General features: G+C 62.8%; 60 protein-coding genes and 1 tRNA gene (1 of these 61 cut by a window edge). 32 read left to right on the forward strand and 29 right to left on the reverse strand.

Going from position 1 to position 55,117, the window contains the following annotated elements; genetic code table 11:
* The first annotated feature begins 505 nt into the window (after positions 1-505).
* The 5 genes from AC0L2M_RS16385 (at position 506) to AC0L2M_RS16405 (ending at position 7,213) form a co-directional block, all read left to right on the forward strand.
* Positions 506-934, forward strand: coding sequence for a CBS domain-containing protein (locus AC0L2M_RS16385; protein WP_473535372.1), 429 nt, complete (start codon positions 506-508; stop codon positions 932-934).
* Between the two features lie 301 nt (positions 935-1,235).
* Positions 1,236-2,396 (forward strand): efflux RND transporter periplasmic adaptor subunit, encoded by a 1,161-nt coding sequence (locus tag AC0L2M_RS16390; protein ID WP_473535373.1) that lies wholly within the window; start codon positions 1,236-1,238, stop codon positions 2,394-2,396.
* Complete coding sequence (locus tag AC0L2M_RS16395; protein ID WP_473535374.1) at positions 2,396-5,527, forward strand: efflux RND transporter permease subunit; 3,132 nt, start codon at positions 2,396-2,398, stop codon at positions 5,525-5,527. Before AC0L2M_RS16390 ends, AC0L2M_RS16395 begins: the two co-directional genes overlap by 1 nt.
* Before the next feature lie 349 nt (positions 5,528-5,876).
* Positions 5,877-6,692, forward strand: a complete 816-nt coding sequence (locus tag AC0L2M_RS16400; protein ID WP_473535375.1) for an SDR family oxidoreductase — start codon at positions 5,877-5,879, stop codon at positions 6,690-6,692.
* Positions 6,693-6,718: 26 nt separating this feature from the next.
* The gene (locus AC0L2M_RS16405) at positions 6,719-7,213 is read left to right on the forward strand and encodes a MaoC family dehydratase (protein WP_268929563.1); all 495 of its coding nucleotides are present in this window, start codon (positions 6,719-6,721) and stop codon (positions 7,211-7,213) included.
* A 5-nt stretch (positions 7,214-7,218) separates the two neighbouring features.
* Here the strand turns inward: AC0L2M_RS16405 and AC0L2M_RS16410 are convergent, their stop codons facing one another.
* Positions 7,219-7,914, reverse strand: coding sequence for a hypothetical protein (locus tag AC0L2M_RS16410; protein WP_128169936.1), 696 nt, complete (start codon positions 7,912-7,914; stop codon positions 7,219-7,221).
* Positions 7,915-8,126: 212 nt separating this feature from the next.
* Here AC0L2M_RS16410 and AC0L2M_RS16415 point away from each other — a divergent pair, with 212 nt between their 5' ends.
* Both AC0L2M_RS16415 and AC0L2M_RS16420 read left to right on the forward strand, forming a co-directional pair.
* On the forward strand, positions 8,127-8,771 hold the full coding sequence (locus AC0L2M_RS16415; protein WP_473535376.1) for a TetR/AcrR family transcriptional regulator: 645 nt from the start codon (positions 8,127-8,129) through the stop codon (positions 8,769-8,771).
* A 239-nt stretch (positions 8,772-9,010) separates the two neighbouring features.
* A complete protein-coding gene (locus tag AC0L2M_RS16420) occupies positions 9,011-9,256 on the forward strand; it encodes a DUF680 domain-containing protein (protein ID WP_473535377.1) in 246 nt (81 codons plus the stop codon).
* Between the two features lie 83 nt (positions 9,257-9,339).
* On the opposite strand, the gene AC0L2M_RS16425 is transcribed toward AC0L2M_RS16420, so the two are convergent.
* The 5 genes from AC0L2M_RS16425 to AC0L2M_RS16445 all read right to left on the reverse strand — a co-directional run bounded on the left by AC0L2M_RS16425 (position 9,340) and on the right by AC0L2M_RS16445 (position 14,821).
* Complete coding sequence (locus AC0L2M_RS16425; RefSeq protein WP_473535378.1) at positions 9,340-9,570, reverse strand: hypothetical protein; 231 nt, start codon at positions 9,568-9,570, stop codon at positions 9,340-9,342.
* A gap of 51 nt (positions 9,571-9,621) precedes the next feature.
* On the reverse strand, positions 9,622-10,203 hold the full coding sequence (locus tag AC0L2M_RS16430) for a sarcosine oxidase subunit gamma (RefSeq protein ID WP_473535379.1): 582 nt from the start codon (positions 10,201-10,203) through the stop codon (positions 9,622-9,624).
* Positions 10,196-13,186, reverse strand: coding sequence for a sarcosine oxidase subunit alpha (locus AC0L2M_RS16435; protein WP_473535380.1), 2,991 nt, complete (start codon positions 13,184-13,186; stop codon positions 10,196-10,198). Before AC0L2M_RS16435 ends, AC0L2M_RS16430 begins: the two co-directional genes overlap by 8 nt.
* Entirely contained in the window at positions 13,183-13,479 is a 297-nt protein-coding gene (locus tag AC0L2M_RS16440; RefSeq protein WP_023797525.1) for a sarcosine oxidase subunit delta, read from the reverse strand. The genes AC0L2M_RS16435 and AC0L2M_RS16440 overlap by 4 nt, the downstream gene beginning before the upstream one ends.
* An 88-nt stretch (positions 13,480-13,567) precedes the next feature.
* Entirely contained in the window at positions 13,568-14,821 is a 1,254-nt protein-coding gene (locus AC0L2M_RS16445; RefSeq protein ID WP_091600443.1) for a sarcosine oxidase subunit beta, read from the reverse strand.
* Positions 14,822-15,080: 259 nt separating this feature from the next.
* On the opposite strand from AC0L2M_RS16445, the gene AC0L2M_RS16450 reads away from it, so the two are divergent.
* A complete protein-coding gene (locus tag AC0L2M_RS16450; protein ID WP_473535381.1) occupies positions 15,081-15,839 on the forward strand; it encodes an SDR family oxidoreductase in 759 nt (252 codons plus the stop codon).
* Between the two features lie 83 nt (positions 15,840-15,922).
* On the forward strand, positions 15,923-16,309 hold the full coding sequence (locus tag AC0L2M_RS16455; protein WP_128169930.1) for an SET domain-containing protein: 387 nt from the start codon (positions 15,923-15,925) through the stop codon (positions 16,307-16,309).
* An 88-nt stretch (positions 16,310-16,397) separates the two neighbouring features.
* Here AC0L2M_RS16455 and AC0L2M_RS16460 read toward each other — a convergent pair whose 3' ends face one another.
* Both AC0L2M_RS16460 and AC0L2M_RS16465 read right to left on the reverse strand, forming a co-directional pair.
* Positions 16,398-16,841: a DUF6766 family protein gene (locus AC0L2M_RS16460; protein ID WP_023797521.1), complete on the reverse strand. Its 444-nt coding sequence runs from the start codon at positions 16,839-16,841 to the stop codon at positions 16,398-16,400.
* Entirely contained in the window at positions 16,828-17,337 is a 510-nt protein-coding gene (locus AC0L2M_RS16465; protein ID WP_023797520.1) for a ferritin-like domain-containing protein, read from the reverse strand. The genes AC0L2M_RS16460 and AC0L2M_RS16465 overlap by 14 nt, the downstream gene beginning before the upstream one ends.
* Positions 17,338-17,743: 406 nt before the next feature.
* Here AC0L2M_RS16465 and rpsU point away from each other — a divergent pair, with 406 nt between their 5' ends.
* From rpsU to AC0L2M_RS16485, 4 genes are all read left to right on the forward strand, one after another.
* Positions 17,744-18,010, forward strand: a complete 267-nt coding sequence (gene rpsU / locus AC0L2M_RS16470) for a 30S ribosomal protein S21 (RefSeq protein WP_023797519.1) — start codon at positions 17,744-17,746, stop codon at positions 18,008-18,010.
* Between the two features lie 153 nt (positions 18,011-18,163).
* Positions 18,164-19,009 (forward strand): tetratricopeptide repeat protein, encoded by an 846-nt coding sequence (locus tag AC0L2M_RS16475; protein ID WP_287230343.1) that lies wholly within the window; start codon positions 18,164-18,166, stop codon positions 19,007-19,009.
* A gap of 164 nt (positions 19,010-19,173) precedes the next feature.
* On the forward strand, positions 19,174-19,647 hold the full coding sequence (locus AC0L2M_RS16480) for a DUF992 domain-containing protein (RefSeq protein WP_287077006.1): 474 nt from the start codon (positions 19,174-19,176) through the stop codon (positions 19,645-19,647).
* A gap of 284 nt (positions 19,648-19,931) precedes the next feature.
* Positions 19,932-21,437, forward strand: coding sequence for an MFS transporter (locus AC0L2M_RS16485; protein ID WP_473535382.1), 1,506 nt, complete (start codon positions 19,932-19,934; stop codon positions 21,435-21,437).
* Positions 21,438-21,576: 139 nt separating this feature from the next.
* On the opposite strand, the gene coaBC is transcribed toward AC0L2M_RS16485, so the two are convergent.
* The 6 genes from coaBC to ubiE all read right to left on the reverse strand — a co-directional run bounded on the left by coaBC (position 21,577) and on the right by ubiE (position 26,182).
* On the reverse strand, positions 21,577-22,794 hold the full coding sequence (gene coaBC / locus AC0L2M_RS16490) for a bifunctional phosphopantothenoylcysteine decarboxylase/phosphopantothenate--cysteine ligase CoaBC (RefSeq protein WP_473535383.1): 1,218 nt from the start codon (positions 22,792-22,794) through the stop codon (positions 21,577-21,579).
* A 19-nt stretch (positions 22,795-22,813) separates the two neighbouring features.
* Positions 22,814-23,221 (reverse strand): type II toxin-antitoxin system VapC family toxin, encoded by a 408-nt coding sequence (locus AC0L2M_RS16495; protein WP_031254220.1) that lies wholly within the window; start codon positions 23,219-23,221, stop codon positions 22,814-22,816.
* Positions 23,218-23,472 carry a FitA-like ribbon-helix-helix domain-containing protein gene (locus AC0L2M_RS16500; RefSeq protein WP_023797510.1) on the reverse strand — a complete coding sequence of 85 codons (255 nt, stop codon included), beginning with the start codon at positions 23,470-23,472 and terminating at the stop codon, positions 23,218-23,220. Before AC0L2M_RS16500 ends, AC0L2M_RS16495 begins: the two co-directional genes overlap by 4 nt.
* Positions 23,473-23,474: 2 nt before the next feature.
* Positions 23,475-23,684, reverse strand: coding sequence for a FitA-like ribbon-helix-helix domain-containing protein (locus AC0L2M_RS16505; protein ID WP_473535384.1), 210 nt, complete (start codon positions 23,682-23,684; stop codon positions 23,475-23,477).
* Between the two features lie 76 nt (positions 23,685-23,760).
* Positions 23,761-25,335 carry a 2-polyprenylphenol 6-hydroxylase gene (ubiB, locus tag AC0L2M_RS16510; RefSeq protein WP_473535385.1) on the reverse strand — a complete coding sequence of 525 codons (1,575 nt, stop codon included), beginning with the start codon at positions 25,333-25,335 and terminating at the stop codon, positions 23,761-23,763.
* A 70-nt stretch (positions 25,336-25,405) separates the two neighbouring features.
* Positions 25,406-26,182: a bifunctional demethylmenaquinone methyltransferase/2-methoxy-6-polyprenyl-1,4-benzoquinol methylase UbiE gene (ubiE, locus tag AC0L2M_RS16515; RefSeq protein WP_128247409.1), complete on the reverse strand. Its 777-nt coding sequence runs from the start codon at positions 26,180-26,182 to the stop codon at positions 25,406-25,408.
* 148 nt (positions 26,183-26,330) lie between these two features.
* Here ubiE and AC0L2M_RS16520 point away from each other — a divergent pair, with 148 nt between their 5' ends.
* The 3 genes from AC0L2M_RS16520 to AC0L2M_RS16530 all read left to right on the forward strand — a co-directional run bounded on the left by AC0L2M_RS16520 (position 26,331) and on the right by AC0L2M_RS16530 (position 28,746).
* Positions 26,331-27,305 (forward strand): adenosine deaminase, encoded by a 975-nt coding sequence (locus tag AC0L2M_RS16520; RefSeq protein ID WP_473535386.1) that lies wholly within the window; start codon positions 26,331-26,333, stop codon positions 27,303-27,305.
* A 149-nt stretch (positions 27,306-27,454) separates the two neighbouring features.
* Positions 27,455-28,084: a uracil phosphoribosyltransferase gene (gene upp / locus AC0L2M_RS16525; protein WP_023797505.1), complete on the forward strand. Its 630-nt coding sequence runs from the start codon at positions 27,455-27,457 to the stop codon at positions 28,082-28,084.
* Between the two features lie 110 nt (positions 28,085-28,194).
* Positions 28,195-28,746, forward strand: a complete 552-nt coding sequence (locus AC0L2M_RS16530; RefSeq protein ID WP_473535387.1) for a TIGR02281 family clan AA aspartic protease — start codon at positions 28,195-28,197, stop codon at positions 28,744-28,746.
* A 59-nt stretch (positions 28,747-28,805) separates the two neighbouring features.
* On the opposite strand, the gene deoA is transcribed toward AC0L2M_RS16530, so the two are convergent.
* From deoA to AC0L2M_RS16560, 6 genes are all read right to left on the reverse strand, one after another.
* A complete protein-coding gene (gene deoA, locus AC0L2M_RS16535; protein WP_287230354.1) occupies positions 28,806-30,125 on the reverse strand; it encodes a thymidine phosphorylase in 1,320 nt (439 codons plus the stop codon).
* Positions 30,125-30,943, reverse strand: a complete 819-nt coding sequence (locus AC0L2M_RS16540) for a purine-nucleoside phosphorylase (RefSeq protein WP_473535388.1) — start codon at positions 30,941-30,943, stop codon at positions 30,125-30,127. The genes deoA and AC0L2M_RS16540 overlap by 1 nt, the downstream gene beginning before the upstream one ends.
* 31 nt (positions 30,944-30,974) lie before the next feature.
* Positions 30,975-31,367, reverse strand: coding sequence for a cytidine deaminase (gene cdd / locus AC0L2M_RS16545; protein ID WP_287064696.1), 393 nt, complete (start codon positions 31,365-31,367; stop codon positions 30,975-30,977).
* Between the two features lie 153 nt (positions 31,368-31,520).
* A complete protein-coding gene (locus AC0L2M_RS16550; protein WP_023797500.1) occupies positions 31,521-32,492 on the reverse strand; it encodes an ABC transporter permease in 972 nt (323 codons plus the stop codon).
* Position 32,493: 1 nt separating this feature from the next.
* Positions 32,494-33,633, reverse strand: a complete 1,140-nt coding sequence (locus AC0L2M_RS16555) for an ABC transporter permease (protein ID WP_287064698.1) — start codon at positions 33,631-33,633, stop codon at positions 32,494-32,496.
* Positions 33,630-35,162, reverse strand: a complete 1,533-nt coding sequence (locus AC0L2M_RS16560) for an ABC transporter ATP-binding protein (RefSeq protein ID WP_287222401.1) — start codon at positions 35,160-35,162, stop codon at positions 33,630-33,632. The genes AC0L2M_RS16555 and AC0L2M_RS16560 overlap by 4 nt, the downstream gene beginning before the upstream one ends.
* A gap of 163 nt (positions 35,163-35,325) precedes the next feature.
* On the opposite strand from AC0L2M_RS16560, the gene AC0L2M_RS16565 reads away from it, so the two are divergent.
* On the forward strand, positions 35,326-35,535 hold the full coding sequence (locus AC0L2M_RS16565) for a SlyX family protein (RefSeq protein WP_473535389.1): 210 nt from the start codon (positions 35,326-35,328) through the stop codon (positions 35,533-35,535).
* Between the two features lie 67 nt (positions 35,536-35,602).
* Here AC0L2M_RS16565 and AC0L2M_RS16570 read toward each other — a convergent pair whose 3' ends face one another.
* The 3 genes from AC0L2M_RS16570 to AC0L2M_RS16580 form a co-directional block, all read right to left on the reverse strand.
* Positions 35,603-36,592, reverse strand: a complete 990-nt coding sequence (locus tag AC0L2M_RS16570; protein WP_128169914.1) for a BMP family lipoprotein — start codon at positions 36,590-36,592, stop codon at positions 35,603-35,605.
* Positions 36,593-36,778: 186 nt separating this feature from the next.
* Entirely contained in the window at positions 36,779-37,441 is a 663-nt protein-coding gene (msrA, locus tag AC0L2M_RS16575; protein WP_287230359.1) for a peptide-methionine (S)-S-oxide reductase MsrA, read from the reverse strand.
* 47 nt (positions 37,442-37,488) lie between these two features.
* The gene (locus AC0L2M_RS16580) at positions 37,489-37,806 is read right to left on the reverse strand and encodes a hypothetical protein (protein WP_473535390.1); all 318 of its coding nucleotides are present in this window, start codon (positions 37,804-37,806) and stop codon (positions 37,489-37,491) included.
* A gap of 427 nt (positions 37,807-38,233) precedes the next feature.
* Between AC0L2M_RS16580 and AC0L2M_RS16585 the strand changes: the two genes are divergently transcribed.
* Positions 38,234-38,323, forward strand: a tRNA-Ser gene (locus tag AC0L2M_RS16585).
* A gap of 1,075 nt (positions 38,324-39,398) precedes the next feature.
* Here AC0L2M_RS16585 and AC0L2M_RS16590 read toward each other — a convergent pair.
* The 3 genes from AC0L2M_RS16590 to AC0L2M_RS16600 form a co-directional block, all read right to left on the reverse strand.
* Positions 39,399-39,755, reverse strand: coding sequence for a hypothetical protein (locus tag AC0L2M_RS16590; protein WP_473535391.1), 357 nt, complete (start codon positions 39,753-39,755; stop codon positions 39,399-39,401).
* Between the two features lie 678 nt (positions 39,756-40,433).
* Entirely contained in the window at positions 40,434-41,150 is a 717-nt protein-coding gene (locus AC0L2M_RS16595; RefSeq protein ID WP_473535392.1) for a hypothetical protein, read from the reverse strand.
* Between the two features lie 357 nt (positions 41,151-41,507).
* Entirely contained in the window at positions 41,508-42,404 is an 897-nt protein-coding gene (locus AC0L2M_RS16600) for an ATP-dependent DNA ligase (RefSeq protein WP_473481005.1), read from the reverse strand.
* A 71-nt stretch (positions 42,405-42,475) separates the two neighbouring features.
* Between AC0L2M_RS16600 and AC0L2M_RS16605 the strand changes: the two genes are divergently transcribed.
* Complete coding sequence (locus AC0L2M_RS16605) at positions 42,476-42,664, forward strand: DUF3606 domain-containing protein (protein WP_287230387.1); 189 nt, start codon at positions 42,476-42,478, stop codon at positions 42,662-42,664.
* Positions 42,665-42,919: 255 nt separating this feature from the next.
* Here AC0L2M_RS16605 and AC0L2M_RS16610 read toward each other — a convergent pair whose 3' ends face one another.
* The 3 genes from AC0L2M_RS16610 to AC0L2M_RS16620 form a co-directional block, all read right to left on the reverse strand.
* Complete coding sequence (locus AC0L2M_RS16610; protein ID WP_236392813.1) at positions 42,920-43,375, reverse strand: YybH family protein; 456 nt, start codon at positions 43,373-43,375, stop codon at positions 42,920-42,922.
* Between the two features lie 208 nt (positions 43,376-43,583).
* Complete coding sequence (locus AC0L2M_RS16615; protein WP_128173515.1) at positions 43,584-43,991, reverse strand: hypothetical protein; 408 nt, start codon at positions 43,989-43,991, stop codon at positions 43,584-43,586.
* A 227-nt stretch (positions 43,992-44,218) separates the two neighbouring features.
* Positions 44,219-45,109, reverse strand: a complete 891-nt coding sequence (locus AC0L2M_RS16620; protein WP_287295534.1) for a LysR family transcriptional regulator — start codon at positions 45,107-45,109, stop codon at positions 44,219-44,221.
* 120 nt (positions 45,110-45,229) lie between these two features.
* Between AC0L2M_RS16620 and AC0L2M_RS16625 the strand changes: the two genes are divergently transcribed.
* From AC0L2M_RS16625 to AC0L2M_RS16685, 13 genes are all read left to right on the forward strand, one after another.
* On the forward strand, positions 45,230-45,973 hold the full coding sequence (locus AC0L2M_RS16625) for an SDR family oxidoreductase (protein WP_473535393.1): 744 nt from the start codon (positions 45,230-45,232) through the stop codon (positions 45,971-45,973).
* 85 nt (positions 45,974-46,058) lie between these two features.
* Positions 46,059-46,331, forward strand: coding sequence for an Atu4866 domain-containing protein (locus AC0L2M_RS16630; RefSeq protein ID WP_473535476.1), 273 nt, complete (start codon positions 46,059-46,061; stop codon positions 46,329-46,331).
* Positions 46,332-46,417: 86 nt separating this feature from the next.
* A complete protein-coding gene (locus AC0L2M_RS16635; protein WP_091595693.1) occupies positions 46,418-47,179 on the forward strand; it encodes an NYN domain-containing protein in 762 nt (253 codons plus the stop codon).
* A gap of 132 nt (positions 47,180-47,311) precedes the next feature.
* Positions 47,312-47,542, forward strand: a complete 231-nt coding sequence (locus tag AC0L2M_RS16640) for a hypothetical protein (protein WP_027153036.1) — start codon at positions 47,312-47,314, stop codon at positions 47,540-47,542.
* A gap of 166 nt (positions 47,543-47,708) precedes the next feature.
* Complete coding sequence (locus AC0L2M_RS16645; protein ID WP_287230391.1) at positions 47,709-47,969, forward strand: DUF982 domain-containing protein; 261 nt, start codon at positions 47,709-47,711, stop codon at positions 47,967-47,969.
* 195 nt (positions 47,970-48,164) lie between these two features.
* A complete protein-coding gene (locus AC0L2M_RS16650; protein ID WP_023797481.1) occupies positions 48,165-48,353 on the forward strand; it encodes a DUF3606 domain-containing protein in 189 nt (62 codons plus the stop codon).
* Entirely contained in the window at positions 48,353-48,535 is a 183-nt protein-coding gene (locus AC0L2M_RS16655) for a hypothetical protein (protein ID WP_473535394.1), read from the forward strand. The genes AC0L2M_RS16650 and AC0L2M_RS16655 overlap by 1 nt, the downstream gene beginning before the upstream one ends.
* 514 nt (positions 48,536-49,049) lie before the next feature.
* The gene (gene kdpF, locus AC0L2M_RS16660; protein WP_287230395.1) at positions 49,050-49,139 is read left to right on the forward strand and encodes a K(+)-transporting ATPase subunit F; all 90 of its coding nucleotides are present in this window, start codon (positions 49,050-49,052) and stop codon (positions 49,137-49,139) included.
* Between the two features lie 33 nt (positions 49,140-49,172).
* Positions 49,173-50,876 (forward strand): potassium-transporting ATPase subunit KdpA, encoded by a 1,704-nt coding sequence (kdpA, locus tag AC0L2M_RS16665; protein ID WP_473535395.1) that lies wholly within the window; start codon positions 49,173-49,175, stop codon positions 50,874-50,876.
* A 24-nt stretch (positions 50,877-50,900) separates the two neighbouring features.
* A complete protein-coding gene (locus tag AC0L2M_RS16670; protein WP_473535396.1) occupies positions 50,901-51,113 on the forward strand; it encodes a hypothetical protein in 213 nt (70 codons plus the stop codon).
* Entirely contained in the window at positions 51,110-53,203 is a 2,094-nt protein-coding gene (kdpB, locus tag AC0L2M_RS16675) for a potassium-transporting ATPase subunit KdpB (protein WP_473535397.1), read from the forward strand. The genes AC0L2M_RS16670 and kdpB overlap by 4 nt, the downstream gene beginning before the upstream one ends.
* Positions 53,204-53,215: 12 nt before the next feature.
* Positions 53,216-53,785, forward strand: a complete 570-nt coding sequence (gene kdpC, locus AC0L2M_RS16680) for a potassium-transporting ATPase subunit KdpC (protein WP_023797475.1) — start codon at positions 53,216-53,218, stop codon at positions 53,783-53,785.
* Positions 53,786-53,854: 69 nt separating this feature from the next.
* Positions 53,855-55,117: the 5' end (the start) of a DUF4118 domain-containing protein gene (locus tag AC0L2M_RS16685; RefSeq protein ID WP_473535398.1), read on the forward strand. The gene runs 1,455 nt beyond the window's last position; only the first 1,263 of its 2,718 coding nucleotides appear in the window; it begins with the start codon at positions 53,855-53,857; its stop codon lies beyond the right edge, outside the window.

Below are 55,117 nucleotides of genomic sequence, written 5' to 3' on the forward strand. Positions count from 1 at the left end.
TCGTCGCCAGCGGCGCGCCGCCCTCGTTGGTGAGGCGTATATAGTCGGCGCCCATCCAAAGTGTCAACAACCATTTCAATCTTTTTTGCGGAGAACTGTTACGCTTTGGCGTCTCAGTTCAGGGGCGCGCTAGGCCATGTCTTAGGTGCGATTTGTTACCTAAGTCTCCGCGCGGGACCCAGCGGAAGAACCGTCTCCAGTCCTTTCATGCTATATGGGAACAAAACGGGAAGCTTCAAGGGTCACGCCGCCCATGTCCGGTCTGCAAGGCGGTATTCACGGCAAACGGGACCGGAGCCCGATGGTTCCGGCAGATATCTATGGCGGCGCGGCCAAACGGCTGGAACCATTCGGCCCGGCTGTTAGTTCCATCAGCGAAGAACGAGGCCGCCGAGCGAGCGTCGCAGCGCGACAGGCCTGAGACTCTCAACACGTCTTCCAGACCAATCTCGCTCGACGACTGCCGGCGCCGGTGCCGTTCTGCGCGCGAACAGGGAGATTCACCATGAAAGTCGCTGAGATAATGACCCCCAACGTTCATCTCGCCAGTCCTGGCGAGTCGCTGCAGAAAATCGCGAAACGCATGGCGGTTGACGATGTCGGATTCCTGCCAGTCGGAGAAAACGACCGACTCGTCGGAACGATCACCGACCGTGACATCGTCGTGCGTGCGGTCGCCGAAGGCAAGGACGGTAATGCCACGGTCCGCGACGTGATGACCAAGGATGTCAAATACTGCTTCGAGGACGAAGATATCAAGCACGTCGCCCAGAATATGGGTGACATCCAGGTCAGGCGGTTGGCTGTCCTCAATCGCGACAAACGCCTGGTGGGCGTGGTCTCGCTCGCGGACGCGGCGCTGAAGGAAGATCCGGCAACCGCCGGAATCGCGATGTCCGGTGTCGTCGTACCCGGCGGCGCACACGCGACGTAAAAAAAATACCGCCGGCACGCAGACGGGATCCGATGGACGACCTGCCGAGCGGCGCCGTCGGCATGGCCCTGAGGAGGCGATCGAAACGGCGAGCGCATCTGGTGATCTCTGCCGCCCACGCCGATCGGCCGGTGAGCCAGCCGGGGCCCTTACCAACGTTACACCGATTTAATGTGCAAGCGAGCGGGAGAATTGCCATAAAGCTTTGATATCGACGGGCCATCCTCTGTGGTCGGAGGGTGTCGTCGCGTCTACTTCAGCTTGGGAAGCGTAGACGGGATCTTTGCCAACCGGAGTGCCGATGGCCGCCTGGAAACAGTTCGTTTTTGCACTTGTGATCCTCGTCGCGGCCGCGGCCGCCTGGGTTCGCTTTTTTCCAGGCGCGCCGGATGTGCTGGCGCGCTGGGGCATCGACTGGGCTGATGCCGCGACGCCTCCGACAGTGACGAGTGCCGTCGACAACACCGGGCAAGCGGGCAGCGGCAACGGCGCCCGCCAGTCGGTGACTATCGTCGCATTGCCGGCGGCCACGGCCGTCATCAACGATCGCCTGCGGGCGATCGGCACCGGCCGCGCCAACGCCTCGGTGACGGTCAATCCCTACAGTTCAGGCCGCCTGGTCGAATTTCTGGTCGAGTCCGGCGCCCATGTCGAAAAAGGACAGATCATTGCCACCCTCGATTCCGACACCGAGGTGATCGCACAGGACCGCGCAAAAGTTGCCTTGCAGGACGCGCAGGCCAAGCTCGACCGGGTCAAATCGCTGCGGGCTTCCAACGCTGCGACGGCGGTCGCCGTTGCCGATGCCGAAGTGGTGCTGGCCAATGCCAAGCTGGCGCTTCGCGATGCGGAACTGGCCTTGCAGCGCCGCTCGATCGTCGCGCCGATCGCCGGCGTCGTTGGCATCCTGCCGATATCAGCCGGCAATTATGTGACCAGCCAGTCGGCGGTCGCCACCCTCGACGACCGCTCCAGCATACTGGTCGAATTCTGGGTGCCGGAACGCTTCGCCGCCGCCGTCGAGGTCGGCGCGCAATTGTCGGCGACGCCAATTGCCAACCCCAACAAAGCCTATTCCGGCACGGTCTCCGCCATCGACAACCACATCGATGAAGCCAGTCGTACCCTTCTGGTCAAGGCAAAGATTGCCAATCCGGCCGATTCGCTGCGTGCCGGCATGTCCTTCCAGATCACCATGAAGTTCCCCGGCGACAGCTTTCCCGCGGTCAGTCCGCTGGCGATCCAATGGGGTTCGGACGGCGCCTATATCTGGGCCATCGTGGACGGCAAGGCCAAGCGGGTTGCGGTGCGCATCATCCAGCGCAACACTGAGACCGTGCTGATCGATGCCCCGATCGTCAGCGGCGACATGGTGGTGACCGAAGGCACCCAGAGCGTCAGCGAAGGCGGCGAGGTCCGCATCGCCGGCGAACAACAGCGCGCCGCGGACGCCGACGGCTGATGACCGCCACCAACAACGCAGCCAGCGACACAGGTTTCACTGCGCTGTTCATCCGCAGGCCGGTGATGGCCTTCGTATTGAACACGCTGATCGCGGTCGCCGGCCTTGCTGCCTTTTACGGTGTCGAAATCCGCGAACTGCCGGATGTCGATCGCGCCGTCGTCACCGTCAACACGACCTTTGAAGGCGCTGCGGCCGAGACTGTCGACCGCGAATTGACCGACGTGATTGAGGGCGCGGTCGCCCGCGTCTCTGGTGTGAAGTCGATCTCGTCCACCTCGTCCTTCGGCACAAGCCGCGTCACCATCGAATTCAACGACGGCGTCGACCTCGACGTCGCCGCCTCCGATGTGCGCGATGGCGTCGGCCGCGTCGCCGACCAGATGCCGGACACGGCGGATGCGCCTCGCATCGTCAAGGCCGATGCCAATTCCGAGCCGGTGATGCGGCTGGCTGTCACCTCCGACACCATGTCGGTGCAGGACATGACGGTGCTGGTCCAGGACCAGATCGAGGACGAGATTGCCGCCGTGCCTGGCGTAGCCGACGTCCAGGTCTATGGCGACCGCGACAAGATATTTCGCATCGATGTCGATCAGAACAAGCTCGCCGGCCTGGGCTTCACCGTCGCCGACCTGAGGACAGCGCTGGCCTCGGTCGCTTTCGATTCGCCTGCCGGCTCGATCACCACGACCAACCAGGATCTGATCGTGCGTCCGACGGCGGACGTGACCACGCCGGAGGAGTTCGAAAACATCATCATCGGCGGCACGACCCGCATCCGCGACGTCGCCACCGTCACGCTCGGCCCCGACATCGGTCAGACCACATTGCGTTCGAACGGCAAGACTGGCATCGGTCTCGGCATCATCCGCCAGGCGGAATCGAACACGCTGGATATTTCGACCGGCGTCAGGGCCGCCGTCGCCGCGCTGCAGGCGGATCTGCCTCAGGGCATGTCGATCAAGGTCACCAGCGACGATGCGGTCTTCGTCAACGGCGCGGTGCATGAGGTCGAGATCGCACTCGGCCTGTCCGTCTCCATTGTGCTGATCGTCATCTATGTGTTTCTCCTCGACTGGCGCGCGACGCTCATTCCCGGGCTTGCGATGCCGGTCGCCATGATCGGGACAATCGCCGCCATCTATCTTGCCGGCTTCTCGGTCAACATATTGACGCTGCTCGCCCTGGTGCTGGCGACGGGCCTGGTCGTCGACGACGCCATCGTTGTTCTGGAAAACATCGTGCGACGACGCAACGAAGGCATGGGGCCACGCGCCGCGGCCGTGCTTGGCGCTCAGGAAGTGTTCTTCGCCGTCATCGCCACGACGCTGACGCTGGTCGCCGTCTTCGTGCCGATCTCCTTCCTGCCCGGCCAGACCGGCGGCCTGTTCCGCGAATTCGGCTTCGTTCTCGCCATATCGGTGCTTCTGTCCGCCGTCGTGGCGTTAACCCTTTGTCCGATGCTTGCCTCGCGCATGCTGTCGGTTGCCCCGCTTCACCACGAAGGCGGCAGCGGCATCGGTGCCCGCATCGGCCGCGCACTGAACACGCTCTACCGGCGCTGTCTGCGCATCTGCCTCGACGCGCCGTGGATCGTGCTTCTGGTCGCGCTGCTGTTTGCAGCCACCGCCTTCACGCTGTTTGGCACGATCCGCCAGGAACTGACGCCGACCGAGGACCGTGCCATCGTGCTCATGCGCGTCGACGCGCCGCAAGGCGTTAGCCTCGACTACACGACGCAGCAGATGCAGAAGATCGAAAACCTGATCCAGCCGCTGCGCGATTCCGGCGAAATCCGCAACACGTTCGAGAGCGCCGGCCGCAACGGCGCCTACAACGCCGGCTTCATGGTGATGACACTGGCGCCATGGGACGAGCGCACCCGCAGCCAGCAGCAGATCATGGCCGACATCAGACGGCTCACCCGGCAGGTGCCGAGCGTGCGCGTCTTTCCGATGCAGCCCAACAGCCTCGGGATTCGCGGCGCCGGCAACGGCCTGCAGTTCGCGCTGGTCGGTAACAACCGTGCGGCGCTAGGCGACGCTGCGGTGAAGATCATCGCCGAGATGCAGAAGGACGCCCGCTTCCAGTCGCCCCGGCTCTCCGTCGACCCGACACAGCCGCAGCTTTCGGTGACCATCGACCGCGAGCGTGCGTCCGACCTCGGTATCGACATCACCGGGCTTGCCGATACTTTTCAGGCCATGCTCGACGGCAATGATGTCGTCGACGTCTATATCGCCGACCGCAGCTACGGGGTGAAACTCGTCTCGACGACCAACCCGATCAACGACCCGACCGATCTGGAGAACATCTTCCTGAAGACGGCCGACGGCCGCTTCGTGCCGATGTCGACCATCGCCGCTTTGACCGAGCGCGCCGTGCCGCCTTCGCTGACCCGCGAGCAGCAGCAGCCGTCGGTGGCGATCACCTCCAACCTCAGCGGTGATTTCGCGCTCGGCCAGGCGCTCGCCCGCGCCGAGGCAATCGCCACGCCGCTTCTGCCGCCAGGCAGCCGCATCGTGCCGTTGGCCGAGGCAGCGACACTGGGCGAAACAAACAGTGCCATGATCACCATCTTCGGTTTCTCGCTGGTCATCATCCTTTTGGTGCTCGCCGCCCAGTTCGAGAGCTTCGTCAGCGCGGTCATCATCATGGCGACGGTGCCACTCGGCCTTGCCTGCGCGATCTTTGCCCTTTTGCTCAGCGGCACCAGCCTCAACGCCTACAGCCAGATCGGCCTGGTGCTCCTGGTCGGCGTCATGGCCAAGAACGGCATCCTGATCGTCGAGTTCGCCAATCAGTTGCGCGACCGCGGGCTCGGGGTGCGCGAGGCGATCGAGCAGGCCTCCACCATAAGGCTGCGGCCGGTGATGATGACGATGATCTGCACCGTGCTCGGCGGCGTGCCGCTGGTGCTGGCGAGCGGCGCCGGCGCCGAGGCGCGCATCGCGCTCGGCTGGGTGATCGTCGGCGGTCTGGGCCTGGCCACCGTCTCGACGCTGTTCCTGACACCGGTCGCCTATCTCCTGCTCGGCCGCTTCGTCACGCCGAAGGTGGAAGAGGCATCACGGTTGAAGCGCGAGCTCGAACAAGCCGCCTACACCAATGTCGACCCGGCGGAGTAGGCAGGACAATCGCTTCAGCTAAGGCCGGTGGCCGCTCAAGCCGAGCGTTTGCGCTGCCCCTCACCTGCCTGCCGGCATCCTCTCCCCGTATAGGGACGGGGAGAGGGGCGCTCTCGTCACCGATTTCGCCAATCACCGGCGTCGCAAGAAGGGCGCCGGCGTTGCGATCAGCTCCTTCTCCCCGTCACTATACGGGGAGGAGTGCCCGGCAGGGCGATGAGGGGCGGCGCCGACTTCAACAAGTTGATCTCCAATACAAATTGGGCACTATCATTTGCCTGAAGAGATTTGCGGCCCTGACCATGGCAGCCTTTTGCTGGGCGAGGCACGGGCGCGCGGAGGAATTGCAATGAGCTATCTGGACGAGCTGTTTTCGGTGGCCGGCAAGACCGCGCTGGTGACCGGGGCTGCGACCGGCATCGGCCGCATGGCGGCGACCGCTTTGGTCAGAGCCGGCGCCACTGTGATGATCGCTTCGCGCAAGGGCGAGGACTGCGTCAGGGTTGCCGGCGAACTGAACGCCCTCGGCGGCTCCGGCCGGGCCGAAGGCTTTGCCGGCGATGTCTCCAGCGAAGCTGGCATCGCGGCGCTGGTCGACGAGGTCAAGGCGCGGACCGAGCGGCTGAACATCCTGGTCAACAATGCCGGCGTCTCCTGGGGCGCGCCGCTGGAAAGTTTTCCCTACCATGCCTGGGCCAGGGTGTTCGGCGTCAACGTCACGGCCGTCTTCCACCTGACGCGCGAACTTCTGCCGCTGCTCGACGCCGCCGCCAGCGGTGCCGATCCGGCCCGGGTGATCAATTTGGGTTCGGTGATGGGCACGCAGCCGCTGGCCGACGACGCTTACTCCTACTCTGCCTCGAAGGCTGCTGTTCATCATCTGACGCGCACCTTGGCGATCGAGTTCGCCGCCCGCCGCATCACCGTCAATGCCTTCGCCCCCGGTCCCTTCCAGAGCCGGATGACTGCCTTCGCCACCGCGAGCGAGGACCAGGCCAAGCATATCGGCGGCCATGTTCCGGTCGGCCGCATCGGCGCGCCGGATGACATTGCCGGCGCAACGCTCTATTTGTGCAGCCGTGCCGGCAGCTATATTACCGGCGCTATCCTGCCGATCGATGGCGGACAGTCGGTGCAGCATGGGCTGACGCTGTTCAAGGAATGAAGCCGCTCGCGCTCCGGACGGTTGAAATGGAGGACATCAGCGTGGAACCGATCAGTCTCGATGTGCTTCTGGCCAGCGTCGGCAAGGAGGTCGGCGTGTCGCCGTGGCGGGTGGTCTCGCAGCGCATGATCGACCAGTTCGCCGACGCCACCGACGACCACCAGTTCATCCATTGCGACCCGGAGCGCGCCAAGCGCGAGACGCCGTTCGGCGGCACCATCGCGCATGGTTTTCTGTCGCTTTCGCTTCTATCGGCGATGACCTTCGAGACCATGCCGCCGCTCGAAAACAGCAAGATGGGCGTCAACCATGGTTTTGACTCGCTGCGCTTCCTGGCCCCGGTGAAGACCGGCGCGCGCATCCGCACCCGTTTCGTGCTGGCCGACGTCAAGGTCAGGCCGTCGGGGTGGGTGCAGACCGCGCATGACGTTACGATCGAGATCGAGGGCTCGAAAAAGCCGGCGCTGACCGCGCGCTGGCTGACGCTGACATTGATCGAGCGCGAGCCAGAAGCGGCCTGAACGGCTCAACGAACCTCGCCAGAGATCATCTTCATGTGCCGGCCGACCTGCAGGGCGATGTAGACGACCAGCGCGCAACCGATCGGGAACACGATCTCGTTGAGGCCGGTTGTGATCGCCCGCGGCAATTCAAGCGCAACGCCGTTCACCGCGGCCGTCTCAATCGTCAGGACCGTGATTCCGCCGCCGAACACCGCGCCGATCGCGGTGCCTGCCAGCGCGAAATGGAGCGGACGGGGCCTTTCCTTCGACGCCAGCGAGGCCAGGATCCAGCCGAGCAGGCCGTATTCGATCGCCCGCAGCACGCCCAGCGTGGTGAGCGAGAGGGTGGCCGGTTTTGTGGCCGCATCAAGAGCAGTTACCATGACCTTTTGCGACCCCTTGGCGATGGCCATCGCCAGTGGTGCCGAGATTGCAGCGATCAGGCCGCCGAGCGAGGCTCGTACCTTGGCGATCGCCGTGCCGAGGCTGAGACCGGCGCAGACGAAGAACGCCCACGTCACGCCTTGCGCCAATTCGATCAGGATCAGGGTGGTAGCCGGGTGAGAACCCGCTGCAAGCCTGCCAGCCAGAGTAAGCGCCTCCATGGCGAATCCGAGCGCGATCGCCAACCATGCAACCATGACCACCCGCCTGAGGGCCAGCATGGCATCGTGAGAAAGTGGATCTGCGTTTGGCGCAACGGAAGAAAGCTCGGTCATGGTCATCTCGCCCTAGCAACAAAATCTCTTGGCCGGGCCGCAGCTAACCTCTGGTTGTAACAGTCCGATGTCGCGTCGTTCTGCCCGGGTAACACTTGCGATCGATGTTTGGGCGGAAATGGCTGAGAAGGACGCCGATTTTTGACCGCGCCTTGTCCGATTCCGTACAGCGGATATAATTTAGCCAGCCACAAACAGAAGGCAGGCGAAAATTGCCGCTTAGCGTCCAGACACGCCGCGAGAAACAAAAGGCCGAACTGCGCTCCGAACTTGTCGACGCCGCGCACAAGCTCGTCCAGGAAGAAGGCTATGAAGGCCTCACCATCCGCAAGCTGGCCAAGCGTGTCGGCTATGCGCCGATGTCGGTCTATTCCTATTTTGCCGACAAGCAGGACATCTTGTTCGCGTTGGCCGAGGACGCGTTCAAGACTCTCGCAAAGCGTATCGAGGATCACCCGGCCGACGATCCGATCGAGGCGCTGCAAGTGGTGATGACCGAATATGCGGCCTTCGGCCTTGGCAACCCCAACGAGTATCGCACGATATTCATGACCGAGAAGGTCAAGCCCCCGGAAGGCAGGACCTTCGCCGAGATGCAGGAGGGCAACCCGTTGATGAAGGTGCTGATCAAGAGGGTCGAAGCCTGCGTGGCCGCCGGCAGGCTGAAGGGCGATCCGCGCGCCATCGCCACCATGCTGTGGGCGGTCGGCCACGGCACGATCTCGCTGCTGATCACCTTTCCCTTCTATCCGTTCGGGGACCAGCAGGCTTTCGTCAAGCGGATGTGCGACTTCACGCTTGCCGCTCTGGCCACGCAGGACGTGCTGCCGCTGACCGAGACGCCGGTCAACTGCTGAAGGTTTTTGTTCGGTTTCGGATAGCTGACAGGCAAGCGAAACAGGGCGAAGGCTCGGGGAATCAATCTATGCGTGTAGGACCCTGGTGGCTGGGATCGCGGCCCGGCGGGCTAGCGCCACGCTCGCCGTCAAAAATTTCGTACATGTACAATTTCCGACTTGAACTTCATATTCGCCGGTCGTATATGTACGCTATGTCGTACATGTACAAATCCAGTCATCCAGCCCGGAGACAGACCATGAAAAGGACAATCCTCACCGTCGCGGCAGTGCTTGCATTCTCGGGCGCTGCCTTCGCCGACCAGAGTCAGCCCGGCAAACAGGCGCCGGCCGCGGCCTGCGCCCAGACCGGCATCAAGCTCGATTGCGGCGCGACCGGATCGGTCGAGACGGCAGGCGCGGCCACCCACAAGGGCTCAACGGAAAGCAAGGGCCCGCGGCTCGGCATCGACATCGACCCGTGGATCGTGCCCAGCACGTTCTGACGTTCGAAACAAAAGCGACGACAGGAAATCCTGACCGCCTGCTCTCGTGGCCGGCGACCCGGCTCGCCGGAGCCTGATGAATGTTATTTCCTGCGGTTCTTCATTCCGGCCACGATCTTGGCCTTGCCAGGTCTTGCAGGAGCGCCGGGAATCGAAGTCCCGGTGATCGACACCGGATCGCTGGCCGGAAACGTGTCCTCGAGCCCTTCCTCGAGTTCCTCTTCAATGTTTGGTTCTTTGTGCTGCTCGTGTTCGAACGAGCGCACGGCCGGCGTCTTCTGAGCCGCTGGATTCGGCACGGATTTCGACGGCATCGACATTCTCCCCGACTTGCTCCGGCAAACGGTCGAGCCCAGCGAACATTCCTAAGCCGCTGCGTCGCCGGCCGCCTCCGACAGGAAAGTAAAGACATAATCGGAAAAAGAGCGCCAGCATTCAACCCGGAACGCGTCGGCTGCGATGCGCAATAGCACGATCTCGGCCTTACCCAGGATGGTGCGCGAGGCCGCGCCCACCGGAAAGACGTCCAGCGACAGATCCTGCGGACAGCCTGAATTGATCGTCGCCGCCGCCGCTGGACCGATAACCGAGATGGCGACGTTGCGATGCGAGATGCCGACCGCCGAATGCAGCACTGTGACCTCGGCGCAATCGGCGAGCGGGTCTTTTCCCACCTCGTCGATGACCAGCCATTCGTCCGGCCCAAGCCACAATGCCGTGCGCCCGGCATTTGCCGCCGAGGTTTTGGGCTTCCGCGGCAGGTTCACTCCAAGCGCCTTCGAAAGCGCCGCGACCGAGGCGTCCGGCGCGCGCAGCGAAATACGCTGCGCCGGCGGCAACACAGCAAGCGTAACTCCGGTTACGGAAAGCTCCTGACCGGCGAGAGCCGGCCGGCGTTCGACCGACGGCGCAGCGGCGGCAGATTCCTTCGCGGCAGCCTTAGCCATTGAGGCGCTCCCCCTTGTCGTCAAAGAACACCATGCCGGTGACCTCCACCTCGATCGTCGCATTGGGCATCGGCACGTAGAGCGTCTCGCCCATCCGGTCGCGGCCGCCGGCAACCAGGGCCAGCGCAATCGAGCGGCCGCAATTTTCCGACCAGTAGCTCGAGGTGACATGGCCGATCATCGTCATCGGGATCGCCTGTTTCGGATCGCCGACGATCTGCGCGCCTTCTTCCAGCACGACTTTTGGGTCTTTGGTCTTCAGGCCGACAAGCTGCTTGCGGCCCTTGGCGACCAGGTCGGGCCGAGCCAGGCCCCTGATACCGACGAAATCGGTCTTCTTCTTGCCGACCGCCCAGTCGAGCCCGGCATCGCCAGGCGTCACCGTGCCGTCGGTGTCCTGGCCGACGATGATGTAGCCTTTTTCGGCACGCAGCACGTGCATCGCCTCGGTACCGTAGGCACAGGCGCCGTGCTTCTGGCCCTCGGCCCACAGCGCTTCCCAGACGGCCTGGCCGTAGTCGGCCGGCACGTTGACCTCGAAGCCGCGCTCGCCGGTGAACGACATGCGGAACAGCCTTGTCGGCACGCCGCAAATCCTGCCCTCGCGCACCGACATATGCGGCAGCGCCCCGTCCGACATGTCGATGCCCTCGACCAGCGGCGCGATGATGTCTCGCGACTTCGGTCCTTGCACGGCAATCACCGCCCACTGCTCGGTGGTCGAGGTCAGCCAGACGTTGAGATGCGGAAACTCGGTCTGGAGGTAATCCTCCATATGGTTCATGACGCGCGGCGCACCGCCCGTCGTCGTCGTCACGTGGAAACGGTCGGTTGCAAGCCTGCCAACGACACCGTCGTCATAGATGAAACCATCCTCGCGCAGCATGATGCCATAGCGGCAGCGGCCGGGCTCCAGTTTCTCCCACGGATTGGTATAGAGCAGCTCCATGAACTTCGCCGCATCCGGCCCGACCACCTCGATCTTGCCCAGCGTCGAGGCGTCGAACAGGCCGGCCGTCTTGCGCACCGTGACACACTCGCGATCGACCGCGGCGTCCATGTCCTCGCCTGCTTTGGGAAAATACCAGGCGCGCTTCCATTGGCCGACATCCTCGAACACCGCACCTTGAGCCTCGGCCCACGGATGGATCGCCGTCTTGCGGGTCGGGTCGAAGAGCGGACCCCGCGCGTGCCCGACGATCGAACCGAAGGTCACCGGCGTGTAAGGCGCCCGGAACGTCGTCAGGCCGACTTGCGGGATCGGCTTGCCCAGCGTCTCGGCGGCGATCGCCAGGCCGTGCATGTTCGAGGTCTTGCCCTGGTCGGTCGCCATGCCGTTGGTGGTGAAGCGCTTGACGTGCTCGATCGAGCGCATGCCTTCATGCACCGCCTGGCGGATGTCCTTGGCGGTGACGTCGTTCTGGAAGTCGACGAAGGCTTTTACCGTCGTGTCCGGCCCGGCGCCGGGCGCCGCGCCCAGCATGCCACGCGACCAACTCTCGCTGGCGTCGACCTTCGGCTTGGCGCCGGCATTCTTGACGCCCGCATCCTTGGCCACCTTGGCGCCCGCCGCATAGGCCTCGTCGATCGTCGCCGACAGTCCGTCCGTGCCGTTGCAGGCGCCGACCGACACGCAATCCTGCGCGTAGGTACCGGGCACGAAACGCTTTGTCTCGTCGTTGAAGGCGACCTTGCCGCGCGATTGCGAGAACAGATGCACCGACGGTGTCCAGCCGGCCGACATCAGGATGGCGTCGACCGGGATGGTGCGCTCGCCGCCGCCATTCTTCGGCTGAACGGTCATCGACGAAACCCGCAATTTGCCGCCGGCGCGGATCACCGCGCGGCCGAAATTGACCTCGATGCCGAGCGACCTCGCCTCGTCGATTACCGACCCGGTCGGGTTGTCGCGCAGGTCGACTATCGCCGCCACGCCGACGCCGGCCTTCTTCAGGTCGATCGCCGCCGCATAGGCGGAATCATTGGCCGTATAGACGCCGACATTCCTGCCGACCGCGACGCCAAAATGGTTGAGATAGGTGCGCGCCGCCGACGCCAGCATGATGCCTGGCCGGTCGTTGTCGGCAAACACCATGTGCCGCTCGATGGCACCGGTCGCCAGCACGACGCGTTTGGCACGAACCTGCCACAGCCGCTCGCGCGGCAGCTCGCGGCCGGGGTTCTGCAAATGGTCGCTGACGCGCTCGACCAGCCCGACGAAATTCTGCGCGTAATAGCCGAAGGCCGTGGTGCGCGACAGCACGCGGACATTGTCCATGGCCCTGAGCGTCGCGACTGCGCCTTGCGCCCAGGCAAAACCATCCTGGCCGTCGATCCTGGCGCCGCTTTCGAAGCGCAGGCTGCCGCCGAAATCCACCTGCTCGTCGGCAAGGATGACGCGTACGCCGGTTTCGGCCGCGGCAAGTGCCGCGGCGATGCCGGCAGCACCGCCGCCCAGCACCAGCACGTCGCAATGTGCGAAACGCGCCGAATAGTGGTCGGGATCCGGCTGGTCGGGAGCGACGCCAAGCCCTGCCGCAGCCCTGATCCTGGGCTCGTAAAAGTTCTTCCAGGCGGACTTCGGCCACATGAAGGTCTTGTAGTAAAAGCCCGCCGAAAGCAACGGCGAGGCGATGTCGCCGAGCGCGCTGACGTCGAAGGCCAATGACGGCCAGCGGTTCTGCGACTGTGCCGTCAGCCCGTCATAGAGCTCCTGCACGGTGGCACGGACATTTGGCGTCCTCCTGGCCGAGTCGCGCTTGATCTCAACCAGCGCGTTGGGCTCTTCCGCCCCGGCGGACAGGAAGCCGCGCGGCCGGTGATATTTGAACGAACGGCCGACCAGATGGACGCCGTTGGCGAGCAGCGCCGAGGCCAGCGTTTCGCCTTCGACGCCGGCATAGGACTGGCCGTCGAAGCTGAACCGCGCGGTCTCTGCCTGCTTGAGGCGCCCGGCGCCGGGAATGCGGAACGTCGCGATCATTCGGAGGCTCCCGGCAGCTTCGCCGGCTTCGGCTCGCCGGCCTTGTAGGTCATCAGGAACCTGTCGCTGACGGTGTCACGCACGGCATTGAAGAACCGCGCGCAGCCATGCATGTGCCGCCAGCGCTCATAGATGATGCCTTTGGGATTCGAGCGGATGAAAAAGAACTTTTCGAAATCGTCGTCGCTTGTCGCGGCCATATCCGCCGAACGCGCGATATGTGCCTCGCCGGCGTTGCGGAATTCGAGTTCCGGACGCTCTTCCTCGCAATAGGGGCAGCGGATGAGAAGCATGGTTGTTCCTACAATTCGCCGTGGCCGACGCAGGCGCCGGCCGGTTGATCGCAAAGCCTCTGGCCCAACATCACAAAGCGGGCCATCATCAGTGCGCCACCGCTGCCGCCGCTGCCTCGTCGATTAGGCGGCCGGTGCGGAAGCGCTCGATGGTGAAGGGCGCGTTGATCGGGTGCGGATCGTCCCTGGCGATGGTGTGGGCAAAGACATGGCCCGAGCCCGGCGTCGCCTTGAAGCCGCCCGTGCCCCAGCCGCAATTGACATAGAGGCCGGGCACTGGCGTCTTGGCCAGGATCGGCGAACGGTCGGGCGTCACGTCGACGATGCCGCCCCACGAGCGCAGCATCTTCATGCGCGTGAACATCGGGAACATCTCGCAGATGGCGTCGAGCGTGTGCTGCAGGATGTGCAGGCCGCCGGTCTGCGAATAGGAGATATACTGGTCGGTACCGGCGCCGATGACCAGTTCGCCCTTGTCGGACTGCGAGATATAGGCGTGCACCGTGTTCGACATCACCACGCAGGGGAAGACCGGCTTGACAGGCTCGGAAACCAGCGCCTGCAGCGGATAGCTTTCCAGCGGCATCCGCACGCCGGCCATGTCCATGATGACGGACGAATGGCCGGCGGCAACGACGCCGACTTTTTTGGCGCCGATGAAGCCGCGCGTCGTCTCGACGCCGGTGACCGAACCGTTCGGCGCCCGCTTGACGCCGGTGACCTCGCAATTCTGGATGATGTGGACGCCGCGCGCCGAAGCGCCGCGCGCATAGCCCCAGGCGACCGCATCGTGGCGGGCGGTGCCGCCGCGACGCTGCAGGGTCGCGCCCATCACCGGATAGCGGGCATCGCGCGAAATGTTGAGCGGCGGGCAGAATTCCTTGGCGGCTTCCGGCGTCAGCCATTCATTGTCGATGCCGTTCAGACGGTTGGCATGGACGTGGCGTTTCAAGACCTGGATGTCGTGCACATTGTGGGCCAGCATCATGACGCCGCGCGGCGAATACATGACGTTGTAGTTGAGCTCCTGGCTGAGCCCGTCCCACAGCTTCAGCGCGTGGTCGTAGATGCCGGCGCTCTCGTCATAGAGATAGTTGGAGCGGATGATGGTGGTGTTGCGGCCGGTATTGCCGCCGCCGAGCCAGCCCTTTTCCAGCACCGCGACATTGGTGATGCCGTGCACCGTGGCGAGATAATAGGCGGTGGCCAGGCCATGGCCGCCGGCGCCGACGATGATGACGTCGTACTCCTTCTTCGGCTCTGGCGAGGACCACTGTTCCTCCCAGCCCTTGTGGCCGCGCATGGCCTCGCGGGCGATGGCGAATACCGAGTATTTCTTCAACGTTCCAGCCTCGCAGATAGCGGCCGGACATCCAATCGAGCCCCGGCGCGCGAGGTGTATCACTAGCGAAACAGCGCTGCCACCCTTGCGCTGTTTGCGACGGCGCTTGCCGTTTTGCGCCACGGCCAAAAAGACCTGTCGAGCAACGAGCCGAACGACGCATCCGGACGCCTTCAGGTATCGGGTGGCTCGTGCCGCCTCGATCTGCGACGAAGCATCCGATTGCCGGCGAAAGCTGGCGCGAAAGAAGGATGCAAAAATGCTCGCACTCGCCAACAAGATCGCCATCGTCACCGGCGCCAGTTCCGGCATCGGCCGCGCCACGGCAAAACTCTTTGCCGAGGAAGGCGCCAAGGTGGTCGTCGCTGCCCGTCGCCAGGCAGAGCTGGACGCGCTCGTCGCGGAAATCGAGGAAGCCGACGGCTCGGCGATCGCCCTTGCCGGCGACGTTCGCGACGAAGCCTATGCCAAAGCCCTTGTCGACCTGGCGGTCGAGAAATTCGGCGGGCTGGATATCGCCTTCAACAACGCCGGCTCGACCGGCAAGATGGGTCCAATCTCGGAGCTGTCGCTGGAAGGCTGGCGAGAGACGCTTGACACCAACCTGACCAGCGCATTCCTCGGCGCGAAATATCAGGTCCCGGCGATGGTCGAACGCGGCGGCGGATCGCTGATCTTTACCTCTACCTTTGTCGGCCATACCGTCGGCATGCCCGGCATGACCAGCTATGCCGCAAGCAAGGCCGGGCTGATCGGATTGACGCAGGTGCTTGCCGCCGAAAATGGCGCCAAAGGCGTGCGGGTCAACGCGCTCCTGCCGGGCGGCACCGACACGCCTTCGGCAACGTTCAAGACACCTGAATCGCGAGCCTTCGTCGAAAACCTGCATGCCTTGAAGCGCGTCGCCGAGCCTGAGGAGATCGCCCATTCGGCGCTCTATCTGGCTTCCGACGCATCGAGCTTCACCACTGGAACTGCGCTGTTTGCCGATGGCGGGGTCTCGATCAATCGGACGTGAGGCAATCTCGCAAAAGCGGTCTTGCTTTCCGGTGCGATTTGGCGATTTCTTCGGACACTTCTGTTCGAAGACAGGCCTAGAACATGCTGCTGATCAGGACCTACATCGCTGCTAGCGCAATCGAGGGCGTCGGCGTGTTCGCCGCCGAGCCGATCAGGAAGGGAGCGTCGATCTGGCGGCTCGATCCCGACTTCGATCGGCTGATCCCGCTGGAAAAATATGGGGCCGCGCCGCCGCACCTCAGGGAATTGCTCGACAGATATGCCTATCCAAGCCCGGACCGGCCCGGATTCATCGTCTATGAGGTCGACAATGGCCGCTTCATGAACCATTCTGAAAGGCCGAACACGGATTTTTCTCGGCATGGTGGGGCAACCGCGATCCGCGCCATAGCGGCGGGCGAGGAAATAACCTGCGATTACGGCGAGTTCTTCGAAGATTTCGAGCGGCTTCATTTGGCCACGGCATAGAGGAGCGCCTGTCGCCGCTTGCGAATGCAAGGACCATCAAACGGGCCCGGAGTGGTGAGCGGCTCCGGGCCACATTTCCATTCCCAGATCAGTTCCGGTGGGCGTGCGGCTCGTCGGTGTGGCGGCCGTCATACTGCAGGTCCAGCTCGCGAATCGCCTCCTTGCCTTTCTTCGGATCGACAAGCCTGAGAAGCGCGTCGATCTTGGCCTCCATCCGGTCGGTACTCTCCTTCGATTGCGGCGAACCGACGAAGAGCAGGAACGCCAGGCCACCGACCTGCCAGAGCAGCTGCAGGAATTCCGATTGCCAGTTCTCGAGCGTGTCGCGGCTCATCTCGATCAGATAGCCGCCGAACTCTGGCGGTTGGCTCAGCGCTCGCTGCTCGTCGAGATAGGCGAACCAGCCGAAAACCCAGTGGCCGACGATCGAAATGATGAAGAAGCCGAGGGTAATCCAGGCATAGCTGTAAGCCCGCCACACCGAAGGTGGTGTCACCTTGGCCGCCGGCCTGTCGTCCTCATCGTTTGGCATTGTCGCTGTCCGACCCCGAGCGAGCCAAGAACTGCTCCGTAGTCGCGGGCAGCTTGTTTTTCAGCCACTCGGCCATCGCCTCCTCCTCACGCAGATTTTCTTCGCAGGCCCGGGCGACTTCTGTTTCGCCTAGGGATTCGGCGGCTGCGATGAGGATCGTGTAGGATGCGATCTCCATGTGCTCGAAGGTGTAGCTCGCCAGTGAGCCTTTCATCACCTCGTCGCCGGCGAAGACGCCGCTTAGGGACTGTGCCATCGCCAGCAGCTTGCCGCCGGCGTCCTTCAGCGTGGACGTATCTTCGCCCACTTGTTCCAGGCAGGTCCTGAGGCGCGCGGCTTGCCCTCTCGTCTCGTTGAGGTGCAGGCTGATGCGCTCACGGAGTTCGGGATAACTCTCCAGCCGGCTCAGCTGGCCGTTCAGCATGGTTTCGGCCTGCTCCTCCATCGCATGCGCGTCCCTGAGCCACTGGACGAGCCATTCACGGGTCTCTGACATCGGTTTTCTCCTGTGCTTGCGTATGCGAAACAACCATGGGGAACGAGGTTTGTTCCTTCGTCGATAAAGCCGGGCGGACCGTTTTGCCGGATTGAGGCAGCAGGTTTTATCGGTGGCTGAGAAAACGTCAACGATGCTCTCATCGGCGCGGAGAGCCCGCCCGATAAGGCAAATCTACTACCAAGGGTCGTAATTCCTTGCTTTCTGACGGCAGTTATGCTAATGATTTGCGCATGGTGCTGATTGCGCCGACGACCCGCCGCCGAGGCGGGTTTTTCGTTTCGGCAGTGGACAGAGCGGCGTGATTCTGCTATCAGCCGCCACAATTCGTGGTGTAGACCGCCGCGGAGGCAAGCGACTATGGCCACTTGCCTGTTGTTAACAAACCCGAAAGACAGGATTGCCCGTGCAGGTACTCGTCCGCGACAACAATGTTGATCAGGCGCTTCGCGCGCTCAAGAAAAAGATGCAGCGCGAAGGCATCTTCCGCGAAATGAAGATGCGCGGACATTATGAGAAGCCTTCCGAGAAGCGCGCCCGCGAAAAGGCGGAAGCCGTTCGACGCGCCCGCAAGCTGGCCCGCAAGCGCGCTCAACGCGAAGGCCTGCTGCCGATGACGCCGCGCCCGGTGGCGGCTGGTGCTGCTGGCGCGCCGCGTCCGCCGCGGTTCTGACGTCAATTTTTCGTCCTTTTCGAAGGATACCAAGGGTGGCGCGATGTATAATCGCCGCCACCTTTTTGTTTTGAATTCGACCAGTTCGCAGAGGACCGGTTCGGAGAGGGAACAGACCTGACGGCGCGGGCGGGCAGTGAGGACAGAGCAGACATGAACGCAATTAGCGTGGAGCGCAGAACCGTTATGCGCCGCTTCGCCCTGACGGCAACCCTGCTTTCCGGCTTGGCGCTCGCCGGCTGCCAGACAGCCCCGACCGGCGAATTCACCAACATCGACAAGGCACAAGGGTCGGCCGAGAACATCTCCTCGCTATCGGCCGTTATCCAGCGCAGTCCTCAGGACCCGGAAGCTTACAATGTGCGCGGCTCGGCCTATGGCCGCGGCGGCCAGTATCAGGCGGCGCTCAAGGACTTCAACACCGCCATCCAGCTCAATCCGAATTTCTACCAGGCCTATTCGAACCGCGCTCTCATCCAGCGCTTCCTCGGCGATCAGGCGGCCGCCCTTGCCGACTACAACCGCTCGATCCAGATCAATCCCGATTATGACGCAGCCTATATCGGCCGCGGCAATCTCTACCGCAAAGCCAACCGCATCCAGGAAGCGTTCAACGATTTCCAGAAGGCCATCCAGCTCGACACGACAGATGCGCGCGCCTATCACAATCGCGGCCTGATCTATCAGAGCCAGGGCCAGCACGCTTTCGCCATCGAGGATTTCTCGACCGCCATTTCGCTGGCGCCGGACGCCGCCGATCCCTACAATGGCCGCGGCCTCTCCTATCTCGCGACGAACGACGAGGACAACGCCTTCGCCGACATCAACATGGCGATCAAGCTCGACGGCAAGAATGCCGAGGCCTGGTCCAACCAGGCGCTGATCTACGAGCGGCGCGGCGACAAGGCCAAGGCGGCAAAATCCTATCGAGAGGCCGTGCGCCTCAGCCCCACCTACCAGCCGGCCAAGGACGGCCTGGCGCGTACCAGCGCCGCCTGACCGACGGCGGCTTTTCGGCCTGATATGGCGGGCCTGCTGTTTGGCATGGCTTCGAAACCTTCAACGACTGTGCATTGACGCCCGCCTTGATCGCGCCAAGTTCTCGGCGGAACGCTCGCGACGCTTAGCCGTTGTTCAAGGCTATTCGCGAAAGGACCCCTCCCATGATCAAGAAACTCGCCTGTGCCGCCGCCCTCGCCGCTACGGTTCTCGCCGCCCCTGCCAGCGCGGGCAGGCTACAGCTCGGCGTGCTCGACTGCACCATCGACGGCGGCACCGGCTATATCGTCACATCCAACAAAGGCGTGGCCTGCACCTTTCGCCCTCATCATGGCGGTCCCCCCGAAGCCTATACCGGGGTCATTTCCAAGCTTGGCGTCGACGTCGGCAGGACGCACCAGGGCGAATTGATATGGGCGGTTCTGGCGGCCACCCGCGACCGTGATGCCGGCGATCTTGCCGGCAGCTATTATGGCGTCAACGCCGAGGCCAGCGTGGTAACCGGCGGCGGCGCCAACCTTCTGGTCGGCGGGCTGAACAGCGCCTTCTCGCTGCAGCCTCTCAACGTACAGGCGCAGACCGGCGTCAACCTGGCAGTCGCCGTCACCTCACTGCAACTGATCCACTCTTTCAAATGAACGCCACAGCGTAGCTCTGCATGCGGCGCGGAACAGGATAGAACTGTTCCGCGCCGCACGACTTTTGGGGAACCGCCATGCGAGGGAAGATCATCGCTGACGCCATGATCGCCAATCTTGCCATCCCGCCTTCATAGCACCCTCAGCGCACCCCGAAAAAACCGCTTGAGCTCAACTGCGGTTGAGGTTCTACAACCCGTCCCCGAAGCGCCGCGTGCCCGTTGGAGACGAAGAGCGCTCAACCATTTTTTGAATTGGCATATAAGAAAGTTCGGGAGGGCGGGGTGACCAAAACCAGCACAAACAGGGTCGACTGGCGGGCGCTGTGGGCGAGCGGCGATCTGGCGCGCTTCTGCTTCATCAGCCTCGGCATCCTGCTGCACGCCACCAACGAAACCATGGTGGCAACGGTGATGCCGGCGATGGTCGGCGAACTCGCCGGGGTTCAGCTGGTCGGCTGGTCGCTGGCGATCTACGAGCTCGGCGCCATCGTCGCCGGCGCTGCCGCCGGACGGCTGGTGAGCTATGTCGCGTTGCGCACCAACATGGTGGTTGCCGCCCTGCTCTACGCGGCCGGCGCCCTGGTCTGCGCCATCGCGCCGTCCATGCCGCTGTTCCTGGCCGGGCGACTGATCGAGGGATTTGGCGGCGGCGCGCTGGTGTCGCTGGCCTTCGTCTCGGTCGAGCGGCTGTTTCCACGCGCCATCTGGCCGCAGCTTTTCGGCGTTATGTCGGCGATCTGGGGCGTCGCCGCCTTCAGCGGGCCGGTGCTCGGTGCGTTGATGACCGAGTTGCTCTCCTGGCGCTGGGCTTTCGGCGTCTTCACGCTTGGCGGCACCGCCATGGCGTTGGCGAGCTTCATCGTGCTCGACACGCCCGAGGCGACCCGGCCGCAGGCGATCACTGGAACCGCGCCGCCCTTCCCCTTTGCCGCGCTCGGCTGCCTTGCCGTCAGCGTCGTGCTGATCGCCACGGCCGGTGTCGACATTGCCCTGCTGCGCTCGTCCCTGCTGCTCATCCTCGGCCTGATCGGGCTCGCGCTGTTCATCCGCATCGATGCGCTGAAGCCGGACTCGCGGCTGTTCCCGTCGCGGCTGTTCTCCTGGCGCTCGCCGGTCGGCGCAGGCATGACCATGGTCGCCGCCTTTTCGGTGGCGATCTGTTCCTTCGCCGTCTACGGGCCGCTGCTTCTGACCAGCCTGCATGACATTCCGATCCTCACCACCGGCTATATCATCGCCGCCGAATCGATCGCCTGGTCGATCCTGTCGATCCTCGTCGCCAATGCGCCGCCGGAGCGGGAAAGACTGATCATCACCGGCGGCGCGCTGATGATCGCGGCCGGCATCGCCGGTTTCGCCTATGCCGTGCCGGCCGGTTCGATTCCGCTGATCCTGTTTTGCGCCTTGCTGCAGGGCGGCGGCTTCGGCATTGCCTGGCCCTTCGTCACACGCGTGATCGTCGCGTCGGCCAGTGACGGCGAGCAGACGATCGCTTCCGCCGCCGTACCGACCATGCAGCGCATCGGCTATGCGGTCGGTGCCGCGTTGACCGGCATCGTCGCCAATGCCAGCGGTTTTTCCGAAGGCCTGAACCGTGAGGCGGCGGCGAATGTCGCCACCTGGCTGTTCCTCGCCTTCGTGCCGCTCGGGAATCTGGGCTGCCTCGCCGCGCTGAGGATCTCGGGGCCGGCAACCCCACGGCCGGCGGAGCTGCCAATCTCCCCCCTTGTGGGGGAGATGCCCGGCAGGGCAGAGGGGGGCGCGAAGGATCGCCAAACGTGGGCTTAACCTACCCATACGAGACAGCGCAGATTCCTGGGATCCTGTTATTTCGAGCGCCGCTGCGGGACACGATCTTTCGAAACGTCGGCGGGACAGCGCCCCCCTCTGGCCTGCCGGCCATCTCCCCCACAAGGGGGGAGATTGACTAGACGACGATCGTCTTCAGCCGCTCCGCTATAAGTGCGGCGAGCCGCGTCGCCACCTCGTCCTTGCTCATCTCGGGCCATTCGTCGGCACCGGCCTTCCAGACGATCCGCACCTTGTTGCGGTCGCCGCCCATCACCCCGCTTTCGTGGGATACATCGTTGGCGACGATGAAATCGGCGCCCTTTTTCCTGAGCTTGGCCTCGGCGTTCCTGACGAGATCCTGCGTCTCGGCGGCGAAGCCGACGACCAAGCTGGGCCGCTTTCTGTGATGGCCGACACCGGCAAGGATGTCAGGGTTTTCGATCATCTGCAGCGCCGGCGGCCCCTCGCCCGCCACCTTCTTTATCTTCTCGCCGGCCGAAGTCTCGCTGCGCCAGTCCGCAACCGCCGCGACGAACACCGCCGCGTCCGCCGGCAAAAGCCGTTCGACCGCGTCCTTCATCTCGTTGGCGGTTTCGACATGCAACGTGGTGACCTCAGCCGGATCGGCAATGCCGACCGGACCGGAGACGAGGCGCACATCGGCGCCCAGCCTTGCCAGCGCCGCCGCGATGGCATGGCCCTGCTTGCCGGACGAACGGTTGGCAATATAGCGCACCGGGTCGATCGGCTCATGCGTCGGCCCTGAGGTGACGATGATCTTTCTGCCTGCCAGCGGCTTCGGACTGATATCGAGCAGCGCCTCGATCGCAGCGACGATTTCCAGCGGCTCGGCCATGCGGCCTTCGCCCGCCTCGTTGCTCTCGGCCATTTCGCCCTTTGCCGGGCCGACGAATGCGACGCCGTCCTTCCGCAACGTCGCCCGGTTTCGCCGGGTCGCGGGATGCGACCACATTTTCGGGTTCATGGCGGGCGCCATCAGCACCGGCTTGTCGGTCGCAATGAGCACGGTCGAGGCAAGGTCGTTGGCATGGCCGTTGGCGAGCTTCGCCATCAGGTCGGCGGTAGCCGGCGCCACGACGACAAGATCGGCCTCGCGCGACAAGCGGATGTGGCCGACATCGTGCTCGTCATTGCGGTCGAACAAATCCGTGAACACGTGGTCGGCCGACAGCGCCCCGACCGACAGCGTGGTGACGAATTCCTGCGCCGCGGCGGTCATCACCACGCGCACCACAACACCCCGCTCGCGCAGCCGGCGGATCAGGTCGAGTGCCTTGTAGGCGGCGATACCGCCGCCGATGATCAGCAGGATGCGCTTGCCGGAGAGGGTCATGCCCAGTTCTTGTCCGATGTCATGCCGGCTTCAGCGCCGGTTCGATGTCGGTATGGATGAAATCGTCGCCCTTGAAAAGCAGCGGCAGGTTTCGCGTCTTGGCCAAGGCGTAGGCGAAGCAGTCGCCCATGTTGAGATTGGCGCGATGGCCAGTACCTCGGCCATACAGTGCATAGGCTTCAATTCCGGCTTGCGCATGTTCGGCGGAGAGCGCGACGATTGTGACTTTGAGTCTAGCAAGAAGGCCCGTCAACTCGGCCGTGCCAGCCGCGCCATAGCGGCGGACAATTACTGTGCCGCATTCCATCAGGGTTGCGGCGCTCATCAGTATCCGCTGATTTCCGGCGAGGCGCTGGGCGATCGCCGGAGCGTCGGGCTCCTGCTTCAGGATGGCCACGATCGCTGAGGTGTCGACCACCACGGTCATTCCTCCTCGATGAAGGACCAGAGGTCATCAGTGAATTTCTTCTGATCGAAATCCGCTTGTTGCAATCGTCGGCCGAATTCGAGGATTTCCTCCGCCGTAACAAAATCCCCGTCACGTTCTTTGGTGACTGCCACATCCTTCAGCAAGAGATTTCTTGCCTCCTGCTCCATTGACACGCCATGTCTGGCAGCCCGCTCGCGCAGTTTTTGCTTCAGATCGTCGTCGAGATTGCGAATGGTCAGGGTGCCCATAACTACCCTTGCCCCAGTGTGGTCGGTCTGAACTTGGCTTCGTCCTCGGCTGCAATGCCCGACGAGTCGAAACCTTTGGTGGTCGGAAGCCCTACGGATGCGGCGAGCACGTCCCGCGCCTCCTGCTCCATGGAAACGCCACGCGCGGCGCCACGCTCCCGCAGTCGCCGCATGACACTCTCATCCACATTGCGAACAGTAATCCGGGCCATGATCGCGCTCCCGCGAACCTAATATAGCGACACCGGAGCATGACTGCAATGACAGCACTGCTGTCATTGCTTGCAGTCAGAGCAGCTTCGAGGCGATAAAGACCAGCGTCAGCGCGATCACCCACAGCGCCAGCCTGCCTGAGCGGGTGTGGCGCGCCTCGGCCTTGCCGATGGCGTGCGCCGTCCTTTCATCGAAACGCAGCCCGTGTTCGGCCATCAGATCGATCTCGCGCGACAGCCGCTCGGTGCGGGCGACGAGGTCCGGCGCCTGGCGGGCCAGCGCCAGCAACGCGCTGGCGCCGTCGCGTGCGTCGGCCAGCAGGGCACGCGGGCCGAGATTGCCTGATATCCAGCCTCCGACCACCGGTTCTGACGTCTTCCACATGTTGAATGCCGGGTCGAGCGTGCGGGCAACGCCCTCGACCACCACCATGGTCTTTTGCAGCAGCACCAGTTCGGACCGTGTCGCCATGTCGAAGAGGTCGGTGACCTCGAACAGAAGCGCCAAGAGCTTGGCCATCGAGATGGTTTCGGCCGGCTGGCCGTGGATCGGCTCGCCGATGGCGCGGATCGCCTGGGCGAATGCCGCGACGTTATGCAGGCGCGGCACGTAGCCGGCCTCGAAATGCACTTCGGCGACGCGCAGATAGTCACGGGTGATGAAGCCGTAGAGAATTTCGGCGAGGAACCGGCGCTCCTTCTTGCCGAGCCGGCCGGCAATGCCGAGATCGACAGCGACGATGGTGCCATCGGGCTCGACGAACAGGTTTCCCGGATGCATGTCGGCGTGGAAGAAACCGTCGCGCAGCGTATGGCGCAGGAACGACTGGACCAGATTGGCGGCGATCGCCTTCAGATCGTGGCCGGCGGCAGTCAGGCCGGCAATGTCGTTCATCTTGATGCCGTCGACCCATTCCATGGTCAGCACGTCGCGGCCGGTGCGTTCCCAATCGACCGTCGGCACGCGAAAGCCGGGATCGTCCCTGGTGTTTTCGCCGAGCTCCGAAAGCGCTGCCGCCTCAAGCCTCAGATCCATCTCGATCTTGGTGGTCTGCGCCAGCGTCTGGGTCACCTCGACCGGCCGCAGCCGGCGCGACGACGGGATGTATTTTTCCTGGAGACGGGCGGCGAGGAAATAGCTTTCGAGATCGCGGAAGAAACGGCGCCGCACGCCCGGCCGGATCACCTTCACCGCCACCCGCGAACCGACGCCGTTCTGCAAGGTTTCGGCGGTATGGACCTGAGCGATCGAGGCCGCGGCGACCGCCTCGCCGAAACTGGCGTAGAGCTCGCCGACCTTGCGCCCGAGCGAGGCCTCTATCGCCGCAATGGCCTCGGCCTGCGGAAATGTCTGCATCTTGTCCTGCAGCATGGCGAGATCGAGCGCTATGTCGTTGCCGACGACATCGGGCCGTGTCGCCAGGAACTGGCCGAGCTTGACATAGGATGGGCCGAGCCGGACGACGGCCTTGGCCAGCCGATCGCCACGTTCATAGGCAAGCGCGCGGCGGCGGGTGAACAGCCGTGCCACCCGCCAGCCGAATTTCGGCAGGCCGAACAGCTCATCGCCCGGCAACGCCGCGACGACGCCTTCGCGGACCAGCACCCAGCCGGCCCGTACGAGCCTGAAACCAGCGCCGACGCTGCTCATGACTGCGCTTGTCCTGCCGGTTTTCTAGACCGGCGAAGGGCAGGTCGCGTATAAAAAATACGGGCCAGCCTCAAAGCTTCCAGCCCGAATGAAGCGCAGCTATGCCGCCGGCATAATTGCGAAAAGACACGCGGTCAAAACCGGCGCGGGAAATCATCGCGGCAAAATTCTGCTGATTGGGAAATTTGCGGATCGATTCGACCAGATAGGAATAGGGTTCGTTTTCGCCGGTCACCGCCTTGCCGATCCTGGGGATGGCGTTGAACGACCACGCCTCGTAGACCCTGTCGAGCAGCGGCATGTCGACCTCGGAAAATTCGAGGCAGAGAAAGCGCCCACCGGGTTTCAGCACGCGATAGGCTTCGGCAAGCGCCACATCGATGCGCGGCACGTTGCGAATGCCGAACGCGATCGTGTAGGCGTCGAAACTGGCCTCAGCGAAAGGCAGCTCCTCGGCATTGGCCTCGACGAAATCGGTGTTATCAGTCAGGCCCTTTTTCTCGGCCCGGTCGCGGCCGACGGCGAGCATTGAGCCGTTGATGTCGAGAACCGTCGCATGGGCGTTCCTGCCGCTCGCCTCGACGATGCGGAAGGCGATGTCGCCGGTGCCGCCGGCAACGTCGAGAACGCTCCAGCCCGGTCGTTTCGGTGGATTGAGCCATGTGACCATGGCGTCCTTCCACAGCCGATGCAGGCCGCCCGACATCAGGTCGTTCATCAGATCGTAGCGGTTCGCCACCTTGTGGAAAACGTCGTTGACCAGGGACTGCTTCTCGCCTGCCCCTACGCGCTTGAAACCATAGGAGGTTTCCATGCCGCCAACGGCCGTGGTTCTCTCAACCGACATTATTTTTGATCCGCCATAAAACCGGCGGGACCATAGCCGATCGATGGTGCCGACGCTATTGTTTAAGGCGCGGTGTTCGGCCGCGCTTCCCGGTCGTGGGATCACGCTTATGGCTCCATGTCCTGGACTGACCTGATGGGATGATTGCATGCCTTTGAAAGCGGAACTGCACTGCCATATCGAAGGGGCAGCGGCGCCCGAACTCGTCATCCGCCAGGCGCAGAAATACGGCAAGGACGCCTCGCCCTACATTCAGGACGGCTCTTTCGTCTGGCACGATTTCACCTCCTTCCTCGCCGCCTATGACTTCTCCTCCGACCTGTTCCGCACCGAAGAGGATTATGCCCGGCTGGCCGATCATTATCTGACCAGCCTCGCCCGCGACGGCGCCATCTATTCCGAGATCTTCACCTCGCCGGACCACGCCGGGAAGGCCGGGCTGTCGCCCAGGGCCTATACGGACGCGCTCGGCGAAGGCATGGCGCGCGCCAAGGCCAAGACCGGCATCGAGGGCCGCATGATCGTCACCGGCGTGCGCAATGCCGGCGTCGAATCGATCGAGCAGGCGGCGCGCTTCGCCGCCCGCTGCGGGCATCCGCTGGTCGCCGGCTTCGGCGTCGCCGGCGACGAGCGGATGGGCGATCTGGAGGACTATGTCAGGGCCTTCGAAATCGCCCGCGAGGCCGGCCTTGGCATCACCGTCCATGCCGGCGAACTGATGGGCTGGGAGAGCGTCAAGGCCGCGCTCGATCACATCCGCCCCGCTCGCATCGGCCATGGCGTGCGCGCCATCGAAAACCCCGACCTTGTCCGTCGCATCGCCGATGAAGGCGTCGTGCTCGAATGCTGTCCGAGCTCCAACATCGCGCTAAGGGTGTTCGACAGTTTCGCCGATCACACTTTTCCGGCCCTGTTGGCGGCAGGCTGCAAGGTGACGCTTAACTCCGACGATCCGCCCTATTTCCGGACGTCGCTGAAGCGCGAATACGACATTGCCGCCGAGCATTTTTCGATGAACGACAAGGCGCTCGCCTCCGTCACCAGAACCGCCATCGACGCCGCCTTCGTCGACAGGAAGACCAAGGCAATGCTGCTGGGCCGGCTCGACGTCAAGGGCAGGTGAATGGTGAATGGTGAATGGTGAATGGTCCACCCGGCGCTTCGGTCCGTCAACCGCGAGTTCTCCGCTGAACCAAGGACTCGCAAACCTGTTCACTATTCACTATTCACCATTCACTACTCACTTTTCACCTGCGCAGCTAGGAGACCACCATGCAGGGCGTCACCGTCGTCGACCACCCGCTTGTCCAGCACAAGCTGACCATCATGCGCAAGAAGGAAACTTCGACGGCCGGCTTCCGGCGGCTGCTGCGCGAGATCTCGCTGCTGCTCGGCTACGAGGTCACCCGCAACCTCGAATTGACGACGACGACGATCGAAACGCCGATCGAGACGATGGAAGCGCCGACGCTGGAGGGCAAGAAGCTGGTCTTCGCCTCAGTACTGCGCGCCGGCAACGGCCTGCTCGAGGGTTTGCTCGACCTGGTGCCGGCGGCGCGCGTCGCCCATATCGGTCTCTACCGCGACCACGAAACGCTGGAAGCGGTCGAATATTTCTTCAAGGCGCCGAGCGATCTCGCCGACCGGCTGGTGATCGTCGTCGATCCGATGCTGGCGACCGCCAATTCGGCGATCGCGGCGATCGACAAGTTGAAGGGGCGCGGCGCCACCAACATCCGCTTCCTCTGCCTGCTCGCGGCGCCAGAAGGCCTCGATCGCTTCATCAAGGCGCATCCCGATGTCCCGGTCTTCACCGCTTCCATCGACCGCCAGCTCAACGAGAAGGGCTACATCATGCCAGGCCTCGGCGATGCTGGCGACCGCATGTACGGGACCAAATGACCGTGGCGCCGCTCGTTTACCGATCGTTTACGCAAACGACCGCTTTCTGCATCTGTTAAAGCGGCAAACACCATGCCGCGATAAGCATGGGTCTTCACGAAGGCCGGTCCATGCTGCGCAATCTTCTCATCCTTGGCGTGCTCGCCGTAGCATCGGCGTCGTTCCCGATGCTCTACCAGTCGAATCCGCAGATGCTCGAAGGCCTGCTGAAATCGGCGGTCGGGGCCAGCCCGGCGGTCGAAACGGACCTGAACCTGGCCACGGTTCCCGACAGGCCGGCGCAGCCGCTCGGCCGCAAGGTCGTGATCCCGGCTGACGCGCGCGGGCATTTCACGTCGGCGTTCAAGCTCAACGGTCGAACGGTCGACGGCATGATCGACACCGGCGCAACGCTGGTCGCCATCAACAGTTCGACGGCGCGCAGGATCGGCGTTTCGCTGAACGCGTCGGATTTCAAGCACCAGGTCAACACCGCCAACGGCGCGATCAAGGCTGCGCTGGTGACCGTCGATCGGCTGCAGATCGGCAAGATCACGCTCGACGGCGTCCAGGCGGTCGTGCTCGACGACAAGGCGCTGCGCACCAATTTGATCGGCCTGAGCTTTCTCCAGAGGTTGGAAAAATACCAGGTCGAGAACGGCGCGCTGCTGCTCGTCCAGTGAACCATGATCCCGAAAAGTGGAAACCGGTTTTCGGAAGATCATGGTCCAATAAAAAAACTTCATCCGCGCGGCAGGATGCGCCGGATGACGGTTTTTTCCGCGGGCGGCTTCGAAGCGCCGATCGAATAGGCCGAAAGCACGGCGGCGGCGGCCGCCTCGGCATCCCCGGCATTGCGGGCGTGGACCAGCGCCAGCGCCTCGCCGGCCCGCACCTCCGCGCCGACAGGCAGCAGCCGGGTGATGCCGACCGCATGGTCGATCCTGTCGTCCGGCCGGATGCGCCCGCCGCCAAGCCCGACGACGGCAAGCCCGATGTCGCGGGTGGAGATACCGGTGACGAAGCCGTTTTCGGTCGCCTTGACCGCAAACTCCATCGCCGCCCTCGGCAGGTGTTTTTCCGGGTTCTCGACGAAGTCGGCCGGACCGCCGAGCGCCGCCACCATGCGCGCGAAGACGGCGGCGGCACCGCCGCCGGCAAGCGTCTCGGCGGCGCGCCGCATGCCGTCCTGGTTGGACGAGACCAGCCCGGCCGACTGCAGCATGTCTGCGGCCAATGCCACCGTCACATCCTCCAGGCGCCGGTCGCGGAAGCGGCCGGTGAGGAAATCGACGGCATTGCGTACCTCGACCGCGTTGCCGGCTGCCGAGGCCAGCGGCTCGTTCATGCCGGTGACCAGCGCCGAGGTCTTCAGGCCGGCGCCAGTGGCGACTTCGACCAGGCTGTTCGCCAGTGTCGTTGCGTCGCGCGACTTTTCCATGAAGGCGCCGTTGCCGACCTTTACGTCGAGCACCAGCGACTGCAGGCCGGCGGCCAGCTTCTTCGAGAGGATCGAGGCGGTGATCAGCGGCACCGATTCGACGGTTCCCGTCACGTCGCGGATCGCATAGAGCCGGCGGTCGGCGGGCGCGAGATCGGCGGTCTGGCCGATGATGGCGCAGCCGGCTTCGAGCACTGCCTTGCGGAATCCCGCGACATCCGGCTGGCTGGTATAGCCCGGGATGGCGTCCATCTTGTCCAGAGTGCCGCCGGTATGGCCGAGGCCGCGGCCGGAAATCATCGGCACATAAGCGCCGCAGGCAGCGACGATCGGCGCCACCAACAGCGAGACATTGTCGCCGACGCCGCCTGTCGAATGCTTGTCGGTGACCGGGCCCGGCAGGTCCGACCAATCGAGCACGTCGCCGGAATCGCGCATCGCCAGGGTCAGCGCCACCGCCTCGTCGCGGCTCATGCCGTTGAAGAACACCGCCATGGCGAAGGCCCCGACCTGCCCGTCCGAGACGGTGCCGGCGGTGAGGCCTTCGATGAAGCTGGCGATCTCCTGCGTCGACAGCTTGTGGCCGTCGCGCTTGCTGCGGATGATTTCCTGGGGAAGCATCAGGCCGGGACCTTACGCTCCGGCAACCCATCCTGGAACACACGCTGGAGGATCGTCGCCAGCCGCGCGCCGCCAATCGGCGCCATGTCCTTGGTCTCCTGGTGCGAAAGCTCCGCCCCTGTCATCCCTGCGGCGAGATTGGTGATGACCGAGCAGGCGGCGACGCGCAGGCCGAGAAAACGGGCGAGGATGACCTCCGGCACGGTCGACATGCCGACGGCATTGGCGCCCATGACGCGCGCCATGCGGATCTCGGCGGGCGTCTCGAAGCACGGCCCCGAAAACCACATATAGACGCCCTTGTGCAGCGCGGTGTCCGTCGCCTTCGCCGCCGTCTCGATCGCTGAGCGAAGACCGGCATCATAGGCTTCGGTCAGGCCGACGAAGCGGCGGTCGCTCGGCTCGCCGATCAGCGGATTGGAACCCGAGAAATTGATGTGGTCGGTGATCAGCATCACCGAGCCCGGCCCCATGCCCGGATCGACCGAGCCGGCGGCATTGGTGAGGATCAGTTGCGAGATGCCGAGGCCGGCAAGCACTTCAAGCGCCGGCCGCATCGCCGCCGCGTTGCCGTGCTCGTAGTAGTGAGCGCGGCCGGACAGCATCAGCACAGGCGTGCCGGCAAAACGTCCCGCCACCACCTCGCCGGCATGGCCGGTGACGCCGCTTCTGGGAAAGCCCGGCAATTCGCCATAGGAAATGCGGACAGCATCCTCGACCTGGTCGACAAGCCCGCCAAGGCCCGAACCCAGCACCAGCGCGGTGGCGGGCGCCAGCCCGTCCAGCCTTTCGACCAGACGATCAAGCGCTTCCTTCATGTCAACCAGCTCTTCATTTCAACCAAGCTCTTCATTTCAGCATATCGCCCTGAAAGCCGTAGGGCAGCATCTCGCCCATGGTCACGGTTTCGACCACGCCGTCATTGTCGCAAAGATAGAGTTTGGTGTCCGGCCGGCAGAATTCGGCCAGCCGCTGCCGGCAGCCGCCGCAGGGCGAGCATTTCGCCATGCGCTCTGCGATGACAGCGATTTCCGTTATCCTGCCGCCGCCGGCCATGATGAAGTGGCCGAGCGCGGTGGTTTCGGCGCACCAACCTTCCGGATAGGACGCGACCTCGACGTTGGCGCCGGTAAAGACGCGGCCGTCCTCGGTGCGCAGTGCCGCCCCGACCGGGAATTTCGAATAGGGCGCATAGGCCTTGGCCATGGCGGCCTTGGCCTCTTCGAACAGATCATGCGACATTGTTTTTCCATTGCATGATCTTGTCCGAAAGCCGGCTTCCACTTTTCGCTGACGCGGACCTGCGGTTCGAAATCATGCTCATATTTTTCCATTGCATGATCCTGTCCGGAAACCGGCTTCCGCTTTTCGCTGACCTGCGGTTCGAAATCACGCTTAGCGTTCCTTGACATAGGGCACGCCGCCGGCGCGCGGCGGAATTGCCTTGCCGATAAAGCCGGCGAGCAGGATGACGGTGAGGATATAGGGCAGCGCCTGCATGAGCTGCACCGGCACCTTGCCGATCAGCGGCAGCGGCGTGCCCTGCAGGCGGATCGACAGCGCGTCGAGGAAGCCGAACAACAGGCAGGCGAACATGGCGTTGACCGGCTTCCACTTGGCGAAGATCAGCGCGGCAAGCGCGATGTAGCCCTTGCCGGCAGTCATGTCCTTGACGAAGCCGCCATTCTGCACCATCGACAGATAGGCGCCGGCAATACCGGTGAGCACGCCGGTGCAGATCAGCGCCCGGTAGCGCAGCCAGGCGACCGAGATGCCGGCGGTGTCGACCGCGGCCGGGTTCTCGCCGACCGCGCGCATGCGCAAGCCGAAACGGGTGCGGAACAGCACCCACCAGGTGAACGGCACGGCGAGGAACGCGACATAGACCAGCACGGAATGACCGGAGATCAGTTCCGAATATATCGGTCCGAGGATCGGCACGCCCCTGAGCGCGTCCGCGCCGGGCCAGACGATCGCCCCGAACCGCTCGTCCGAGGCCAGAGCCGGCGTACGTCCACCTTGCTGGAACCAGGCCTGGCCGAGCATGATCGTCGATCCGGCGGCGATGAAATTGATCGCCACGCCGGAGACGATCTGGTTGCCGCGATGGGTGATCGAGGCAAAGCCGTGGACCAGCGCAAAAGCGACCGAGATGAGGATGGCCATGCCGAGGCCGATATAGGCGGAATGGAAGACGGAGGCGGAGGCAGCACCGGCGAAGGCGCCGACCAGCATCTTGCCCTCGAGCCCGATGTCGAAAATGCCGGCCCGCTCCGAATAGAGGCCGGCGAGGCAGGCGAGCAGCAACGGCACCGACAGGCGGATGGTCGAGTCCAGAACCTGGATGATGGCGTTGAACAGATCCATCTCAGGCGCCCTTCCCCTTGATCGCTTCGATGCCGACAGATCTCGGGCTGAGCGAGGCGAACAGCGCCTGGACATAGGGCCGGAACATGTGCTCGAGCGCGCCGGCGAACAGGATGACCAGGCCCTGGATGATGACGATCATGTCGCGGCTGATCGCCGGCATCTCGAAGGCGAGCTCGGCGCCGCCCTGGTAGAGCATGCCGAACAATATTGCGGCGAGCACGATGCCGACCGGGTGCAGGCGTCCCATCAGCGCTACTGCGATGCCGACGAAACCGGCGCCCGAAACGAATTCGAGCGCGACATTGTGCTGGTCGCCCATCGTCGGGTTGAGCGCCATCATGCCGGCCAGCGCGCCCGAAATCATCATGGCGACGATGATGATGCGGGTCTCCGAAATGCCGGCATAGCGCGCCGCTTTCGCGCTGTGGCCGTAGGTGCGCATCTCGTAACCGAGCCTGGTGCGCCAGATCAGCATCCAGACCAGAAACGCCATGGCCAGCGCCAGCAGGAAGCTGATGTTGAACGGCGCCGAGCGGATCTTGGCGCCGAACAATTCGATGACCCAGTTGAGCTTCGGCAGTTGCGCGCCGTCGAGGAAGGTGCGTGTCTGCGGCGCCATCGAATTGGCCGGCTTCAAGAATCCGACCAGCGCGTAGACCATGACGCTGGCGGCGATGAAATTGAACATGATGGTGGTGATGACGATGTGCGAGCCGCGCCTGGCCTGCAGATAGGCCGGGATCAGCGCCCACAGCGCCCCCATCGCCGCAGCGGCAATGATCGCCAGCGGAAAGGTGAGCCACCATGGCAGCACGCTGTCGAAGGCCAGGCAGACGATGCCGATGCCGAGACCGGCGATATAGCCCTGGCCCTCGCCACCGATGTTGAACAGGCCGCAATGCGCGGCAACCGCCACCGACAGCCCGCTGAAAATGAAGGTGGTGGCGTAGAACAGCGTGAACGCAATGCCTTGCCCACGGCCGAAGGCGCCCTCGATCAGGACGGCGGCAGCGCGGAACGGATTTTCGCCGACCAGAAGCACGACGAGGCCGGCGACGACGAAGGCAACGGCGAGATTGATCACCGGGATCAGCCCGTAATCCGCCCAGGCCGGCAGCTTGGCGTAAGGCGTACTCATTCCGCCGCCTCCCGGTGCTCGACGCCGGCCATCAGCAGTCCAAGCTCGCCTTCGCTCGCCTCGGGGCCGCGCTCGCCGACGATGCGGCCAGCAAACATCACCAGGATGCGGTCGGAGAGCGAACGGATCTCGTCGAGCTCGACCGACACCACCAGCACCGCCTTGCCCTGATCGCGCATGGCGATGAGCCGCTTGTGGATGAATTCGATGGCGCCGACATCGACGCCGCGCGTCGGCTGGCCGACGATCAGCACGCCCGGGTCCTGTTCCATTTCCCGCGCCAGCACGATCTTCTGCTGGTTGCCGCCGGAGAAATTCGCGGTCTTGAGACGGCAGTCCGCCGGGCGGATGTCGTATTTGGCGATCTTGTCCCTCGCGTCGTCGCGGATCGCGTCGATGTCGAGGAACGGTCCCTTCAGGTATCGCGGATCGTCGTGATAGCCGAGTATCGAATTCTCGTTCTCCTCGAAGGCCAGCACCAGCCCGACATGATGACGGTCTTCCGGCACATGGGCGAGGCCGCGGTCGCGCAGTTCGCCGGGATCGGCGGCCCCGGTCAGATCGATCGGCTTGCCGTCGAGCATGACGGAGCCCGAGACGGCGCGCCTGATGCCGGAAATCGCCTCGAGCATTTCGGATTGCCCGTTGCCGGCGACGCCGGCGATGCCAACGATCTCGCCGGCGCGCACATCGAAGGAGACGTCGTCCACCATGGTGACGCCACGCGAATCCTTCACCGTCAGGTTCCTCACCGCGAGCTTGACCCCGCCGGCTTCAGCCTCGCCCTTCTCGACCCTGAGCAGCACGCGGCGCCCGACCATCAGCTCGGCCAGTTCCCCGACCGTGGTCTTCGTGGTTTCCCGTGTCGCCACCATCGTGCCCTGGCGCATGACCGAGACCGTGTCGGTGATCGCCATGATCTCGCGCAGCTTATGGGTGATCAACACGATCGTTTTACCCTGCTCCTTCAACTGCCTGAGGATGCGGAACAGATGGTCGGCTTCTGCGGGCGTCAGCACGCCCGTCGGCTCGTCGAGAATCAGGATCTCGGCGCCGCGATACAGCGCCTTGAGGATTTCGACACGCTGCTGCAGTCCGACCGGCAACTCCTCGATGATCGCATCGGGATCGACCTCCAGCCCATATTCGCGCTCGAGCCGTTCCAGCTCGGACCGCGCCTTGGCGATGCTCTTCTTCAGCAGCGCATCGCTTTCAGCGCCGAGAATGACGTTTTCCAGCACCGTGAAATTGTCGACCAGCATGAAATGCTGATGCACCATGCCGATGCCGAGCGCGATGGCGTCGTTGGGCGATTTGATCGACGCCGGCTGGCCGCCGACGCGGATCTCGCCGCTGTCGGCCTGGTAGAAACCATAAAGGATCGACATCAGCGTCGACTTGCCGGCGCCGTTCTCGCCGACAATGCCGTGGATGGTGCCGCGCGCGATCTCCAGATTGATGTCGCGATTGGCGCGCACGGCGCCAAAACTCTTGTTGATGCCGATCAGCTCGATTGCGGCTTGCGCCATGCAGCCTTTCCCATCGTATTTTTATCGCTTGGTCAAAACGCCTAGCATGACGCCCCGCCCGTGCCAATTGCCGGAGCAGCGTTCACTCTCGACAAATCCCCGCGCGCTTGTCAATTTCGAACGTGGCCGCAGCCTGCACAATCGCCTGGATCGAGGATTTCAAATGACCATGCCCGACGACCGGCTGACGACGCTGGAAATCCGCGCCGCCGAGCAGGAGAAGACCATCGAGGAACTGTCCGGCCAGATCGCCGAGCAGTGGAAGGTGATCGAGCGAATGCAGCGCAAGCTCGATGCGCTGGCCGACCGCTTCCTGGAGCTGGAGGATCGGGCCGCGCCCGACGTGCCGGTGACCAAGCCGCCGCACTGGTGAGCTTGCGGATAAGAAAAAGCCGCCGGGTTTTCACCCGGCGGCGTCGAGCAGATCGGCAATCTCGCGGTCAATAGGGGCAGGCATTGTCCGACATGTAATCGTGCACCTTGATGGTACCGGCGATGATATCGGCCTTGGCCTTTTCGACCGCGGCCTTCATCGCGTCGTCGACAAGTGCCTTGTTGTTGTCATCCATGGCATAGTCGACGCCGCCTTCCTTGAGGCCGAGATCGTTGATGCCGCCGGTGAACTTGTCGTTCTTGGCATCCATGAACGTGTTGTAGACGGCAACATCGACGCGCTTGACCATCGAGGTCAGCACCTTGCCGGGCTGCAGGCCGTTCTGGTTGGAGTCGACGCCGATACCGAGCTTGCCGCCGTCGGCCGCTGCCTGCAGCACGCCGACACCGGTGCCGCCTGCCGCTGCGTAGATCACGTCGGCGCCCTGGTCGATCTGCGTCTTGGCGATCTCGCCGCCCTTGGCCGGATCGTTCCAGGCTGCCGGCGTGTCGCCGGTCATGTTCTGGATGACATCGGTCGCGCCGGCCGCCTTGGCGCCGCCGACATAACCGCAGCCGAATCGGCGGATCAGCGGAATGTCCATGCCGCCGATGAAGCCGACCTTTTTGGTCTTCGAGGCCATCGCCGCCATCACGCCGACGAGATAGGAGCCTTCCTGCTCCTTGTAGACGACGGAGCGGACGTTGGGCTTGTCGACGACCATGTCGATGATGGCGAATTTGGTCTCGGGAAACTCGACGGCGATCTTCTCCAGCGCATCTGCCCAGGAGAAGCCCGCCATGGCGATTGGATTGCGGCCATCCTCGGCGAAACGGCGCAGCGCCTGCTCGCGCTGGGTGGCGTTTGAGACCTCGAATTCCACATAGGCGATGCCGGTTTCGGCCTTGAACTTTTCGGCGCCGTTGTAGGACGCTTCGTTGAATGACTTGTCGAACTTGCCGCCGAGATCGTAGAGAAGTGCTGGCTGGATGTCCGCGGCGAAGGCCGGAAGAACCATCGCAGTTGCGGCCAGGAGGCCGAGAACGATACGTTTCATGTGATCCACACCCTGTCGGTTATTTTTCCGTTATGCACCGCCTGCCTGCCCGGTTCTCCGGCAGGCATGCGACATCAGACAGGAGTGTCTTCCTCCCGCTTCGGGCCAATCTGGCACGGCCCGAAGCAAAATTCACGCGGAATTTTGACCTGTTGGAAAAGCCGGGATCATTGTCCCGCCAAGGCCTCAGGCGGAGACGGCAGCCGGGATGGCGCAGGTGACGCCGGTGCCCTGCAGATTGCAATAGCCGTAGGGATTCTTCGCCAGATATTGCTGGTGGTCTTCCTCGGCGAAGTAGAATTCCGGTGCCGGAGCGATCTCGGTGGTGATCTTGCCGCCACCGGCGCCGCGCAGCGAGGCCTCGTAGGCGTCGCGCGAGGCGATCGCCGCCTGGTATTGCGCATCGCCGAAGGTGTAGATCGCCGAGCGGTAGGTGGTGCCGACATCGTTGCCCTGGCGCATGCCTTGCGTCGGATCGTGGCTTTCCCAGAACAGCTTCAGAAGCTGTACATAGGACACGATTTTTGGGTCGTAGACGACCAGCACGACTTCGGCATGGCCGGTCAAACCGGTGCAGGTTTCCTGGTAGGTCGGATTGGGGGTGACGCCACCGGCATAGCCGACGGCCGTGACCCATACGCCCTCGACCTGCCAGAACAGGCGTTCTGCACCCCAGAAGCAGCCCAGCCCGAACATGGCCTTCTCCAGCCCGTCTGGGTAGGGCCCCTTCAACGGCCGCTTCGAGACGAAGTGATTGGATGCCGTCGGGATAGGATTGGCGCGGCCCGGCAGCGCCTCGGCAGGCTTCGGCAGGTTGAGCTTCTTGTTCAGCATGTCGCTGAGAAACATGTGCAGTCTCCCTTTCTCTTTGGTTGGGGACGCTGGAAAATTCAAGTCTAGGCGAACCGCCCGGTCGCCCGCTCCCGCCTGTAGCCTATCATGTAGAGAATGAAGGCAAGCACCGCGAACACCGCGAAACCGGGCTGGTTGAGCACCCAGGCGATGGCGCCGTCCCACAGCAGCGGACCAAGCCTGTCGCGGACGAAGCTTTCGAAGGCGCTCCGCGTATCCGGCGAGACGGCGAGCCAGCTGGTGTTGAGCGGGGTCATGACGAGGGCGGATGCCGCCACCGAGCGCGTCGCGTCGACCACCGCCATGATGACCGAAACCGAAAGCGCAACCAGTGCGGCAAGACGGAAGACGAAGCGGAACATCCAGACCCTACCTCCCCGCAAGCTTTTCAGAAATATCTGTATCGGCCTGATAAATAGGATCTGCGCGCTTTATCCGCAATCGCGACACGCGAAGTTGAACCTGCGCCGCCGGTTTCGCCGCTGAGGCGCCGGTCGGCCAAGACGACGCCGCCGATCGCGGCGATCGGCTTGCCAAGCAGCGCTGGCGGCATGGACAGTGCATCCCTATCCGACAAAGCGAATAGAGTGCTGTTATGTCTTGGCATTCGGCACCGGATCGACTAGATGAGCCCCGCGCCTTTTGCTTTGACGGCTCAGGTGTGGGGAAAAGGTGTCCGCTGGTTGACGGCGCCTACGGTGCGAAGTTCCGGACCGGGAATCCCCCAACAAGGAGACGGCATCTCCCCAACCCGCGCGGCGAAACCGGCCGCAGCGAAAATGCCAGGACGGAGAGGTGGCCGAGTGGTTGAAGGCGCACGCCTGGAAAGTGTGTTTACGGGAGACCGTAACGCGGGTTCGAATCCCGCTCTCTCCGCCACATTTCCCTACCAAAAGGTTGTTTTAGCTAAGAAATATCGATCGTTGTCGAATTTATTTGCACCTTCCTTGCACCTTCGGTTGGCGCTTTGCGCAGGCCCGATCCGCGACAGCCTGCCGCATTCTCGAACCATCCGAAACGACGCTTCCGCCTGCATTCGCGTCAGGCAGTTTCCCCTTCACCAAACGTGGTTCAACGACGGACGCCACGGCGGTGAACGCAAGTAGTGTACGGCGGGTGACTTCGGGCATGCGTCATATCCTTGCTATCTGACAGGCCGGCCGGCGCAACACTTCGGAGAGGCGCTCTAGGACGCGACTACATCGTTTGCTGACAAAATGTATCCGCATTGCTGGCCGGTTCCCTAAAAGCCGAAAAGAACGCAGCGTGGTGGGCCCCACAATCCGCACCCACCCCGCCTTCGGACAAGCTTCCCCGGGGGTCAACCGGCACGGACAAGATGCCTGCTTCGCGCACCCATCAGCGGCGGTGTGGCTTCTAGCCGCAAGCAATTGCTTGAAGCAGTTCCCGACACCACATGGTGTTCCATAGCCAGCCAAGCGAGATGAACTCGCCCGACGCAGTCGCTGCCCTCCACGGTGGAAATCAGACTATTGGATCATGGCGATGACGTACGGCCAACCTTTAGGAACCAGAAAGACATCATGCCTGAAAATACCAGACTGCCAACAAGTGACGTCCCCCTCATCAAGCTGGGCAGTTGTCAATGCCGCTTCCCAGTTCGCGAAGATCGGTCAGTGCCCGGCGGTCACCGCTTTTGTGCTGGGCCAACTTCGCCTGACCGCGTGTACTGCGATCACCACCACAGCATCGTGACCGCCGTCGAGCCTCGTCGAGCCCGTTCGGGTTTCCACCTCGCTCAACGACGCGCCGCGTAAGCAGATACCGGGCGGCTGCACCTCGAACCGGTCTCAAGGGCTCGATGTGATGCTCTCCCACGTGTTCGGGCACCCACATCGTCGGGCCGAGCAGTCCAAGAGAGCCGCAGAACCATCCGCTTTCCATTGAACTCGCCGGAGCCATCGAATTGCGGTGGCTGCCGGTGACAATGGTATCAGCCACGCATCATCGAGTGCAGGATGGCCTGCATGTGCTCTTCCAGGTCAAGTTCGCCCCGTGCCTCAGTGGCTAACAGGTACTCGGCCTTGGCTCGGCGGTCGCCTCGACTGATCGCAGGATAGGAGCAGATGGCCAGCAATGCTTCCTCTTCAATCCGGTCTGCCCTCTTGCGGTCGTGGCTGCTGCTGTCCGTTCGATGAACAACCCTGTGGAGCGCGACATAGGCCGCCTCATGGGCTCCAATCAGCGCCTGCAATTCGGGCGAGGCACCTTCCCTTTCAGCAAACGTCGGTTCAACGACCGAGGCTACGGCGGTGAACGCAAGAAGTGTACGGCGGGTGATTTCGGGCATGCCTCATATCCTTGCAGTCTGATCATGCAGGAACACCATAGCACCGAAACAACAGTTCGGAGAGGCGCTATGGAATGGGGCAGCGTTGTCTGCTGACAAAAATGTATCCGTTCCCGCAGTTGCTTGCCTCGCCTACTGCTGGCCGGTTGGGCCTCTGAAAACTGAAAACACGCAGCGTAATGGGGACGCAGCAGGCGAGGAAAGAAATAGTGCACTGTCACCGTAGTTGCCTATAGATCAGGCGAAAGCTTGCTTTTGAGGGGTCATTCCGGTTCGAAATGAAGGCCGCCGTCATGAGGCGGCGAGGCGCTACGTCGTTCTTGCGCGGCGGTTATGACTTCCTGTCGCCGTTTGGATTTGGTGCCGGAGCCTCGCGCACGTCTCGTGGCGGCGGGTCCACATGTTCAGGCTCCGGCGACGCTTCCTTGTCGGGACGACGGACAGGTGTCTTCTTCGGGGCGGGCTTCGGTGGCGGGTCTTTGATTTTGTTTGGCATATCCAGTTAACCGGATCGCCAAGCTCTGGTTCCGGTGTGCCCATCAAAAGGCCCCGCCACCGTGAGGCAGCGGGCGACGGGTGGAATGCGGGAACTGAAGGCAATAAGGTGCACTGTCACCGGAAAAAACCTTCGGGTCCGGCGGCAGAAAGGCAGCAAGGTCGGATCTACTTCGAGGAAGGTTACTGGAGAAAATCCGGCAACGTTATCGTGTGTCCATTTCGGTCGAATTCCGAAGCAAAGCTGTAAGACCTGGAGAACTCGAAGCTGACCTTGTCGTAGAGGCCGGGTTTGCTGGAATAATCCTGCAACTCTTTAAACAGGATTTTCTGCTCGAAAGGCCTAGCCATTCCATCGGCCACGCTGCGCACCTCGCCGCAACCGACCTCGATGTCGACGACAGTCTTTCGCGATTGGACGTCCCCCAGAAAATGAAGCTGAACGTGACCGTCCGCGCGTTTGGTATGCCCGTAGTTGTTCAGCTTGAAAACTTCCACAAGACACTCGACTGTTTTATCCGCAATCCTTCTATTATTTCTGTAGTATATTTTGGTGTGCCTTACCCGCTGGATCAAATATTCCCTCTTGCACCGTGGTGCCGAGATTGAATTGTAGAATATCAGGTAGTGTACTGCTCTGTTGGCTCCAGATTCCTTCCGAAATCCTTTCGCATAGTAATCATCCAGGAATTGGTCTAGCTCGACGCCAGCGTTCGCTGCGAGCGCCTTTTCCTCACGGTACACCTTGTTTTTGCTGTAGGTTTTCGGATCGTCCAAGGCTCCCGACTGCCTGGTGTCGCCTTCCATCCCTCGGCGCAATGTGACCTGCTCCAGGATGATCTCCGATGCCGATAAAGGTACCGAAAAGAGCACAATGCCCAGAGACAACAGATACTTCATACTTCACGCACCTCAGCGATAGCATGAGCCACGGCAGGTAGTTGAACCGGGGCATGGCGGCCAATTCGCGGCCTGGTTGCCGCCCAGCCGGGCATGTCCGTAGCGGCTCGATCGTCACATAATACAGATCGCGGTGGCACTCCCATTGCCGAGCGCGCCCCGCACAAATCCGACGAGCCCGATTAGCGCATACAACTCCTGCCTCGGGTAATTGACGGCGCTGGTGCGGCCAAGGATGAAGGATGCGCGGTTTGGGCAGCCAGTCGTTGGCCAGCCGCGTGAACCACTCCCAGGTCACGACGTCCTTCTGGCTGCGGCGCCGAAGCGCCCGTCGCTCAAAGGGGCAGACAAAGCGCACTAGCTCTCGTCACCGAAACCCAGCAGCGACGCATTGCGTATGTGGCTGTGGTCGCCGCGAAGATGCCTGATGCGCAGCTTCACCCCGGGCCTGAGCCATTGTGTCCCCGGCCGTTTCTTCATGGCCTCTGGCGGCGGCCCGGCGTGCTCCCGAACCCGCTTGAACAGCCGCTCCTTCATGTCGCAGCCCAGGCTGATCAGGGCGGAACCGACATATTTCCCGGTGCCGGGCTGTGCCAAAAGGGCGAAGGCTGCCTCGCCGGGCTGGCGCTCGACGCCCAGCAGTTCGAATTCATCGACCGTGAAGCTCTTGGTCTTCAGCCAGTTCGAGGTCAGGCCGCTGCGATATTTGCTGTCGGCGCGCTTCGAGACAATTCCCTCAAGCTCGACCTCCTCGACGAGGTGGAAGAGCGACTGCGCGTCACCAGGCAGGGCCTCGCTGAACCGAATGCGGCTGTGCGGCTTGATGATACCGCTGAGAAGTTCACGGCGTGCCTTGCAGCCGATGTCGCGCAGATCATGGCCGTTCAGGTGCAGAATGTCGAATGCGCACAGGTACATGCCGTAGGGATTGTTGTGGACCGCGTTCTGGAGCGCGTTGAAGTCGGGCATGCCGGCCTTGTCGGTGACGACCGCCTCGCCGTCGATGATGGCGTTCTTGACCTCAAGCTCACCCGCGGCTTCCACGATGCCCAGATATTGACGCGTCCAGTCCTTACCGGTTTCGGTATAGACGCGGATATCCTCGTGGCCGTTGATAATGATCTGGGCGCGGTAGCCATCCAGCTTGATCTCATGAATCCAGTTGTCACCCGCGGGCGGCATGGCCACCAGCTTGGGCTCCATCGGGGGAATGAACTCTAGCCGGCCGGTGCCGGCCTCTGCCCGCCTACGCATGGAACCCAGTCTAGGTCAGCTGCGTATATTAGCCATAGTGAATATGATAAAGTTCTAAAAGGACGTGCGATATGGCAGACGACAAAAGCAAACGCGACTTTCGCTACCGTAACAAGATATCGGCGGACGATGATTATGAAGTGAACTTTTTCGCTCTGCAGAACAACATCACGCCGGAGCAGGTGCGCGAGCTGATCCGCAAACACGGCAACGATCGGGCAACTCTGACCGCTGCCGCGAAGGCATTGCCGGCACAATGATGACAAAACTCTCAGACCTGGGGCCGCCGATCGCCGGCTGGTCATTGGCTATTTCCGTACGATAGGCAGAAAAGCCCGCGCCCCGTGGTGGGGAAGAGGACGCGGGCTGATCGGAGGGACGAGCCGATCTCGCAGCATGTCTGCACAGGAAATAATGCTGCGGAAGCCGAACTTTCTACCTAAGCCTTTGTTCCAACGCAAAAAACCAGCCGCACCTTTCGCCAAGCCGGTCAATGAGGCCTGGATTTTCAATCCCTATTGGGCGGCACCTAAATTCCAGATGTCCCGATGCAGGCGCCATGTCCCGTCGTCGCCCTTTTTCCAGACGACGATGTACTTGCCCACAAGGGTGGAGAGGGCGCCGTCTTTGCTCGGCGCATCGAGCGTAAATGCGCCAACTTCGTAGGCGAGGTTCGCGCTCTCTTCCACTTCCAGCGCCTTAAGGGTGAGATTCTTCATCCCGCCTTTGATCGCGCCCTGCCAGAACTCTTCCACGCCCTTGCGGCCATCGACGCGCTTGCCGTCGGGCGGCAGCAAGGCAGCGTCCTCGGTATACAATTGACCCACCGCCGCCGCGTTTCCGCTATTGAAGGCGTCCGTGAATTTCGGCAGCGCCGCTTCGATGTCCTCGCGAGCCGACTGGGCGGCCGCAGACAATGCAGACGATAGAAGCAGCACAGCAGCAAATGCGAATGACTTAACCGGTCTCATCTCGTCCTCCCTTTGCGTGATCGACATATCTATCGGATGAATAGCACGCCCAACCCGAGTGCACCGCCGCGCCCACTCAATCGGCCAGACCTGATTTGCATTAGGCTTATCTAATTACGCAAGCGCCAGACGCTCTCAGCCCACTACCCGATCGGCCCGCCTTCTCCGCCAGAGGCGCGGGCCTGGCTCAGCAATATCCTGACATCGTTTAGCGTGGAACCGCAGGCATTCCCGAGACTGAGCGCGCCGTTTCGGCGGAGAAAACCACGAAGGCAAAGATGAGCACGCTGGCAGCGACGATCATCGAGCCGGTGGCGACGATCGGCTCAAGCGCCGGATTTCCATGCAGCATCAAGTAGAGGGCCGGCAACATCACCACCAGGCCAAAATTATAGACGCCATAATGGACCATTGCGATACTGCGGGCGGCTTTTGTCGGGTTCAGGGCGTAATACCCACCGAATATTGCACTTGTTACCCATCCCAGGAGATTGATGTGTGCGTGAGCCGGGTAGGCGCCGTGATTGCCTGAAATTGCCATTTGCAGGCCGGCTGCAATTCCCAGAATAAGAAAGACGATCGCTGTCTTGAAAAAGAGTTCCGAGATTTTCGGCATGTCATGTCCTCCCAAGCCGTTGCAGGCGGCCCGGCAGCCTGTTGGGGGTGACCGGCTGGCCGCCGGGCCTAACCGGCTTGCGCCGGCTGATGAAAACATGCGCTCACACTAATATAAATGCAACATCGAGATACCGGGTGCGCACAGCGGAGTTTGACGATCTGGACTCCCGTCCCAAAGCGGGCGGCCGGAAAGCGATTTCGGTTCAATCGTCCGCGTGGAAAACGCTAGCCAGGACGCCGCAGGTGTTCGACAAGCGCGCGCAGCTTCGGCGCGACGTTGCGACGGCTCGGATAATAAAGGTAGAAGCCGGCAAAGCGCGGGCAATAGTCGACGAGAACCGGCACCAGTTCGCCCCGAGCGATCCACGGGCGAAAGCTTTCCTCCATGCCGAAAGTGATGCCGGCTCCGGCAATGGCGAGCTTTATCATCAACGCCATGTCGTTGGTCGTGATCGCCGGCGCGACCGCGACGCTGAACTCCTTGCCGTCCTCGGCGAATTCCCAACGATAGGGCGCGACCTTCGGGGCGCGACGCCAGCCAATGCAGCGATGGCCCGCGAGTTCCTGCGGATGCGACGGCTCGCCAAACCGATCACGATAGGCCGGCGCGCAGGCGGCCAGCTGCCGCTCGTCACCGGCGACAGGCACCGCGATCATGTCCTGCTCGATCACCTCGCCGAGCCTGACGCCGGCATCGTATCCCTCGGCGACGATATCGAATTCCTCGTCCGTCACCGTGATGTCCATCCGGACCTCCGGATTGGCTTCGGCAAAGGTCGCCAGGAACGGCCCTGAAAGAAAGCGCTCGGCGATCGACGAGACGGCGAGCCGCAACTGCCCGCGCGGACGCCCGCGCAGGTCCCCGGTGCTCTCCATTGCGGCGCGCATGTCGGCGATGGCGGGCGCTATCTCGGCGTAGAGGCGTTCGCCAGCCTCGGTCAGGCTGACGCTTCGCGTCGTGCGCTGGACCAGCCCGATACCGAGCGTCTCTTCCAGCCGCTTCATCGTCTGGCTGACCGCCGAGCGGGTGACGCCCATCCGGTCCGCAGCCGCGCGAAAGCTCCGCTCCTCGGCGACGAGGGCAAAGACGGCAAGCGCATTGAGATCCGGCTGCATTGGTTAGCTGTGCTTTCGACGCTGTAAACAAATGGTCGTCTTATCGCTACAGTGAAACAGATCCATCTTCGTGGCAACCGCTGCATCGCGGTTCGAAAATCAACCAGACGGAGACCGAACATGTCCCTCAACCCAAACTTTTCCCCCAACAAAGTCGTGCTCATCACCGGGGCTTCGAGCGGCATTGGCGCCGCCATCGGCCGGGAGCTCGGTGCCGCAGGAGCAAAGGTCATGCTCGGTGCGCGCCGCACCGGTCGGCTGGACGCGCTCGCAGAAGAGATCAGGGCAAAGGGCGGGGAGGCAATGACACGCCGCCTGGACGTGACCGACCGCGACGATGTCGCCGCTTTTGCCGATGCGGCGCGCCAGGCCTGGGGACGCGTCGATGTGATCGTCAACAATGCCGGCGTCATGCCGTTGTCGCTGATGATCTCGATGAAGGTCGATGAATGGGACCGAATGGTCGACGTCAACATCAAGGGCGTGCTCTACGGCATCGCTGCGGTGCTGCCGCAGATGACGGCCCGAGGCTCCGGCCATGTCGTCAACATCGCCTCCATCGGCGCGCTTTCGGTATCGCCGACAGCCGCTGTCTATTGCGCAAGCAAATACGCGGTCCGCGCCATCTCCGATGGCTTGCGGCAGGAGCACGACAACATCCGCGTCACCTGCATTCATCCCGGCGTGGTCGAGAGCGAGCTCGCCGACACGATCACCGATCCGATCGCAGTGGAAGCGATGAAGACCTATCGCGCCATTGCGCTGCAGCCCGACGCGATCGGCCGTGCCGTGCGCTTTGCCATCGAACAGCCGGACGATGTCGACGTGAACGAGATCGTCATCCGGCCGACAGCCAGCAAGTAGTTCTATGAAACAGATTTCCATGCTTGCCGCTGCCGTGCTTGTTGCCGGCGCGGCCGGCTTATCCGCACAGAAAGGCCTCGCCCAAATGAATATCGCGCAAAATTCCGTTACCCCAGCTTCGGCAAGCCACTCCTATGTCGGGATGTGGGTCACGGCGGATGGCCATATCCGCCACAACTTGCTTCCAAATGGTCGCTATGACGAAGCGCGTGGGAACCGTGACAGCGCATACCAGGGGCGCTATGAGATCCGGGGAAATCACATCGACTACTGGGACGACACCGGCTTTACCGCGGACGGAACGTTCATCGACGGTGTGCTGCACCACGCCGGCATGATCTTGTATCTGGAGAAGTAGATGACGTCCGTATCTCGATAAAGAGGTTTCGCATGGCTCCGCTGCACCATATGTCTCTGGTGCGCAGCCAAAAACAGGGGCTCACCTTGCCAACCGAACCACGTTCTCCACGGCTTGCAGTGCTGATCGACGCGGACAATACCTCGGCCAAGATTGCCGACGGCTTGTTCGAGGAGATCGCAAAGATCGGCGAGGCAAGCGTTCGTCGCATCTACGGCGATTTCTCCAGCACCCGCTCAAAGGCATGGGCCGATGTGCTGTCGAAGCATGCGATCATCCCGCAGCAGCAATTCGCCTACACCACCGGCAAGAACGCATCCGACATCACGCTCGTCATCGACGCCATGGACCTTCTCCACAGCGGGCGGTTCGAAGGCTTCTGCCTGGTGTCGTCCGACAGCGATTTCACCCGCCTTGCCGCTCGCATCAGGGAGCACGGGATCGACGTTTATGGGTTTGGCGAGCAGAAGACGCCGGAGAGTTTCCGGCAGGCATGCCGCCGGTTCGTATACACCGAGAACCTGCTGCCGACTGCGCCAGCCAACGCGAACGATGCGGCGCCAACGAAGTCCTTGCAGCCGCCCAGCGCCGCGACGCCGATCATCACCAGGGTCATTTCACAGATGGGAACCGAGGACGGCTGGGTGCCGCTCGGCATTGTCGGCAATCAGCTCGCCAATCTGGCTTCGGACTTCGATCCCAGAACCTTCGGCTTTCGCAAGCTGAGCGATCTCGTGCGCAAGACCAATGCCTTTGAGATCGATCATCCCGAGGGCGGAGCGATGCGTATAAGGGTCAAGCCAGCTGCGAAGGGCAGAGAGAAATCGAGGTCGGCAGCATCGCGCTGAGCCCTGCAAAAAGCTAGCTGTCCCAGTCCAATTGGTGTCCGATCGGCCTCTGGTCGGACCACAATTTCGCTGGCGAAAACCACCATTCGGCGTATTATTCTCGTGGCAGAGAGTTCATGGCGGAGGAGGCCAATGGACATCGTTTCGAGAGCGCCTGTCGTTGACTTGCCGGCCCATGAACTTGTTTCATCTGCGCTTTCAAAATTCCGCGCCGGCGACACCATATCGACCAGAGCCGCAATAGATACCATCCGCCGGGCAGGCCCAGCTTGTACGGACAGCGACGACCAACTGGTCGAGCTTATCGTCATGACCGCAATTGGCAGGACCATGGGGATCGTGTTCGACCATCGGTGCCGCTAATACACATCGCCCGGCCCGCAATTGGCTTGCGCACTGTCCGGACGACACCGGCGACGTAAGCTGTTCAGTAACCATGAATTGTGACCGGGATTGATCGCGCCATTCGCTATCGGAACGAATAATCCGGCTGCGCCGTTGCTGTCCTTGGAGTCGAGGAGTGGCGGCAATGCGTGATGAACAATTCGACGTTCCGGTGACGATCGAGAGCGAACGCACCGGACGCCGGCTTTCTGTGACGAGGACGGTCCAGGCGGCCTCGCTTCTGGTCGACAAATGGCCAAAAGAAAAGCGCGGGCCGAAATATCGCGCGGCCTTGAAAGCCATGATGGATGCGATGGAGCAGCGGCGGGCGGTTGGGACTGCGCGGCGGGCATTCACGGCGGCAGCCAAGGAAGCCCATGTGTTTGTGCGCGAAGGGCGGCGTTAAAGCGCGTCACGTCGCATTGCTGTCGCTATGCATGTCGTTGCCCAAGACCGCTGCGCAGCTTTGGGCGACATGCATTGCTCCTGTTTATGCATGTCGTTGTCCCAAAACCGCTGCGCACTTTTGGGCGACATGCATTAAGGAACCTCACGAAATCTCCGCCGTTATGCTCAAGGTCCAAGCGAGGAGAGAACTGCCATGCCCGACGACAAGACCAAGACCGACAACCGCGATCGCTCACAAGTAGCCGGCGACGAAGACTATGAGGTGAGGCATCTCGCCGAGGAAGCCGGCATCACTCCCGACCAGGCTCGCACGCTGATCAAGCGCCACGGCACCGACCGCAAGGTGCTGAACGAAATCGCCAAGAGCATAAAGGCATTGTGATGGCTGACAAACGGACCGTAATGGCCGATCGGAAGAAACGCGAACCGGACGACAAGGAGGCCCTGCGACTGGCCGAGACAACTGACGTTTCGCCCAACCAGGCGAAGGATCTGATGCGCAAGCACGGCAAGGACAGCGCCAAGGTCGAGAAGGAAGCCAAGAACTTCAAGGCCGAAGGCTGAGCAGCCGATTTGGCGGAGCGAGTCCGCCCTCGTTCCCGCATCAGCTTCGCACGCGCCAGCCATTCGCACGCTGGACGACAGCCCCATCCCATTCTTCGATGAACTCGGCTGGAAGCGGCGTATGCGGACGACTATGCCGTGATCTATACGCGAAATCGCTGATTTTCGGCGGCTTCGCCCCGCCGCACGGCTTATCTTTGAGCGCCGCGCTGAGAGCCGCGACGGCAAATCCTTTATAGCATTCTTATTTCTTTCCTCTTCGCCACGTCTCGAACCTTTATGGGGTTCGGATCATATTCGGTCGGGAAGGACACATCTCGGTCGCCATTATCATCGCGACAGAGTGTCTTCACATGACTTCAACGCTGCCCGGCTGCAGGCAAGCCAGTGCAAAAACGAAAATAAGGAACAGCTCCGATGGACATCATCGTTCTCGGGATAGGGTTTTTGTTTTTCGCCCTGTTCTTCGCCTTCGTCAAAGCCTGCGACAGTCTTTAGGCGGAAGGACCGCAACATGCTTGTCGACTTTATCCTCGGTGGCGCTGTGACCCTGTTCCTTCTCGCCTACCTGACATACGCCCTCATTCGCCCAGAACGTTTCTAACGGCAACTGGCGCAGGCACGGAAGGCTATTTCGATGACTTTCAACGGGTGGATGCAGATCCTCGTCTATTGCGGGATCGTGGTTTTGCTGGTGAAGCCGCTCGGCGGCTACATGTATCGCGTTTTCAGCGGCGACCGCACATTCCTCTCGCCGATTTTGGGTCCTGTCGAGCGCAGCCTTTATCGCATCTCGGGGACCAGCGAGCATGAGGAGCAGCACTGGACCACCTATGCGGCGGCCGTGCTGTTCTTCAACCTCGCCGGCTTCCTGGTGCTCTACGCCCTGCAACGGCTGCAAGGCAGCCTGCCTTACAATCCGGCCGGCATGAGCTCCGTCGAACCCGGGCTCGCCTTCAACACCGCCGCCAGCTTCATGACCAACACCAACTGGCAGAACTACGGCGGTGAAAGCACGATGTCCTATCTCGTGCAGATGGCCGGCCTCACCGTGCAGAACTTCCTGTCCGCAGCGACCGGCATCGCAATCGCAATCGCGCTGATCCGCGGTTTCAGCAAGGCCTCCGGCAAATCGATCGGCAATTTCTGGGTCGATATGACCCGGTGCACCCTTTACCTGCTGTTGCCGCTCTGCATCGTGCTGACGCTGGTCTATGTCTATCTCGGCATTCCGCAGACGCTCAGCGCTTATCTCGACGCCACAACCCTGGAGGGCGCGCGGCAGACTATCGCGGTCGGGCCGGTTGCCTCGCAGATCGCCATCAAGATGCTCGGCACCAATGGTGGCGGCTTCTTCAACGCCAATGCCGCGCATCCCTTCGAAAACCCCGACGCGATCTCGAATCTGATCCAGATGGTTTCGATCTTCGCCATCGGTGCGGCGCTGACCAACGTCTTCGGCCGCATGAACGGCGACCAGCGCCAGGGTTGGGCGATCTTGACTGCAATGGGCGTCCTGTTCATCGCCGGCGTTGCCGTCTGCTACTGGGCGGAAGCATCAGGCAATCCGCTGGTGCATGCGCTGGGCATCGACGGCGGCAACATGGAAGGCAAGGAAACGCGCTTCGCTATCGCTTTGTCGGCGCTGTTTGCGGTGATCACCACCGCCGCGTCCTGCGGCGCCGTCAACGCCATGCATGACAGCTTCACAGCGCTTGGCGGCATGATCCCGATCATCAACATGCAGCTCGGCGAGGTCATTGTCGGCGGTGTCGGCGCCGGTCTCTACGGCATCCTGATGTATATCGTGATCGCCGTCTTCGTCGCCGGACTGATGGTCGGACGCACGCCCGAATATCTCGGCAAGAAGATCGAGGCCAAGGAGGTCAAGATGGCGATGCTCGCCATTCTCTGCCTGCCGCTGGCGATGCTGATCTTCACCGCCATCGCGGTGGTGCTGCCGACAGGCGTCGCTTCGATGGCCAATGCCGGCCCGCACGGCTTCTCCGAAGTTCTCTATGCCTACACCTCGGCTGCCGCCAACAACGGCTCGGCCTTTGGCGGCCTGACCGGCAACACGCCCTGGTACAACGTCACGCTTGCCATCGGCATGCTGATGGGCCGCTTCCTGGTCATCATCCCGGCTCTGGCGATCGCCGGCTCGCTGGTCGCCAAGAAGACGGTGCCGGCCTCCGCCGGCACCTTTCCGACCGACGGGCCGCTGTTCGTCGGGCTGCTGGTCGGCGTCATTCTGATCGTCGGCGGCCTCACCTTCTTCCCGGCGCTGGCAGTCGGACCGATCGTGGAGCACCTGGCCGGCATCCACGGGCAGACTTTCTGAACCGTCCCACCTTGGATCAATGTCATGTCCTGGCTCAAAACCATACGTCGCAAGATTCGGCATCGAGACGATCGGAAAGGGGCGACCCCGCCTCCTTTCCCGACCATGTCCACGTTCTTCGGCATTGCGGCAGTCATGATCGTGATCTGGCTGCTGGCCTCCGGGCTTCCGCATCTTCGTTCGGCATCCGATCGATCGGTGCCGTCCAATAATATCGATACTGGAGCCACCAAATGAGCCAGTCCAAATCCGCTGTCATCATGGATGCCCGCATCCTGCTGCCCGCCATCAACGGCGCCTTCAGGAAACTCAACCCGCGCACCCTGATGCGCAATCCGGTGATGTTCGTCGTCGCCGTCGTCTCGGCGCTCACCTCAGTCCTGTTCGTCAAGGATCTCGTCACTGGTGGCGGCGATCTCGGCTTCTCGCTGCAGATCATCATCTGGCTGTGGTTCACCGTGCTTTTCGCCAACTTCGCCGAAGCGATCGCCGAAGGCCGAGGCAAGGCGCAGGCCGATTCGCTGCGCAAGGCTCGCACCGAGAGCCAGGCCAAGCTGTTGAGCGGCGACGACCGCACCACGTTCAAGCTGGTGCCCGGCACCAGCCTGAAGGTCGACGACGTGGTGCTCGTCGAGGCCGACGACATCATTCCATCGGACGGCGAGGTGATCGAAGGCGTCGCTTCGGTCAACGAGGCGGCGATCACCGGCGAATCCGCTCCGGTGATCCGTGAATCCGGCGGCGACCGTTCGGCGGTGACCGGCGGCACGCAGGTTCTGTCCGACTGGATCCGCGTGCGCATCACCGCGGCCTCCGGCCATACGTTCCTCGACCGTATGATCTCGCTGGTCGAAGGCGCTGCGCGCCAGAAGACGCCCAACGAGATCGCGCTGAACATCCTGCTCGTCGGCATGACACTGATCTTCGGGCTGGCGACGGCGACGATCCCGAGTTTCGCCTCCTATTCGGGCGGCACCATTTCGGTGACCGTCCTCGTCGCCCTGATCGTCACTTTGATCCCGACGACGATCGGCGCGCTGCTTTCGGCCATCGGCATCGCCGGCATGGATCGCCTGGTTCGGTTCAACGTGCTGGCGATGTCGGGCCGCGCGGTCGAAGCGGCGGGTGACGTCGACACGCTGCTGCTCGACAAGACCGGCACGATCACGCTCGGCAATCGCCAGGCGACGGCATTCCGCCCGGTCAAGGGCGTCACCGAGCAGGAGTTGGCCGACGCGGCGCAGTTGGCCTCGCTTGCCGATGAGACGCCGGAAGGCCGCTCGATCGTCGTGCTGGCGAAGGAGAAATACGCCATCCGTGCCCGCGACATGGCAACACTGCATGCCACTTTCGTGCCCTTCACCGCGCAAACCCGCATGAGCGGCGTCGACATCGATGGCTCTTCGGTTCGCAAGGGCGCGGTCGATTCGGTGCTCGCCCACGTCAATCAGTCGACCGTCGCCTCGCATGGCACGCGCCCCGGCAGCGACACCGTCCGCGATCTGCAGGCAATCGCCGACGACGTCGCCAAATCCGGCGGCACGCCGCTGGCGGTCGAGCGCGACGGACGCCTGCTCGGCGTCGTCCATCTCAAGGACATCATCAAGGGCGGCATCAGGGAGCGCTTCGCCGAACTGCGCAAGATGGGGATCCGCACGGTGATGATCACCGGCGACAACCCGATGACGGCGGCGGCGATCGCGGCGGAGGCCGGCGTCGACGATTTCCTTGCCCAGGCGACGCCCGAGGACAAGCTGAAGCTCATCCGCGACGAACAGGCCAAGGGCAAGCTCGTCGCCATGTGCGGCGACGGCACCAATGATGCGCCTGCCCTCGCGCAGGCCGATGTCGGCGTCGCCATGAACACCGGCACGGTCGCCGCGCGCGAAGCCGGCAATATGGTCGACCTCGACAGCGATCCGACCAAGCTGATCGAGATCGTGGAAATCGGCAAGGCGCTGCTGATGACGCGCGGCTCGCTGACGACCTTCTCCATCGCCAACGACGTGGCCAAGTATTTTGCCATCATCCCAGCCATATTCGCCGTCTTCTACATTGCGCCGGGGCAGACATCAGGCCCGCTGCAGGCGCTCAACATCATGCATCTGGCAACGCCGCAGAGCGCCATTCTCTCGGCCATCATCTTCAACGCACTGATCATCGTCGCGCTGATCCCGCTGTCGCTGAGAGGCGTCAGATATCGCGCGATCGGCGCGGCCGCGCTGCTCAGCCGCAACCTCCTTGTCTACGGCCTCGGCGGCATCATCGTCCCCTTCGTCGGCATCAAGGCGATCGACATGGCCATCACCGCGCTTGGCCTCGCATAAGGAATGAAGTCGATGCTCAAGCAAATCAGACCCGCCATCACCATGATCGTTTTCTTCACCATCCTCACCGGCCTGATCTATCCGATCGGCATGACCGGCATCGCCCAGGCCTTGTTCCCGCGCCAGGCCAATGGCAGCCTGATCGAGAGGGACGGCAAGGTCGTCGGCTCCGAACTGATTGGCCAGGCTTTTGCCAGCGAGCGCTATTTCCATGGCCGGCCGTCGGCTGCGGGCGACGGCTACGACGCCGCCGCTTCGAGCGGCTCGAATCTCGGGCCGACCAACCCCAGGCTGATCGACCGCGTCAAGAGCGATGCCGACAGGCTGAATGCGGAAAATCCGAACCAGAAGGTGCCGATCGATCTGGTCACGACTTCAGCCAGCGGCCTCGATCCGCATATCAGCCCCGAGGCCGCCTATTTCCAGGTCGCCAGGGTGGCCAGGGCCAGGGGCGCCGATGAAGCCAGTGTCAAGTCGCTTGTCGACAGCCATGTGGAGGACCGCGAGCTCGGCTTCATGGGAGAGCCTGTGGTCAATGTGCTGGCGCTTAACCTGGCGCTGGACGAGGCCATCAAGCAATGAATTGTGGGAAGCAATGAGTGGCAGGCTGGGGATCGACACCATCCCCGGCGCCATTCATGATCGATTGTGATGCCGGACGACAGAAGCAACGAAACCCGACCCTCACCCGACGCCCTGCTTGACCGTGCGGAGCGGGAGGCGCGCGGTCGTCTGCGGATTTTTCTGGGCGCAGCACCCGGTGTCGGCAAGACCTATGAAATGCTGATGTCGGGCCGTGCAAGATTGGCCGACGGAGTGGACGTGGTGATCGGCGTCGTCGAGACGCACGGCCGCAAGGAAACCCAGGTGCTGGTCGACGGCTATGAGGCGATTCCCCGTCATCGGGTCGAGTACAAGGGGCGCATCCTCGAGGAAATGGATCTCGATGCCATCCTTGCCCGGCGTCCGGCGCTGGTCCTCGTTGATGAGCTTGCCCATACCAACGCACCGGGCAGCCGCCATCCCAAGCGCTATCTCGACGTTCAGGAAATCCTGACGCACGGCATCGACGTCTACACCACGCTCAACATACAACATGTCGAAAGCCTGAACGATGTCGTGGCGCAGATCACGCGCGTCAGGGTGCGCGAGACGGTTCCAGACTCCATCATCGACCAGGCCGACGACATCGAGATCATCGATCTCACGCCCGACGACCTGATCAAGCGGCTCGAGGAAGGCAAGGTCTATATCCCCAGCACCGCCCGGCGCGCGATCGAGAATTATTTCTCGCCGGGCAATCTGACGGCGCTCAGGGAACTGGCGCTGCGCCGCACCGCCCAGCGCGTCGACGAGCAGTTGCTGACCCACATGCAGGCCCACGCCATACCCGGGCCCTGGGCGGCGGGGGAAAGGGTTCTCGTCTGCGTCGATGCGCGTCCGGGCGGGGCGGCCCGCGTCCGCTATGCGCGGAGATTGGCCGACCGGCTCCGCGCTCCCTGGACGGCGCTTCATGTCGATACCCCTCGTTCAGCCGCCATGTCCGAGGAGGAAAAGGATCGGCTCGCGACGCTGCTGCGCCTTGCCGAGCAGCTTGGCGCCGAAGTAACGACCATTCCAGGCCAGAACGTCGCGCAGGACATCGTTCGCCATGCGACCGCCAACAACTTCACCCATATCGTGATCGGCAGGCCGACCCGTTCGCGCTGGCGGGAATTGATCGAAGGCTCGCTCACTTATGATCTCATCCGCAATGCCGGCGACATCAGCGTCCATGTCATTTCGGGAAACGAACGCAACGACGAGGCGACGTCACGGACCGTAAAGGTGGCGGACGAGCAGTGGCAATTCGATATCTGGCCCTATCTCAAGGCCACGGCCTATGTTGCTGGCTCGCTCGCCTTCGCGGTCCTT

It is taken from the genome of Mesorhizobium sp. WSM4806, assembly GCF_055811635.1.

Coding starts and splice junctions, on each gene's coding strand:
- AC0L2M_RS16385 (WP_473535372.1), top strand. CDS start 506: ATGAAAGTCGCTGAGATAATGACCCCCAACGTTCATCTCGCCAGTCCT.
- AC0L2M_RS16390 (WP_473535373.1), top strand. CDS start 1,236: ATGGCCGCCTGGAAACAGTTCGTTTTTGCACTTGTGATCCTCGTCGCG.
- AC0L2M_RS16395 (WP_473535374.1), top strand. CDS start 2,396: ATGACCGCCACCAACAACGCAGCCAGCGACACAGGTTTCACTGCGCTG.
- AC0L2M_RS16400 (WP_473535375.1), top strand. CDS start 5,877: ATGAGCTATCTGGACGAGCTGTTTTCGGTGGCCGGCAAGACCGCGCTG.
- AC0L2M_RS16405 (WP_268929563.1), top strand. CDS start 6,719: ATGGAGGACATCAGCGTGGAACCGATCAGTCTCGATGTGCTTCTGGCC.
- AC0L2M_RS16410 (WP_128169936.1), bottom strand. CDS start 7,914: ATGACCGAGCTTTCTTCCGTTGCGCCAAACGCAGATCCACTTTCTCAC.
- AC0L2M_RS16420 (WP_473535377.1), top strand. CDS start 9,011: ATGAAAAGGACAATCCTCACCGTCGCGGCAGTGCTTGCATTCTCGGGC.
- AC0L2M_RS16425 (WP_473535378.1), bottom strand. CDS start 9,570: ATGCCGTCGAAATCCGTGCCGAATCCAGCGGCTCAGAAGACGCCGGCC.
- AC0L2M_RS16430 (WP_473535379.1), bottom strand. CDS start 10,203: ATGGCTAAGGCTGCCGCGAAGGAATCTGCCGCCGCTGCGCCGTCGGTC.
- AC0L2M_RS16435 (WP_473535380.1), bottom strand. CDS start 13,186: ATGATCGCGACGTTCCGCATTCCCGGCGCCGGGCGCCTCAAGCAGGCA.
- AC0L2M_RS16440 (WP_023797525.1), bottom strand. CDS start 13,479: ATGCTTCTCATCCGCTGCCCCTATTGCGAGGAAGAGCGTCCGGAACTC.
- AC0L2M_RS16450 (WP_473535381.1), top strand. CDS start 15,081: ATGCTCGCACTCGCCAACAAGATCGCCATCGTCACCGGCGCCAGTTCC.
- AC0L2M_RS16455 (WP_128169930.1), top strand. CDS start 15,923: ATGCTGCTGATCAGGACCTACATCGCTGCTAGCGCAATCGAGGGCGTC.
- AC0L2M_RS16460 (WP_023797521.1), bottom strand. CDS start 16,841: ATGCCAAACGATGAGGACGACAGGCCGGCGGCCAAGGTGACACCACCT.
- AC0L2M_RS16465 (WP_023797520.1), bottom strand. CDS start 17,337: ATGTCAGAGACCCGTGAATGGCTCGTCCAGTGGCTCAGGGACGCGCAT.
- AC0L2M_RS16475 (WP_287230343.1), top strand. CDS start 18,164: ATGAACGCAATTAGCGTGGAGCGCAGAACCGTTATGCGCCGCTTCGCC.
- AC0L2M_RS16480 (WP_287077006.1), top strand. CDS start 19,174: ATGATCAAGAAACTCGCCTGTGCCGCCGCCCTCGCCGCTACGGTTCTC.
- coaBC (WP_473535383.1), bottom strand. CDS start 22,794: ATGACCCTCTCCGGCAAGCGCATCCTGCTGATCATCGGCGGCGGTATC.
- AC0L2M_RS16495 (WP_031254220.1), bottom strand. CDS start 23,221: ATGACCGTGGTGGTCGACACCTCAGCGATCGTGGCCATCCTGAAGCAG.
- AC0L2M_RS16500 (WP_023797510.1), bottom strand. CDS start 23,472: ATGGGCACCCTGACCATTCGCAATCTCGACGACGATCTGAAGCAAAAA.
- AC0L2M_RS16505 (WP_473535384.1), bottom strand. CDS start 23,684: ATGGCCCGGATTACTGTTCGCAATGTGGATGAGAGTGTCATGCGGCGA.
- ubiB (WP_473535385.1), bottom strand. CDS start 25,335: ATGAGCAGCGTCGGCGCTGGTTTCAGGCTCGTACGGGCCGGCTGGGTG.
- ubiE (WP_128247409.1), bottom strand. CDS start 26,182: ATGTCGGTTGAGAGAACCACGGCCGTTGGCGGCATGGAAACCTCCTAT.
- AC0L2M_RS16520 (WP_473535386.1), top strand. CDS start 26,331: ATGCCTTTGAAAGCGGAACTGCACTGCCATATCGAAGGGGCAGCGGCG.
- upp (WP_023797505.1), top strand. CDS start 27,455: ATGCAGGGCGTCACCGTCGTCGACCACCCGCTTGTCCAGCACAAGCTG.
- AC0L2M_RS16530 (WP_473535387.1), top strand. CDS start 28,195: ATGCTGCGCAATCTTCTCATCCTTGGCGTGCTCGCCGTAGCATCGGCG.
- deoA (WP_287230354.1), bottom strand. CDS start 30,125: ATGCTTCCCCAGGAAATCATCCGCAGCAAGCGCGACGGCCACAAGCTG.
- AC0L2M_RS16540 (WP_473535388.1), bottom strand. CDS start 30,943: ATGAAGGAAGCGCTTGATCGTCTGGTCGAAAGGCTGGACGGGCTGGCG.
- cdd (WP_287064696.1), bottom strand. CDS start 31,367: ATGTCGCATGATCTGTTCGAAGAGGCCAAGGCCGCCATGGCCAAGGCC.
- AC0L2M_RS16550 (WP_023797500.1), bottom strand. CDS start 32,492: ATGGATCTGTTCAACGCCATCATCCAGGTTCTGGACTCGACCATCCGC.
- AC0L2M_RS16555 (WP_287064698.1), bottom strand. CDS start 33,633: ATGAGTACGCCTTACGCCAAGCTGCCGGCCTGGGCGGATTACGGGCTG.
- AC0L2M_RS16560 (WP_287222401.1), bottom strand. CDS start 35,162: ATGGCGCAAGCCGCAATCGAGCTGATCGGCATCAACAAGAGTTTTGGC.
- AC0L2M_RS16565 (WP_473535389.1), top strand. CDS start 35,326: ATGACCATGCCCGACGACCGGCTGACGACGCTGGAAATCCGCGCCGCC.
- AC0L2M_RS16570 (WP_128169914.1), bottom strand. CDS start 36,592: ATGAAACGTATCGTTCTCGGCCTCCTGGCCGCAACTGCGATGGTTCTT.
- msrA (WP_287230359.1), bottom strand. CDS start 37,441: ATGTTTCTCAGCGACATGCTGAACAAGAAGCTCAACCTGCCGAAGCCT.
- AC0L2M_RS16580 (WP_473535390.1), bottom strand. CDS start 37,806: ATGTTCCGCTTCGTCTTCCGTCTTGCCGCACTGGTTGCGCTTTCGGTT.
- AC0L2M_RS16590 (WP_473535391.1), bottom strand. CDS start 39,755: ATGCCCGAAATCACCCGCCGTACACTTCTTGCGTTCACCGCCGTAGCC.
- AC0L2M_RS16595 (WP_473535392.1), bottom strand. CDS start 41,150: ATGAAGTATCTGTTGTCTCTGGGCATTGTGCTCTTTTCGGTACCTTTA.
- AC0L2M_RS16600 (WP_473481005.1), bottom strand. CDS start 42,404: ATGCGTAGGCGGGCAGAGGCCGGCACCGGCCGGCTAGAGTTCATTCCC.
- AC0L2M_RS16605 (WP_287230387.1), top strand. CDS start 42,476: ATGGCAGACGACAAAAGCAAACGCGACTTTCGCTACCGTAACAAGATA.
- AC0L2M_RS16610 (WP_236392813.1), bottom strand. CDS start 43,375: ATGAGACCGGTTAAGTCATTCGCATTTGCTGCTGTGCTGCTTCTATCG.
- AC0L2M_RS16615 (WP_128173515.1), bottom strand. CDS start 43,991: ATGCCGAAAATCTCGGAACTCTTTTTCAAGACAGCGATCGTCTTTCTT.
- AC0L2M_RS16620 (WP_287295534.1), bottom strand. CDS start 45,109: ATGCAGCCGGATCTCAATGCGCTTGCCGTCTTTGCCCTCGTCGCCGAG.
- AC0L2M_RS16625 (WP_473535393.1), top strand. CDS start 45,230: ATGTCCCTCAACCCAAACTTTTCCCCCAACAAAGTCGTGCTCATCACC.
- AC0L2M_RS16630 (WP_473535476.1), top strand. CDS start 46,059: ATGAATATCGCGCAAAATTCCGTTACCCCAGCTTCGGCAAGCCACTCC.
- AC0L2M_RS16640 (WP_027153036.1), top strand. CDS start 47,312: ATGGACATCGTTTCGAGAGCGCCTGTCGTTGACTTGCCGGCCCATGAA.
- AC0L2M_RS16645 (WP_287230391.1), top strand. CDS start 47,709: ATGCGTGATGAACAATTCGACGTTCCGGTGACGATCGAGAGCGAACGC.
- AC0L2M_RS16650 (WP_023797481.1), top strand. CDS start 48,165: ATGCCCGACGACAAGACCAAGACCGACAACCGCGATCGCTCACAAGTA.
- AC0L2M_RS16655 (WP_473535394.1), top strand. CDS start 48,353: ATGGCTGACAAACGGACCGTAATGGCCGATCGGAAGAAACGCGAACCG.
- kdpF (WP_287230395.1), top strand. CDS start 49,050: ATGCTTGTCGACTTTATCCTCGGTGGCGCTGTGACCCTGTTCCTTCTC.
- kdpA (WP_473535395.1), top strand. CDS start 49,173: ATGACTTTCAACGGGTGGATGCAGATCCTCGTCTATTGCGGGATCGTG.
- AC0L2M_RS16670 (WP_473535396.1), top strand. CDS start 50,901: ATGTCCTGGCTCAAAACCATACGTCGCAAGATTCGGCATCGAGACGAT.
- kdpB (WP_473535397.1), top strand. CDS start 51,110: ATGAGCCAGTCCAAATCCGCTGTCATCATGGATGCCCGCATCCTGCTG.
- kdpC (WP_023797475.1), top strand. CDS start 53,216: ATGCTCAAGCAAATCAGACCCGCCATCACCATGATCGTTTTCTTCACC.